The following is a 57,671-nucleotide window of genomic DNA, read 5'->3' on the forward strand; positions in this document are numbered from 1 at the left end:
AATATAAAACCTTTTTTTAAACTACAAAACAATTTTTAAAAAAATATTTTTTTGCCGTTTTCACTAACGCCTTTCGTTGTTAGCGGGTGCAAATATACACTCTTTTCTAAAACTACAAACAACTTTTCAAAAAACTTTTTCGGTAAAAAAATCCACTAATTTTTGTTAGCGGATAGAGTGCAAATATACGTTCCTTTTATATTAAGAAACTAATATTTCTTTGACTTTTTTTTAAGTAATCTTTAACTCATTGTATTTTAAACGTTAAAGCCACTTTGAAGAGGCTTCAAAATAGTCTATATTTAAAACACTTGGTTGGTTATCTAATATATTACGCTGAAATGATCTCTGTAGAATGTCTTCAATTAAAAAATCTTCTCTATTATTTACTGGATTGTATTCACTTTTTAATTCGATGTCAAATAAACCTGCAGTAGTATCATACCAAAAAGCTCTCCACCCACTTCGCAAATTTTTGATTAATTGGAATGTGGTTACCCCAGTTTGTCTATGAATTAACTTAACTAATATTTGACCTTCTGTCCTAGTAAGTTTTTTTAACTCTGCAGCAAACTGCTCCTCGATATACTTTTGAACTATTTTTGTATACTTTCTTCTTTCTGATTTAGATTTAATAGATGCTAATCTTGCATTTAATTCAGTAAGCCTTTCGGATGCAAGTTTTGCATATGGCCAAACCTTTCTTGTCTTCCTTCTTAATATTAAGTATCGTCTTCTTTCTAGGTCTGAAGTGAACTTAATTTTATTAAGTATAATTACTTCTTCAAGATCTATAAATTCTCTTGGGATAGTATCACCTTCAATAATCATATAGTCATATTCTCTTTCTGTAGAATCTTGTGGTTTACTTTCTACTTGAGAATATGAAAATGACATATAAAGTAGTCCTATTATATATATGAAATATTTCACTGTTATTATTTAGATAATAATTAAATCTAATATCATACCAAATTTAGATAATGTAAGTATGAGTTCTCTTAATTTATATTTAAATTCGTTTAAAATCAAACGAACAATGACAGATAAAAGTATATTGAACAAAAAGTCTTTAAAGTTTTTAGAAGAATATTTAAATAATGCTTCACCTACCGGCTATGAATGGACAGGTCAAAAATTATGGATGGACTATTTAACACTTTATGTAGATGAGTTTATTACGGACACCTATGGGACAGCAGTAGGTGTTATTAATCCTAAAGCAAAATATAAAGTTGTAATTGAAGGACACGCAGACGAAATTTCTTGGTACGTAAATTACATTACTGATGATGGTCTTATATATGTAACAAGAAATGGTGGTAGTGATCATCAAATCGCAACCTCTAAACGCGTTAATATTCATACTAAAAGTGGAATAGTTAAAGGTGTCTTTGGATGGCCGGCTATACACACACGAGATAAGAGTAATGAAAAAGCACCTAAACCAGATAATATATGTATTGATGTTGGTTGCACTACCAAGGAAGAGGTTTTAGAGTTAGATATACACATAGGCTGTGTTATTACCTATCCTGACGATTTTATGATCTTGAACAAAAACAAATTTGTTTGCAGAGCATTAGATAACAGAATGGGTGGGTTTATGATTGCTGAAGTTGCTAGACTCTTAAAAGAGAATAAAAAAACTTTACCATTTGGTTTATATATTACAAATTCTGTACAAGAAGAAATTGGTTTGCGTGGTGCACAAATGATATCAGATCGTATTAAACCAAATGCAGCCATTGTTACAGATGTAACTCATGATACTTATACTCCAATGATTGAGAAAAAAGTACAAGGTGATGCAAAAATTGGGGACGGACCAGTAATTGCATATGCTCCAGCTGTACAACAAAAATTAAGAGACCTTATAATTAATACTGCAGAAGATAAGAAAATTCCATTTCAAAGAGCTGCATTATCTAGAGCTACAGGTACAGATACAGATGCTTTTGCATATAGTAATGGTGGTGTTGCATCTGCATTAATATCATTACCATTAAGATATATGCATACAACTGTGGAAATGGTTCATCAAGATGATGTAGAAAATGTGATAAAACTAATTTATGAAACGTTACTTACTATGAAAGATGGAGAAACGTTTAGCTATTTTGATTAATGACCTTAACAGATAAACAACTTGAGGCAATTTTAAAAGATCCTGAAAAAGCTGCCCAATTTTACAACCTTACTTATGTTTACGACAATCAATTAACTATTGATCGTCGTAAGCATGGTAAAGGTTTTAGATATTTTCAAAATAACAAACCTGTTACCAAAAAGGATCTTATTAATAGAATTAAAAGTTTAGTAATTCCTCCTGCGTGGACAGACGTTAGAATAACCGATTTGGCAAATGGCCATCTTCAAGTTGTTGGTAGGGATGAAAAACACAGAAAAGTTTATAAATATCACGATTTGTGGACAGCTTTCAGAAACCAAACTAAGTTTCTCAAAATGTCTTCATTTGGAAATTCACTCCCTTTATTAAGAAAACAAGTTGAAAAAGATCTGCAGCAAGAACAAATGACCAAATCTAAGGTTCTTGCAATTGTAATTACATTACTTGAAGAAACACATATTAGAATAGGTAATTATTATTATGCCAAGAATAATAACACCTATGGTCTTTCTACTTTAAGGACTAAACATGTAGAACATATTAAAGACAGTATTCAGTTTCATTTTATAGGAAAGAAGAATAAAGAACATCAAATTAAAATAACCGATGACTCATTGATAGAGCTTGTAAACCAATGTGAAGAAATTCCTGGTTGGGAATTGTTTCAGTATTTTGATGAGGACGGCACTAAACAACGTCTCGATAGCGGAGATATTAACACCTACATTAAAGAACTAAGCGGTGAGCTATTTACTGCAAAGGATTTTAGAACTTGGTCTGCCAGTAAAATTTTCTTTGAAACATTAAGAGATGAACCTTATGCTGAAGATGAAAACGAAAATAAATCATTGAGATTAAAGGCATATGATAAGACTGCAGAAGCACTTGGTAATACTCGAAGTGTTTGTAGAGAATATTATGTGCACCCTATGCTTAATGATTCTTATAAAGATGGTAGTATTAAACCTTATTTTTCTAAACTTAAGAAGATGAAAAAATCTTCAAAGAAGTACCTATCTCAAACCGAAGAGGTATTGTTGGAAATGATTAGTGATTACGAAATTAGTCTGGAAAAGAGCTAATTTTTTTCTTTATCACGTTTTAGTAATTCTACTTGCTCCCTAAGTAGTTTGTTGGTTTCTGTCATTAATTGAATATTCTTAGGAGTAGAAACTGTTTTGTTAGTATCATCTTCTGCCTTCTTCTTAAGACTATTCATCACCTTAACAACTAAGAAAACTACAAATGCTATAATAATAAAATCAATAAAAACTTCTATTAACTCTCCGTAACCTACCGTTATCGCTTTTATCTCTTTACCATCTTCTCCTACTCTAGCCTCTTTAAGTACAATATTTTTATCGGCAAAATGAATACCGTCTGTAAGTAATGATAAAGGTGGAAGCATTACTTTTTTTACAATAACATCTACTACATCTTTAAACGCAGCACCTATAATTATACCTATAGCCATATCGACCATATTACCTTTTACTGCAAACTCTTTAAATTCTGAAAAAAAACTCATTTAAAATTTATTAAGGTTGTTAAATCACAAACCCCACAAATTAAAAGGTTGCAGGGTTTAAACTAAATGTTAGTTAATACTAGTCTTCATCATCAAATAAACTAGGCTGATCGTATTTGTTTTTTGAATCTAAATTGTCTGGAGCATCATTTGCACCAGTTGTATGTATTTCTTCGTCATCAATAACTTCATGTTCTTCAGCCTTTATAGGTTCAGGAATTTCATAAGGTTCAGGTTCTAAAAGCGTAATTGTGTTAACTTTTTCGGATGTTAATTGGTTACCAAGTGCTGTGATTCCTTTTAAAGAAATAAATTCCTCAAGCTTTACAGACTCATTAGGTTTTCTATCTTTTCCTGGTTTTTTTGTATACTCTAACTCAATTACTGGAAGATAATCTGTAGATACAATTTCTAAATATGTTTTAGGGTGTTCTGTAACCACAAGTTCTTCCTTATCTTCATTTTCTATTAAAAAGCGTTTTACATAAAACTTCTCTCTTTCGCCATCCCAATAAACTATTGATATTGGTTTTTTAGGTTGCCATTTTTCCAAAACAATCATATCACCATCAAAACGTGTGGTTAATTCTGGCTTGATAGTTTTTACAATTCCGCCTTGTGTAATAATAAGGAGTCTGTCTTCTGCTTTAAATTCTCCTAGTAAATCTCCTCGATCATCTACATTTAAGCGCTGCACTGTATCATCAAACCAAATACGTCTTGGTTTTAATGTCGAAACACCTTCTTCTTTTAACTCAATTCGTTTTACAGGATGCTTGGTAACAATATTTCCTTTAACACCTCTGCCTTTTATAGCCATGTCTGAGAAGTCTACCTCAAATTTCAATTTCTTTACTTGTCCAACTTGTCTCAAATAAACTGTAACCACTTCTGCTTCACCATTAGGATTGGCAGAGAAATAGAAAACTTTTGTGTTCTTTTTATCAGAACCCATATTGTATTCTCTATCTCTAGTCATACTAGTTACAGCAAAACGCTTCATATAAGTATTCCTACTTTTAGCGTCTCTATAAATCATATTATAAATAGTACGCTTGTCTTTTTTCTTGAAGACCGCTACGTGAATAATATTTTTACCAATAAACGTTTTTGAGTCTACTTTAGTTACCATCATAGTTCCATCTTCTGTAAAACAGATAATATCATCTATATCACTACAATCTGTAACATATTCATCACGTTTTAGAGACGTACCTATAAAACCTTCGGCCCTATTAACATAAAGCTTGGTGTTTCTTATTACCACCTTAGTGGCTTCAATATCTTCAAAAGCTTTTAGCTCTGTTTTTCTATCTTTATCTTTACCGTAGTCTTTTTTAAGATTAGCAAAATAATTTATAGCAAACTCTACCAAATGATCTAAGTGATGCTTTACCTCTTCAATCTGATCTTCTAAAGCATCTATTTTTTGTTGTGCTTTGTCTATATCAAATTTAGATATCCTTTTAATTCTAATTTCAGTTAGTCTTACAATATCTTCTTCGGTAACTGCACGTTTAAGGTGTGCGGTGTGTGGTTTTAAGCCTTTATCAATTGCTTGTATTACACCTTCCCAAGTTTCCTCTTCCTCTATATCTCTATAAATTCTATTTTCAATAAAGATTCTCTCTAAAGAGGCATAATGCCATTGGCTTTCTAACTCATCTAATTTTATCTCAAGGTCAGACTTTAATAAGGAGACCGTGTGGTCTGTACTGCGTCTTAATATTTCTGAAACGCCTATAAATTCTGGCCTGTTATTAATAATGATACAACTTAACGGAGAGATAGATTCTTCGCAACGTGTAAATGCATAAAGTGCATCTATGGTTTTATCTGGAGAAATATTTGGTGGTAAGTGCACCAATATTTCGACATTTGCTGCTGTATTATCTTCTATCTTCTTAATCTTAATCTTGCCTTTATCATTGGCTTTTAAGATTGAATCTATTAATGTTGTTGTGGTTGTTCCATAAGGAATCTCAGAAATGAGTAACGTATTTTTATCCTGCTGAGATATTTTAGCGCGTACTCTTACTTTTCCTCCACGCAGACCATCATTATAATTAGAAATATCTGCTTCTCCTCCAGTTTGAAAATCTGGATATATTTTAAAACGTTTTCCTTGTAAGTGTTTTATTGAAGCATCTATAAGTTCAATAAAGTTATGTGGTAATATTCTTGTGCTTAAACCTACTGCGATTCCTTCGGCACCTTGTGCTAATAATAACGGAAATCTTACCGGAAGATTTATAGGTTCTTTACGGCGGCCATCATAACTTAATTGCCAATCTGTAATCTTTGGGTTAAATAAAACTTCTAAAGCAAATTTTGAAAGTCTTGCTTCTATATATCTTGAAGCAGCTGCACGGTCTCCTGTAAGAATGTTTCCCCAGTTACCTTGCATATCTATAAGTAGGTCTTTTTGTCCTACTTGTACCATAGCATCTCCTATACTTGCATCACCGTGTGGGTGATACTGCATAGTATGTCCTACTATATTTGCAACTTTATTATAACGGCCATCATCTAAATCTTTCATAGAGTGCATGATACGGCGCTGTACAGGTTTAAAACCATCTTCGATTGCTGGTACAGCACGTTCCAGAATTACATACGATGCGTAATCTAAAAACCAGTCTTTATACATACCGGTTACTTTGGTCAACACATCATCTTGTGTTGGCTCAAGTTCTGGCTGTTCTAAATTATCATTAAGATGATCTTGAGGGTGTTCTTCTGGATTTAAATCTTCGTTGTGTTCTTCGCTCATTGCTACATTATAGTCTTTAGACTGTGGTCACTCTTTATAAATACTTGTGTTTCTCTTTTATTATAACTTAATGGTTGTTTATCTAAGCTTCTTCAATAACATCTAATTCTACTTTAAGATTATCAATAATAAACTCTTGTCTATCAGATGTGTTTTTACCCATATAAAACTCCAATAATTCTGCTATACTCATATCTTGGTCTAACATTACAGGATCTAAACGAATATCTTCTCCGATAAAATATTGAAACTCATCTGGAGAAATTTCACCTAATCCTTTAAATCGAGTAATCTCAGCTTTACCTGAGAGCTTTTCTATAGCTTCTCGTTTTTCAAATTCTGAATAACAATAAACTGTCTCCTTTTTATTTCTTACTCTAAATAATGGTGTTTGTAATATATATAGGTGTCCTTCTTTTATAACTTCAGGAAAAAACTGAAGAAAGAACGTGATTAATAACAAACGTATGTGCATACCATCGACATCGGCATCTGTTGCTATTACTATGTTATTATATCTTAAATCTTCAATTGAATCTTCAATATTTAAAGCTGCCTGTAGGAGGTTAAATTCTTCATTTTCATAAACAATTTTCTTACTTAAGCCATAGCTATTAAGTGGTTTACCCTTTAAACTAAATACAGCTTGAGTATTTACATCTCTAGATTTTGTAATACTACCACTTGCTGAGTCACCCTCAGTAATAAATAGTGTCGTTTCTAAATAACGATCTTTTTTATGGTCTCCTAAATGAATTCTACAATCGCGTAATTTCTTATTATGCAAACTTGCTTTTTTAGCGCGATCTCTGGCTAATTTTCTAATTCCAGATAAATCCTTACGTTCTCGTTCTGCTTGCAGTATTTTTTTCTGAAGTTGATCTGCTACGTCTTGGTGACGGTGTAGGTAATTATCTAATTTAGTTTTAAGAAAGTCATTAATATAAGTTCTAACAGTAGGAAAATCGCCACCCATATCTGTAGAGCCAAGTTTTGTTTTAGTCTGACTTTCAAAAACAGGATCCATTACTTTTATAGCAATGGCAGACACAACAGATTTACGTATATCACTACTTTCATAGTTTTTTCCATAAAACTCTCTCACTGTTTTTACAATGGCTTCTCTAAAAGCAGATTGGTGTGTACCACCTTGTGTAGTATGTTGCCCGTTTACAAATGAATGGTACTCTTCAGAATATTGGGTTTTACTGTGTGTAATTGCAACTTCAATATCATCTCCTTTTAGATGAATAATTGGATACAACCTATCATCTTCTCGTATGGTATCACTTAGTAAATCTTTTAATCCGTTTTCTGAATAAAAACGCTCTCCATTAAAAACAATGGTAAGACCAGGATTTAGATAAACATAATTTTTAAGCATTTTAGCTACATACTCACTTCTGTATTTGTAGTTCTTAAAAATAGCTTCATCTGGAATAAAGGTAACTTTTGTACCACGACGTCTTGAGGTTTCATCTAAAAACTCTTCGTCTGTAAGGTTACCTTGTGCAAACTCTGCGGAAGCACTTTTACCATCTCTGGAAGACTCTACCCTAAAATAAGATGACAATGCGTTTACGGCTTTGGTACCAACACCATTTAAACCTACAGATTTCTTAAAGGCTTTGGAGTCGTACTTTCCACCTGTATTCATTTTAGAAACTACATCTTTTACTTTTCCTAAAGGAATACCACGACCATAATCTCTAACAATTACACGTTCGCCTTGTATAGAAATTTCGATGGTTTTACCTGCATTCATAACAAACTCATCAATAGAGTTGTCTAATACTTCTTTTAGTAAGATATAGATACCATCATCTGCACTGGAGCCATCACCAAGTTTCCCGATATACATTCCGGGACGCATACGTATGTGCTCTTTCCAGTCTAATGAACGTATATTATCTTCAGTGTACTTAGTTTCTTGCTCCATAGGCTTTCTTAAATTGGGAATGTGTGCTAATATAAAGGTATCCGCATCAAAATAAAATATACAAAAGTGAAAGTAATTAACAAATAAGGGTTAAGTTTTGTTAATTGCTGATAATCAAAAAACCAGCTACAAAATTTTTGTAGCTGGTTGTTATGTTTGAAATGTAGATATAAGCTTTAGTTGTTGTTAAAAGACTTGGCAATGTCTTCAAATCCTTCAACGTTTATCATATCATTATCTACCGTTTTGAGCATCTCTATTAATTTTTGAGGATTCATTTGGTTTCCTAACACTCTAGCAACACCAAAACCTTTTTCATAATCCTCACCATAAATAATTATCTCATCTATAGCATCTTCTTCTCCAAGGTATAGAACTTTCGCATTCATCCCATTTTGATTAAACTTCATTAGCACATGAAATTTATCATCTTTAAGAATACTATTTATCTTGGATTTCTCTTCTTCAAACGCTACAGTATTTTCTTCTTTTTTTGGAAAAGCTAATACATTTACTTTCTTAACAGTTGAAAGTGTTTCTTGTTGCTCTTTGGTCATATTGTCATTAACCATTAACAGGCTAGAAGGTAGGTCCAACGATAAAAAGTTTTCATTGTCTTGATTGTCTACATAATATTCTTGTAAACTTTGTTTTCCGTTACAGCTAAAGAATAAAACAACTGTTAGGCTTAAAATTAATTTAGTTAGCGTCTTCATTTACTTTTGTTTTTTAATATTCTTTAACTCCTCAGATCCTGGTACTTTTAAATCTGATGCTAGTTTAGAAACCTGTTTTAAGTTTATATTTCCTGTAATTTGAAGTATAACAGTGGACGGTTTACCATCTTCTGTACCATCTAAATGCATAAATAGCTCATTTACAAAATCATCATTTTTACCTGGTTTTATGTAAAAATTTACTGCTTTACCATCTTCATTAATTCTCATAAGTTGCTCTAAGCCACCAGAAGAAATGTATGATTTTGCATCTGCATTCATAGTGGTTCTTACATCACTCCTATCTGTTACAAAAACACGTATTTCATTAAGGTTTTCAATAAGGTCTACGTAGTTCTGCATTTCTGGGTCAGAGCTATTTACATCTATTTTATTAAGTAACTTAAACATCTTACTTGTCATTACCATACTGGTAACGTCTTTCATAGTCTCATACTTGCTAAAATCCTGAGCTGTAGCTGTAACACTAGCAAACACAATTGCTAATACTAAAATTAGGGGTTTTACTGTTTTCATTATCTTATTTATTATTGTCTGTTATTAATTTATTTTTGGTGGTTTCTATTTCTTTAAGGTACACCAATTCATCATTTCCCTCATTCATATAAGCAGAAACAAGGTTGAGGATTGCCTTTGTTTTCTGTAGTGCTATTTCTGGGTCTTCATAGGTACCCAAGTCATTACTGTTTTGTTGTATACCATTATTGTACCAAATTGCAGTTGCTATTAAAACGACACTTGCAGCAATAGCCATCCACGGTTTAAATAAAGGTTTAGAGGTTTGTGGGGTATTGGTGGCAACTGTAAACTGTTCTTTTTTTGCTTTAGCAAAGTAATTAAACAATGGCTTGTAAGACTCTAAATGAGGCGCTACGTTATCACTTAAGTAATAATGCCTTAATTGGTCTTCTTCTTTAAGAGACGTCTCTCCTTCAAGATATTTTTGGGTTAGTATTTCAATGTTCTGCAATTCCATAGTCTTGTAAATTTTGCATTTGCGATCTTAATTTCTTTCTTGCTCTAGAAAGGTTTACGCGTACTGCAGTCTCATTCATATTTAATATTTTGGCAATAGCATCATACTCCATTTGCTCTATTTCTCTTAGCTGTATAATTACCTGCTGTTGTTGTGGTAACTCATTTATTAAATGCTCCACCAACTCCAGTTCATTCTTAGTTTCTAATTGCTTTTGCAACCCTGTTTGTTGGTCTTCATAATTATTATGAACTATCCTAAGGTTGTTGTTTCGTTTTAACCTTAACTCATCTAAACAATGATTTTTAGTCACCGTCATAGCAAAAGCTTCAAGATTATCATATGTTTTTAAGGTCTCTTTGCGTTTCCAAAGTTTAACTAAAACATCTTGAGTTGCATCTTCTGCTGCTTCTTTAGATACTAATAACCTTCTAGCCAAGCGAAACATCTTGTCTTTTATGGGTTCTATTTGTTGTAAAAACCTTTTTTGGTTCATTAGTGTTGGTTATTAGGCAGCTATGCGACTTACTATTACGACGTGTATGTATAAGTTTTGTTACATCTGCCTCTTAAATTTATACGAATTAGATATTTTTGAAGTTACTTAGACACAAGATAAGCCTTATGAAAGCTATAAAAGTTATATTACTTACAGTATTAACCTCTACTCTATTATTTAGTTGTTTTGAAGATCAAGACGATAGTATTGGTAATGCCTCAAACTTAGAAATTAATAACTTCATATATAGAGGTATGAACGCGTACTACCTATATAAAGCAGACGTTCCCGAATTAACTAATGGCGCATTTGAATCTGCTACAGAGTTAAATGAGTTTTTAGATAACTATAATAGTCCGGAAGATTTATTTTATAATGGCCTTTTATCAAACCAAGATAGATTTAGCTTTCTGGTTAATGATTATGTGGCTTTAGAAGAATCTTTTAGTGGTATTACTAAAAATACAGGGATGAAATTTGGTTTGGTAAGGTATCCTAGTGATCCTAGTTTGGTTTTTGGCTATGTACGCTATGTTGTACCAAACTCACCTGCTTCGACTACAATATTAGAAAGAGGAGATATTTTTACAAGTATAAATGGCACACAGCTAACAGATACAAATTTTAATTCTCTTCTTGCTGCGGAAACTTATAGTCTAGGTATGGCTAATTTTGATGGAGAAACTGTTACTGAAACAAACGAAACAGTAAACCTTACTAAAGTGGAACTCACTGAAAACCCTGTACACCTTGCCACAACACTTACTATTAATGGTCAAAATATTGGTTATTTAATGTATAACGGATTTATTGGAGATTTTGATGCTCAACTTAATGAAGCTTTTGGTCAATTTCAGGCAGACAATGTTACAGACCTTGTATTAGATTTGAGATATAATGGTGGTGGCTCTGTAGAAAGTGCCATAGATTTATCAAGTATGATAACTGGGCAATTTACAGGTGAAATAATTACAACCGAACAGTGGAATGCCGAAATACAAGCGGCTTTTGAAGCTCAGAATCCAGAACGTTTGGTAAATAGATTTGATGATAGAATACGTACAAACGCCGCTACAAATAGTTTAAACTTAAATAGAGTTTATATACTAACATCGCCAAGAACGGCATCTGCAAGTGAGTTTGTAATAAATGGTCTTAATCCATATATAGATGTTGTACAAATAGGAACTAATACCACTGGAAAATTTCAAGCTTCTGTAACTCTATACGATGCTGAAGATTTTAGAAAAACTAATGCCAATCCAGGTCACAGATATGCTATACAACCATTAGTATTAAAAGAAGTAAATTCAGTTGGATTTACAGATTTCATAGATGGTTTAGAACCAGATACATTTATTGAAGAAGATTATGCTAACCTTGGTATTTTAGGAGATCCTAATGAGCCACTTTTATCTTTGGCTTTACAAGACATTGCTGGCTTTGCACCATCACAAGAAACAGAAAACAGTACACACTTAAGAACAACATCTCTTGAAGAAATTGGTGAAAGCAATATGAATAGTCCTCTATACCAAAGGATGTATAAGGAAGATCTTTCTGGGGTACCTCTATTCAACTAAAGTTACCATTGTCTAAATTCTTTATAAGCAGGACCTTTTTCTTCAAAAAACTCGAATAACTTTAGTTTATCTTGTTGTTTTAAAAGTGGCTTATACCGATCATCTTGAGCACAAAAGTAAATGAAATCTGAAATGTAGGCTTCTGGCACACCGCAATATTCCTCAAAATAATGCACTGCCATAGCTTGTTCTCCTTGTACAACCAAACGGTCTAGTTTTGCCCATTCGTTAAGTTTTCTCAATTTTTTAAGCTCTCCATTTAAAGTGTTTATCAATAAATCTAATGGTCCTGAAGATGCTGTATAAATTCGCCTTTCCTCAATGGTTGGCAAAGGTTTTGTAGCCTGAGGTAATCCCAAGTTAGCTGCACTTAAATAGGGTTGTAACGGAATGTTTTTAATATCTGCTTCCTCAATTCCAATTAAATCCACACTACTTAAAAGTACCTCTTGTAACTCGTTTATTTTTGGAAATAGAAAGACCATATAGTTTGGGTCTTCAAGTATAGTAGAGGTTACTTCTACCTCTAATGGTTCAAACTGTATGGATGAAAAATAAAGGTTCTCTCCTATTGAAACATCAATCTTAAAGTCACCTTTTTCATTAGTAACTACACCTGTTTCTCTAGAGAGATTTAAGACACTTACCTCAAGTGTATCTCTTGTTTGTGCAATAACACGTCCAGATAATTCAAATGAGTTTTGAGCTATACAAGTAAAATTTACAAATAGTAGAATAAAAATAAGTAGATGTTTAATCATAAGATTTTGGGTATGCTTTACTTGTGTCTAATAGAAACTGAATGAGCTCTAGTTTTTTAGGAGACTTTATAAGCTTTATAGTTAAACCATTATCCTCTGCATAAAAGATAAAGTTATTTATTTCTTTAAAAGGTATATTAAGTTGTGTTGTGAAAAAAGAATCATTAAACTGCTTACGCAGCTCTACATCCATATCATAAAACCCTTGTGGCGGAAGATTTTTATCTGTCTTTTTCTTTTTAAATACCTTTCTTATAATATTAGCTATGTTAGCACCATTTTGCAGACTTAAACTTTTAAGAGCAACATTATCTACAGAGCTTTCTGGTGTATCTGTAAATTCATAGTTATAACCATATACTGCATCTAGAGAATTAATATCAAAAACAGCACCTGCATTAGTTTCAATATAATTAATATCAACCTCAAAGTTTCCAGACAAATCATAAGGCCTTATAAACACTTCTTCTAAAGTATTAACAGAAGGAACTACCTTAATACTTATGGTTTCAGTATTAATTACACCTTTGTCTATAATAATTGTAAAGACCGAGAATTGTACAGAAGAAAATTCTAGCAAATCATTTTCAGCAACATCAATCTTAAATTTTCCGTAGCTATCGGTAACTGTTCCTTTACTAGAGCTAACATTAAAAACGGTAATTCCTTCTGCACTCATAGAAGATGAAACACTTAATTGTCCAGTAACCTCTACTCTATCTTGAGCGTTTAAAGAGCCTAAGCCTATTGTTAAAAAAAGTAAAAGTATTAAGGCTTTCATAATATTTAGGTTATACCTGATGCGTTATCTAAATTTACAGAAATTTGAGGCTCTCTATTAAAAAGACCCTTAAAAAGTTAAGGTATTACAGAAAATATAAAATTTATGATAAATGCAATAGTTGCAAGTACATCTACAATACACGGCAGTAGCTACCTTGAATACTTGAAACCGGCATTAAAAGAACTATATAAAGCTAGTAATGAGGTTGTATTTATACCCTATGCTAGACCAAGCGGACTTACCCATGATGCATACACTAAAATTGCAGAAAACGGATTAAAAGATTTGGGAGTAAAGGTTATTGGTCTCCACACTTTCAAAAACCCACAACTTGCGTTAACAAATGCAAAAGCAATTTTTACAGGAGGCGGAAATACGTTTCAATTAGTGCATATGCTTCATCAGTTAAATCTTATGGAAACATTGAAAGACGCTATAATAAAAGGTACACCGTATTTGGGAACGAGTGCAGGAAGTAACATTTGTGGCCCGACAATGCAAACAACAAATGATATGCCTGTAGTATATCCTTCTAGTTTTAAGACTATAGGTATAATTCCCTTCAATATAAATGCACATTATTTAGATCCAGATACGTCTTCTACCCATAAAGGTGAAACACGAGAAACACGCATTAAAGAATTTCATATATATAACTCAACGACAGTTTTAGGCCTAAGAGAAGGCTCTTGGCTTAAAGTTAAAGGAGATGATATTATTTTAGAAGGAGACCTAACAGCTAGAGTTTTCATTAAACAAAAACCGCCATATGAAGTTGAAAAAGGCTTCAACTTTAAAGAACTTATATAAATGGATTATCAAAGTATATTAAACACAATAGAACAGAAGTTAGATAAGCGTAACTGTAAAGGGAAAGTAGCTGCTTATATTCCAGAGCTTGCTAAGGTTCCTGCAGATAAATTAGGAATGCATTTGTATTGTATAAATTCTGGGCATTATAGCTTTGGAGACAGTAATGAAAAATTTTCTATACAGAGTATCTCTAAAGTTTTTACGCTTGCTTTAGCCATTCGTTTTGTTGGTGATAAATTATGGGATCGTGTAGATGTTGAACCTAGTGGAGATCCATTTAATTCACTTACACAATTAGAGTATGAAAATGGTATTCCTAGAAATCCTTTTATAAATGCAGGCGCATTAGTAGTTGCAGATGTATTGGTAACACATCTTGAAAATCCTAAAAAAGAGCTTCTCGATTTTGTACGTCAACTTTGTGAAGATGATACTATAGATTATGATGAACGTATTGCTAAAAGTGAAGCTGCAAGTGGCTACAGAAATGTAGCATTAATGAATTACATGAAGTCTTTTGAGAATATTAATAACGATGTAGATGAGGTCTTAGATTTCTATTATCACCAATGTTCCTTAGCAATGTCATGTAAAGAACTAGCTAAAGCCTTTATGGTTTTTGCAAATGCCGGAAAACAACTTAGTACTGGCAAGAGAATTTTAGGAAAGCAAAAAGTAAAACGTATGAATGCATTAATGCAAACTTGTGGCTTTTACGATGAGGCAGGTGAATTTAGTTTTAAAGTTGGTTTACCAGGAAAATCTGGAGTTGGTGGTGGTATTGTGGCTGTTCATCCACAACAATATTCTGTTGCGGTCTGGAGCCCAATGTTAAATGAGAAAGGAAATTCAGAACTTGGTATGGATGCCTTAGAAGAGCTTACTACACTTACAGGTTTAAGTATTTTTTAATTACAAATGTTTCACAAAGTGATAGCCTTTTATATCATAGCCTAAATTCATATAAAATTTATGGCTAGGATAATTGTTTACATAACTATTAAGCTCAAAAGTCTCGCACCCTTTAGAGATAGCATAATTAAAAATCCATTCAAATACTTTTTTACCTAAACCACCATTACGGTTTTCTGGTAAAATATAAACGTGATCTTGCTCACAAGATTTACCTGCATAATGCCTGGTCATAAACCACAATCCAAAAACACCAATTAAATTGTCATCATCGTATATACCAAAACACTCATAATTTTGCTGAAACATTTCAGAATATCGTTGTTTTAAAAGTGAATTATCTACTGTGTGTCCCATTAATTCATGTACTAATGGCGAAAAAAGATTGAAGTCATTAAAAGTGAGTGGTCTAATGTCTGGTATCATACTGTGGTTTTCTCCTTAATAAATAGTATTTTTAATCGCATAAAATTATAACAACTCAACATTCTTATGACTAAGAAAACATCAAAAATACAAGACTTAATAGATAGTAACTTTTTAGAGGAACGTAAAGTGTTTCTTTGGGGACAGGTAGATGATAAATCTGCAAAACATGTTGTAGATCGTCTTATGTATCTAGATAGCCAAAGTGATGAGGAAATACAATTCTTTATTAATAGTCCTGGTGGTTATGTAACTGCAGGATTTTCTATGTACGATACCATTATGTCATTAAAAAGCCCAGTATCTACAATTGCATCTGGATTATGTGCATCAATGGGTAGTATATTATTATCTGCAGGTAAAAAAGGCAGACGTTTTATACAACCTCATGCAAGAGTTATGATACACCAACCTAGTGGTGGCGCAAGAGGACAAGCTAGTAATATAGAAATACAAGCTCAAGAAATTATAAAAACAAAAGAGCTTAGTGCCAAAATATTAGCAGATAATTGTGATCAAGATTTTGATAAAGTTATGAAAGACTTTAACAGAGACTATTGGATGGATGCTCAAGAATCAATTGACTATGGTATTGTAGATGCCATTTATAAATAATGTAATTATGGGAAATTCAATTTTGCATAAAGAGAACAGTACACATGGTATGTTCTATATAAAAAAGGATAAGGGAATTGCTTCAGAATTAAACTATAAGCTTCATAATGATATTATGACGATAGACCATACTGAAACAAAACCTGAATTTGAAGGCAGAGGTTTAGGTTCTAAACTGGTTGAAGAAGCTGTAAATTACGCAAGACAAAAAAACTTTAAAATAAATCCGTTATGCCCTTTTGTTGAAGTGAAATTTGATGAAACACCTGCATATGAAGATGTGCGCGCATAATGGCTTATGTTGTTAAACAAATTACAGCTGCTGAAACTATTCCTGTAAGACATCAGGTTTTAAGACAAGGAAAACCAATTGAAAGCTGCGTGTTTCAGAACGATGAAGATTCTCAAACATTTCATTTAGGAGCTTTTCATAAAGATGAACTTATAGGTGTTGCTACATATTTAAAATCAAAAAGCAGCCATTTTTCTCAACAGTACCAATATCAATTAAGAGGAATGGCTGTTTTAAAACACTACCAAGGCAAACAAATTGGCAAACAATTACTACAATTTGGTGAAGAAAAGTTGGCTTTACTAAAAGCTTCACTTTTATGGTTTAATGCAAGAGAAAACGCTTGGAGTTTTTATGAGCGCAATGGATATTCAAAATTTGGCGAAGAATTTATGATTCCAGATATAGGCAAACATTTAGTGATGTATAAACAACTATGAATAGAAGACACTTTATAAAATGTTCATCTGCAATAGGTGCTTTATGTATGCTCCCTATATCCTTATGGTCTCAAGCTACCACAGTATATTCTAAAGATATTTTAACAGGAAAAGGTAATCCGCAGTTGTTTGGAGATGGCTATAGGCTTCAAGAAAAAGCTCATGAAGCATTTAAAGCTATGAAAAGTGAAGCTTTAAAGGAGAACATCAATATCCAAGTAGTCTCAAGCTATCGAAATTTTGATCATCAAAAAAGAATTTGGGAAAGTAAATACGCTAGATTCACAAAACAAGGGTTAAACCCAAATCAAGTAATTTTAAAAATCATAGAGTACTCTACAATTCCTGGTACATCTCGGCATCATTGGGGAACAGATTTAGATATTATTGATGCAAACAGTACCTATAAGGGAGATGTTTTAGTACCATCTAAATTTCATGGCACAGGTCCTTTTTGTAAACTTAAAGAGTGGATGGATAATAACGCCGCAAACTTTGGGTTTAAATTAGTGTATACAGATACTCCAACTAGAGAAGGCTTTAAATACGAACCTTGGCACTACTCTTTTGCTGAGATTTCTAAACCTATGCTTTCGGAGTATAGAAAGATAGATCTGAAATCATTTTTAAAAGAAGAAAAACTCTCTGGTTCTTCAATTATTACAAGTAAGTTTATAGACGATTATATTTCTAAAAATATTCTTGATATAAACCCAGAACTTCTTTAAGAACCTGAAATCAAATTTAAAGACGCACTCAAACTTTCATTCCTATTATATTTAAAAGATGCGTCAGAAAAACTATAAACCATTCTCAACTACAGAAGATTTTTCTAATATAGATCATATAATTATAGGATCTGGTATTGGCAGTCTTACTACTGCCGTATGGTTGGCTAAATCTGGGAAGAAAGTTATTGTTTTAGAACGCCATTATGTTCCTGGCGGTTTTACTCATAGCTTTAAGAGAAATCATGGCTTTAAATGGGATGTCGGGGTACATTATGTAGGTAATGTTGGACCCAATGATTCTCTCAAACCATTTTTTGATTACCTAACTCAAGGAAAATTAGATTGGGAATATATGGGTGATGTATATGATGTAGCTCATATAGATGGTAAGGTATATAAATTTATAGCAGGAAAAAATAAGTTTATAAATCAAATGATTTCATATTTTCCTCAAGAAGCTCAAGCTATCAAACAATATATTAAGCTTGTTGAAAATGCAAATAAAAGAAGTTCAGCATATTTCTTTGAAAAGGTATTTGAACCTATTCTTCAAAAGACTTTAGGTAAAATCATAAAGAGTCGATTTAAAAGGTTTGCAAAACAAATAACTTTTGAAACCATAAGTAAGCTTACATCAAATGAGCGTTTAATAGCTGTTTTATGTGCACAATGTGGAGATTATGGTTTACCCCCAAAACAAAGTAGTTTTGCTGCGCACGCATTAATTGTTGGTCATTTTCTTAATGGCGGCTACTACCCTAAAGGAGGTTCTGAACAAATTAGCATTAAAACGATAGATACATTAAACGAGTTAGGAAGTAAAGTTTATATAAACGCTGAAGTATCTAAAATTGTAATCAAGAATAATAAAGTAACTGGTGTAATTGTAAATAACACATTTCTGCCTAGCAAAAGTATAATTAGCGGTGTTGGCATTTCTAATACAGTAAACCATTTATTAAAAGACCAAAACAATAAATTAAGCGCAATTAACTTTAAAGCCATTAAACCATCTATAGCGCATATGTGTTTATATGTCGGATTAACTAAAACTAGTGAAGAACTAAACTTGCCGAAGCATAATATTTGGTGGTATGATAATGATAATATAGATGCTATTCTTAATGACACACCTTTAGATGAGGTTTCAGATAAATTTGCATATATCTCTTTTCCATCTTCTAAAGATCCTTTATGGGAAGACTATAACCCTAACACTAGTAGTATACAAGCAATTTCATTTGCCAATTACAAATGGTTTAAAGAATTTGAGCATGAGTCTTGGAAAAAAAGAAGTGTAATATATGACTCACTAAAGCAAGAATTTGAAACTAAAATGCTTAAAAAGTTATATTCGCTATATCCACAAATAAAGGGTAATGTCTTAGTTACAGAGGTTTCAACACCATTATCTACAAAACACTTTTCTAACTACAAACACGGAGAAATATATGGTTTAGACCATTCTCCAAAACGATTTTTAGAAAGCGACATTAGGCCTAAAACAAAAATTAAGGGTCTTTATCTAACTGGTCAAGATGTAACAGTTGTAGGTGTAGGCGGTGCAATGATGGCAGGTGTACTTTGTGCCACAACAATTTTAAAAATGAATAGTTGGAAGAATTTTAGGGAAATGGGAAGATTTAAAAACAAAAAAGACTAACCTTAAAAAAGATTAGTCTTTATATGTAGCGTGGGGCGGGCACGATCCGCCGACCTCAGCATTATGAATGCTGCGCTCTAACCAGCTGAGCTACCACGCCAAAATTTCAATTGCTAAGTTAGTCACTTAGCGGGTGCAAATATAATAACATTTCTGAGCGTGGCAAGCACCTTTAAATTTTTTTTTTAGCCAAATTTGTTTTGCCGTTAACAATTAATAATTATATTGGCCAACCAACAAACTACACAACTAATGGAAGACAGAATAAAATATGAAATGGAGTTCGTTATACAGTCGTCTCCTTCCTTGCTTTACAATTACCTATCAACACCTTCAGGTCTTAGTGAATGGTATGCCGACAATGTTAACTCTAGAGGCGAACTTTTTACTTTTATTTGGGAAGGTAGTGAAGAACAAGCTAAACTGTTAAGTAAAAAAACAGATGAACGCGTAAAGTTTAGATGGATGGATGATGTAGAGAATGAAGAATCATATTTCTTTGAGCTTCGTATACAAGTAGATGAAATTACCAAAGACGTTTCTTTAATGATAACAGACTTTGCAGATGATGAAGATGAAGTAGAAGAAGGAAAAATGCTTTGGGAAAATATGGTATCTAACCTAAAACAAGTGCTAGGTTCTACCTAAAAAAAATATCATAACCGTATCTTTGACCCGATTTTATAAATCGGGTTTTTTTATGGTAAATTTTAACGGCAATCTTATACCTCAGGAAGAGGCAAAACTTTCTATTACTAATAGAGGCTATTCTTATGGAGACAGCCTTTTTGAAACTATTCGTGTTTTAAACGGTAAGGTAATATTTTGGGAAGATCACTATTTTAGATTAATGTCTTCAATGAGGATATTAAGAATGGATATTCCTATGTCCTTTTCTCCAGAATACTTAGAGACACAGATTAAAGAAACTGTACAATCTAAATCTTTAACTAATGCAAGAGTAAAATTACAGGTGCATAGGAAAGAAGGTGGTCTGTATTCTCCGAAAGTCCGTGGCATAGAATTTATAATTTTGGTTACAGAACTTAAGGAGCCCTTTTATATGGGTAAAGACCAAGCTTATGAAATTGAACTTTTTAAAGACCATTACTTAACTAGCGGCCTACTATCTTCAATAAAATCTAACAATAAACTAATAAATATTCTAGGAAGTATTTATGCTGAAGAAAATGATTATGCCAACTGTCTTCTTATAAATGAAAACAAAAGTGTTGTAGAAGCTTTAAATGGTAATCTTTTTTTAGTGAAGGGCAATGTTATAAAAACGCCACCAATTTCAGATGGTTGTCTTAATGGCGTTACTCGAAAACAACTCATAAATATTATTGGAAAACTTGAAGATTATACTTTAGAAGAAGCATCTATATCTCCGTTTGAGCTTCAAAAAGCAGACGAACTTTTTATTACAAATGTTATTGTAGGAATACAATCAATTACAAAATACAGAAAGAAGGAGTTTGAAAATACAACTGCAAAGTCTCTACTAGGAAAACTTAATGCTCACGCAAGGCTAAGTTAATTATAACTTGGATTTTCTGGCGCGTTACTCCAAATTAGGTAATCACCACCTAGTTCGACCATTTTTTCTTTCCAGAAACTTTCTGAAGATTTGCCAATAATATTGTTCTTATCTTCATTTTCTAGTACGATCCAAGAGTTTCCAGAGAGCTCATCATCTAATTGGGTTGCACCCCAACCAGAGTAACCTAAAAAAAAGCGAATATCCTCTTCAGATACTTTTTTGCTCATAATAAGCTTAGTGACTTCATTAAAATCTCCAGCCCAATAAATTCCATTAGATATTTCAATACTATTTGGTATAAGATCTGGTACTTTATGAATAAAGTAAAGATTGTTCTCCTCTACAGGACCTCCTTTATAAACTGGAAATGTATTTTCTATCTCAGGAATTAAATCGCTTAACTCGTAATCTGAATGTTTATTAAGAATAAAACCAACAGAGCCTTCAATAGAGTGTTCTGCTAAAAGAATTACAGACCTATTAAAAGAGACATCTGCTAAAATAGATGGCTCTGCAATAAGTAAATCTCCTTTTTTCGGTTTAGGTGTAAACATTAAGGTGTGGTTGTAAGAAACTAGTTAAGCTAATCTAGATATAAAATACCAATATAACAAATAAGGCTTGTAATAAAAAAAGCCCTGCAATTTGCAGGGCTCTCATATCTAATAAAGATAAAACTTAGTTTACAGCTTTCTGTAAATCTGAACCTGCTTTAAACTTTACTACGTTTTTAGCAGCGATTTTGATAGTCTTACCAGTTTGTGGGTTTCTACCTTCACGAGCAGCTCTTTTAGAAACGCTCCAAGAACCGAATCCTACTAAAGAAATACGGTCACCTTTTTTAAGACCTTTTTCAATGTGTCCTAAGAAAGATTCTAACGCTTTTTTTGCTGCTGCTTTAGATACTCCAGCATCTTCTGCCATTGCATCAATTAAATCTGATTTGTTCATGAGAATGAATTTTTTAAATAATGTTGGTTAAACTTATGCTTAATTGCTCTACAAATTTATACGGATTTCTTTACCACGCAAGGTATAGCAAGGGAAATGCGAATATTTGTTAATAACTTTAACCTAATGTTGATAAACACAGCTTTAAATCTTAAGATTTTAACAATCCCAACACCAATAAGGGGTTAGGCTACATAGCTATCTTCTTTAAAGCTAAATCCATTTAAAAGATCTTTTATTGCCATTTTACGCTTTCCAGGAAGTTGCAACTCTTCTACCAAAATAAACCCATCTTTAGCTGCAATTTTTAAGGTAGAATCTTCAATGTTTAATGTGCCAGGTGATTTCGAATGTTCTTCCTGTTGCATTCTAACTTTGTAAAGTTTCATACGCAACTCCTCATTGTCTTGATGAAGTATTGTGTATGCTACAGGAAAAGGATTTAAGCCTCTTATCTTATTATACACCTCATTAACTGGTAAAGACCAATTTACTCTTGTATTGTCATTATTTAGCTTGTAAGCCGTTTTTAATGTAGTATCTTGTGGTTGTGGTGTTGTTGTTACAGTATCTTCTGCAATTAGTTTTAGGGTTTCAGTAACGGTACTACATCCCAAATTCATTAATTTATCGTGTAGCTCTCCTACTGTTTCATCTGGCGTAATAGTTGTTTCTTTTTGTAAAATCATTTCACCAGTATCAATCTTTTCGTCTATAAAAAATGTTGATACGCCCGTTGTTGTCTCTCCATTTATAATTGCCCAATGAATAGGTGCTGCACCACGATATTGTGGTAATAATGATGCGTGAAGATTAAATGTACCATATTCAGGATACTGCCAAACTTGTTTTGGTAACATCCTAAATGCAACAACTATTATTACATTAGGATCTAACTCATTTAGTTGCTCACTAAATTCCTCAGATTTTAAATTAGTAGGTTGCAATACTTTTAACCCTTTTTTTACAGCATACCCTTTTACGTGAGACTCGTGAATTTTACGACCTCGTCCTGCTGGCTTATCTGGTGCTGTAACAACACCTACTACATTGTAATCTTCATTAATTACATGATCTAATATAGTTGTGGCAAACTCTGGAGTGCCCATAAATAATATTCTTAAATCTCTCATCGTATTTTATATGTGTTTTCTGGTGTCCTCATAATTAACTCTTCACTTACTAATAAGCTTAATACTTGTAATAAGGTTTGTTTAGGCAGTTTTATAGCTTCTGAAAGCTCATGTGAGGACTTATTAGATTGTTTTAATTGAAAAAAAATAGCTTCTTTAATACTTTTAAAATCTGTTTTTTGTGATTTAGTTTGTTTAGTTGAACACACAGAGCAAATTCCACAAGGTGTTCCTTTAGTTTCATCAAAATAGTGTAATAGCTGAAGCATTTTACAATCTTCATCATTCTTTACATATTTTAAAAATGAAGAGATTTGGTACTCCTTATGTGATTTTTGTTGATTTATATACGGCACCAAAGGATTAATAGTATGATCATCTTCCCTAGGTTTTAAAAAAGTAATCTGAGCGTCGTGTTTAGAAAATTCAAATGTTATGATTCCTTGTTCATCCAATTCTTTTAACAACTGTAATGCTTCTTTCTCATAAGTGCCAGCCTTTGCTAAAACCTGCACTAAATTTATAGAAACAGGAGCTTCAAAAATACCTCCATAAGAACGCAAAATGGCTTTTATAATTGGTTCATATTTAGGGTTTTCTTTAATAAAATAAAGTAATTGTTTATTTGTAATAATAAACTGCACCTCACTTTTTTTAGCATAACGCTGTGTTAGAGTTATCACACTCGCTCTATCTAAAGTCTGTAAAGTTTGGTATGTTAATAAAGTATTTAATTGGTAGTGTTGGCAAAATTCATAAAAATTAAAACTAAATGTTTCTCCTTCACCTTCACCAAAAGCTATTCTAAAAAAACTATTAAGTTTTGAGTACACGTATTTTACACCTTCAACGCTTGGAAGGTTTTTAAGAAAAAGATCTTGTATTAAAATAGTATCGCTTTCATTATAAATCATTACGGCCTCTGCCCTATTACCATCTCTTCCAGCACGTCCTGCTTCTTGGTAATAGCTTTCAAGACTATCTGCAAAATTAAAATGGATAACTTTTCGTACATCTGCTTTGTCTATTCCCATTCCAAAAGCATTTGTTGCTACCATAATTTTTTTGGTACCATCTAACCACTGCTTTAGGCGATCTTTCTTTTCTGAGTTTGTAATACCACCATGGTAATTTGTAGCACTAAGATTATTGGTGTTTAAAAAGTTAGAAATATCCAACGTTAACTTTCTATTTCTTAAATAAATAATTGCACTTCCGGAGATGTTTTGCAGTTCCCTTAACAGAGTTTGGTACTTGTTATTAGATTTTAGAGTTCGCAATGCTAAGTTCTCTCTCTTAAAAGACTGTTTTATTACCTTGGGTTGGTATAAATCTAATAATTGTATTATATCTTTCTCAACATCCTTCTTGGCTGTTGCTGTAAGTGCTAAAAATGTTACTGAAGGATGTAATTCTCGTAAAATTTTAATCTCCCTATATGCTGGTCTAAAATCGTGACCCCATTGAGAAATACAGTGTGCTTCATCTATAGCTATAAGGTTTACATTCATAGCTTTTATACGCTCCTGAACTAAATTTTGCTGTAAGCGTTCTGGAGATAGGTATAAAAACTTATAATTACCATATATGCAATTATCTAAAGCAGCATCTAAGTCTGAATAGCTCATGCCACTCGTAAGTGCCATTGCCTTAATTCCTTTATTTTTAAGAACATTAACTTGATCTTGCATAAGTGCAATTAGCGGAGATATTACAATACAAATACCTTCGTTTACCAATGCAGGTACCTGAAAGCACAACGATTTACCACCACCTGTTGGCAAAAGTGCCAAGGTGTCATTATGATCTAATACAGAAGAGATGACAGATTTTTGTGAAGGCCTAAAAGATTCAAAACCCCAAAATTTCCTAAGGGTATGTTCGGCTTTTATCATAAACCTTTTATATGTGATAGGATAAATTCTACACGTTCACTTACGCCAGTTTTAGGTACCATGATTAAATTATAACCTAAGCCTTTATATGTTTTTCTTAAAAACTCGTGTATCTCTAAAGCTTCTTCATAGCTTTCGTAACGCTCATTATCTTGCTTATAAATATCTTTCCAAACGGGGAAATAAAAAATTAAATCATATTTATAAGTTTCATTTGTAATCGTAAAGCGCTCTGGGTAAGGCGTTTCCTTATAATCCATATAGGCAGTTACATCTGGAATACCTCTATCAAAAAATATATATTCTTCATCAATTGTTTCTGCATCTATGTATTGCTGTACTCTACCATTCATGAGCATCTCACTAAACAATAATGGTTCTTTTAAAAACAATTGCTCTATACCTTCCTTTTGAGCTTGAGCTGTTACATCTCTAGAAATTTCGTGAAAACATGTATAGCCTTCATCTTCTATAGCTCTTATAACAGATGTTTTTCCTGTACCAGGACCACCTATCATTACAATTTTTTTACTTTCCATGTGACAAATTTCGTGAATTAATGCCATATACTAAACTCAAACTAATTTCAATTTAACAGATTACAAAAATGGTATGATTATGGTATTTTTGTAAATAAACTAATACTATGACAGATAAAAGTGACGCATTTTATAAAAAATTAAAAAGTCAATTAGCAGATACTGCTTTATGGCCTACAGAATACTTATATAAATTTATAATTCCTGCAGATGAGGATAAAGTAAAAGAAATACATACTATCTTTAATGATATGGGCGCTGTAATTAACACGAAAGCGTCTAGTAAAGGGACATATTCTAGCGTATCTGTTAATGTGAAAATGAAAAACCCAGATGCTGTAATTGCTAAATATAAAGAGGTAGGCGAAAAAATTGAAGGTGTTATTAGCTTATAAGGTTAAATTTATCTTTAAAACATTTTAACTTGCATATAATTTAGTATTTTGCAGTCGTGCTAGATACTTCGGCACCTATTGAGATACCTAATATAAACAACTCATTTTGACAAACGATTTAGAATATAACTCTGAAAGGAGTAAACTCATTATTCCTGAATATGGCAGACATATTCAAAAAATGGTAGAACACGCAGTAACTATTGAAGATGATGCAGAACGAAATAAAGTAGTTAAATCTATTATTTCGGTAATGGGAAATCTTAATCCCCATTTAAGAGATGTGCCAGATTTTCAGCATATGCTTTGGGATCAGTTATTTATAATTAGTGACTTTAAACTTAATGTAGAGTCACCTTTTCCTATACCAACTCGTGAGGAATTATACGAACGCCCAGAAGGTTTAGAGTACCCTCAAAACTTTCCTAAGTATAGGTTTTATGGTAATAACATAAAACGAATGATTGATGTGGCTGTAAAATGGGAAAAGGGTGATAAAAGAGATGGCTTGGTTTATACTATTGCCAACCACATGAAAAAATGTTTTCTCAACTGGAATAAAGATACCGTTGATGATGATGTGATTTTTGATCACCTTTTTGAATTGAGTAATGGTGAAATTAATATGAAAGTTAAAGATGAAGACTTGTCTGAAGCTTCAGATTTAGTAAAACATACTAATAGCCATAACTCAAACAGAAAAACTTATAAAAAGAAATCTTACAGCAATAATAGAAATAAAGGACGCAAAAGACGTTAAACCTTAATCATTACATAACAGTTTCAAGTTTGTAATAGCTTACCTTGAGATCTGTTTAAATTTCAATTTAAAATCTTACCAGACCTTATGGGAACCTTTAAAATAGAAGGTGGTCATCAATTAAAAGGTGACATACAGCCTCAAGGCGCAAAAAATGAAGCATTACAAATTCTTTGCGCAGTTTTACTAACTTCAGAAAAAATCATAATTAATAATATACCAGATATTAGAGATGTAAATAAACTCATCACTATTCTGGAGCATTTAGGTGTAAAGGTTGAAAAACTTTCTAAAGGCAGTTATAGTTTTCAAAGTGACGATCTGGATTTAGAGTATCTAGAAGGTGAACTTTTTAAACAAGAAGGCAGTGGCTTAAGAGGTTCTATAATGATAGTTGGTCCTTTACTAGCTCGCTTTGGAAAAGGTTACATTCCTAGACCTGGAGGTGATAAAATTGGAAGAAGACGTTTAGATACGCATTTTGAAGGCTTTATTAAGCTTGGTGCAAACTTTAGATATAATAAAGAAGAACGCTTTTATGGCGTAGATGCTCCTAACGGTCTTACAGGTACCTATATGTTATTAGATGAAGCTTCTGTAACTGGTACTGCAAATATTGTAATGGCTGCAGTTTTAGCAAAAGGAGAAACTACTATATACAATGCAGCTTGTGAGCCTTACTTACAACAACTTTGTAAAATGTTAGTATCTATGGGTGCTAATATTGAAGGCATAGGATCTAACTTACTTAAAATTACAGGTGTTGAAACTTTAGGAGGCTGTACTCACAATGTCCTACCAGATATGATTGAAATAGGATCTTGGATAGGTCTTGCTGCAATGACCAAAAGTGAGGTTACTATAAAGAATGTAAGTTGGGACGATTTAGGATTAATTCCTAATACGTTTAGAAAACTAGGAATTACTGTTGAAAAACAAGGCGACGATATACATATTCCTGCTCACACCAATGGTTATGAAGTACAGAGTTTTATAGATGGTTCTATAATGAACATTAGTGATGCGCCTTGGCCAGGTTTTACACCAGATTTATTAAGCATTATGTTAGTAGTTGCTACACAAGCAAAAGGTAGTGTCCTCATACATCAGAAAATGTTTGAGAGTCGCTTGTTTTTTGTAGATAAACTAATAGATATGGGCGCAAAGATTATACTCTGCGATCCACACAGAGCAACTATTATTGGACATAACTTTGAGTCGCAACTAAAAGCAACTACAATGACAAGTCCAGATATTCGTGCAGGTATTTCATTACTTATTGCTGCATTGTCTGCCAAAGGAACGTCTACTATCCATAATATAGAACAGATAGATCGAGGTTATGAAAATATAGATGAACGCTTAAAAGCTATTGGCGCAAAAATTACAAGAATTGAGTAATCTTTAAGATGCAAATAAAAAGCCCGAAGTTAAAACTTCGGGCTTTTTTTATATCTCATTTATAAAACTAAACATTTTCTGCTGCAGTGTTCTCACAGTGAAACAGTTTCTGTTCCTTTATTAACTTTACCGTGTTAGCAGGTAACATATCTTCCCAATCACTTTCTCCATTCAAAATTTTTTGTAAAACTTCTCTAGAATAGATATTTAAAATTTCAGGGTTGTAATCTTCAACATCAACAACTTTACCATTGTATTTAAAGAACTTGTAAAGCTCTTTCATTCTTGGATGCACTTTCAAGTTTTCACTATTAGTAATTTCACCTGTCTCTGGATCCATTAATGGATATAGGTAAACTTTTAAATCTTTAAAGAATAATTTACCAAAGGCTTCTAATATACCACCACTTAAATGACGGTAGTATTTCTCATCAAAGACATCAATTAAATTATTTACACCCATTGCAAGGCCCATACGTTCTTTAGTAAACCTTGAGAAGTATTCTACAACTCTATAGTATTCCTGGAAATTAGAAATCATAACCGTTTGCCCTAAAGAACATAACAGCTTAGCACGATCCATAAAATCTTCTTCGTCTATCTCTCCTTCTGCTCTAAGATTAGAAAGCGTAATTTCGAAAATACAAACAGAGCGCTCTGGATCTACTTTATTTTCATCTAAGAATAGCTTGTATGATTTTTCATACATATCCATATTAACTTTAGTAACTGGCCTAAAGCTACCTCTTAAAGCTAATACATTTTTCTTATATAAAATACGTGCTGGCAAGACATTATTCCCATCTGGAGCAAACATGACAGCTTCTGTCATTCCGTTTTTCACAAGTTGTAGACTCATTAAACGGTTATCTACAGTGTCGTCAAACTTTGGTCCAGAAAAGTTAATGGTATCTATCTCTATCTGATCTTTATCTATATGATCGTATAAATATCTAAGTAGTTTTTTAGGAGAATCATATTTATAATAAGCTCCATAAATAAGGTTTGTTCCTAATATACCAAGTGTATTTTGCTGTAAACGTGCATCGTTTTCATGAAACCTTACGTGAAGTATAATTTCATTGTAATCTTCAGTAGGATCTACTTGATATCTAATACCTACCCAACCGTGACCTTTATATTTTTTAGCAAAATCTATTGTAGCAACAGTATTAGCATAAGTAAAGAACAACTTATTAGGATGTTTTTCTCTATCTAATCTGTTCTCCATTAAATCACACTCATGCTTAAGCATTTTTTGTAGGCGAGCTTCTGTAACATATCGCCTATCTTCTTCTATACCATAAATTGCATCACTAAAATCTTTATCGTACGCACTCATTGCTTTTGCAATGGTACCAGAAGCACCACCAGCTCTAAAGAAATTACGTACAGTTTCTTGTCCTGCACCTATTTCTGCAAAAGTCCCGTAAATATTTTGATTAAGGTTTATTCTTAATGCTTTGCTCTTTATGGAAGGAACATTTTCAAATTCCTTGTCGCCCATTATAGTTATTGGCATAACGTGTTTTTAAGTATTCTTTTTCAGTACACATCAAAGGTAGCAAATGCAATGCCAAAAGAAAAAATAATAATTACTTTTGTAAACAAAGAATTAGATTGAAAATTACCTATCTCGGCACTGGCACGTCTCAAGGAATTCCTATCATTGGAAGTACACATCCTGTTTGCTTAAGTGAGAACATTAAAGATAAACGTTTACGTGTTTCTGTTTTAATAGAAATTAACGGAAAAAATATTGTGATAGATTGTGGTCCGGACTTTAGGCAACAAATGCTTACTAACCCTATACCACGTTTAGATGCTATTGTATTTACACATGAACACAGTGACCATACTGCTGGCTTAGACGATATAAGACCTTTTTTCTTTAAACAAGGTGCTATTAACTTATATGGTAATGAGCGTGTGTTTAACTCTCTAAAGCAACGATTCGCCTATATCTTTGAAACAGAAAACAAATATCCTGGAGCACCAGATGTTGTATTAAACCCAATTAAAAATAAACCTTTTATAGTTAACGGTATTTCTATTATACCAATTAGAGTGTTACATAATACATTACCGGTTTTTGGGTACCGAATTGAGAATTTTGCATATATAACAGATGTAAAAACAGTACCAGATGAGGAGTTACACAAACTTAAAAATTTAGAAGTACTAACAATTAGTGCATTAAGAATAGAGCCTCACGCCTCTCATTTTAATTTAGAAGAAGCCCTTTATTTTGTTGAAAAAGTGAAACCTAAAAAAGCATATTTTACTCACATTAGTCATCTTTTAGGATTTCACGATGAAGTAGAATCCCAATTACCAGATCATATACATTTAGCCTACGATAATTTAAAAATTACCCTATAATGAGAAGTCGCATATTTTTATACCTATTTATTTTTGCAGTACTATATATCATATTTCAATATGCCAATGCAAAAGGGGTTTATGAAAATCAAGAATCACAGATTGAAAATCTAAAATTAAATGTTGAAAGATATAAGTCTGAAAATGACTCATTAATTAATGTTGCACTAGAGTCTCAAAAATTCACACTAAGCAGTAATGCATATGCTAGCGAATATTTTTCTGAAAGAGGTGTAACACCAGAAGAAATAGAAGTTTTAATTGAAGATGCTATTATTGGAAGAAATAAAGCAGATGCAGATAATGACCTGGTACCTTATGAAGGTATGGAAGGTTTTATGAGAATAAACAGTATTAAGGTAATTAACAATAAATGGATTTTAGCCAACTTTACAGATGGCACCTATTGGGGAGACCTTTTATTAGATTATTATATTAGTGAAGAAGGAGAACTAACCCTAACCACTAAAGACCAAGTTCTCTACCCTAAATACGACTAAGACTTACCGCTTAGATTTTAATTTCACTGTCCACTCAAAGTGAAATTCTGAAACAATTATACCGTCTTCATTTTTACCAACACTTTTCATCCATTGTGTTTGGCCTTCTCCTGTTGCAATAGTTTTGTCTATAGCTTCAGCAATTGCTTGACCATCTAAACACTCAAAGTAAATACGTCCTGTAGCTTTTTTAGTAAAAGTAGCTTTGTTGTTTGCTACTAGCATAGAAACTGGTTTTCCTTTTGCTCTTATACTATTCATAACCAATGCACCTGTAGATAATTCAGAGGCCATTGCCTGAACAGCAAAATACATAGACTTAAATGGGTTTTGGTTAAACCATCTATGTTTTACACTAACGCTTGCTCTATTAGCATCAATTTCTTTCAACCTTACTCCACACCACCATGCAGAAGGTAATTTAAAAAACAGGAAGGTATTGATTTTACTAGGACTAAGACTCATAATTAGTTTTTTATAGCTTCAAAAATACAACAAATAATCTGCTATAATAAGATTATATAAATGTTAAATTTTAAAATTATATGGTACTTTGTATTGCATAATACCTTTTTTTAACCATATATTTGTATAAGAAAATAATAGGTATACTATTTTTTCTCATTCATCAATCAAAAAATCGAACAGTAATGACATTCAAAAACTCAGTGTATGAAGATTGAAAACACCAAAGCGCAAATGCGCAAAGGCGTCTTAGAGTATTGCATTCTCTCTATTCTTAGAGATGAAGATGCATATGTGGCAGAAATTCTGGACACGTTAAAAGACGCAAAGCTACTGGTAGTAGAAGGAACAATTTACCCTTTGCTAACCAGATTGAAAAATGCAGGCTTGTTAAGCTACCGTTGGGAAGAAAGCACAAGCGGACCGCCACGTAAGTACTATGGCCTTACAGAAACCGGAAAACTATTTTTAAAAGAGCTCTCCTCTACTTGGGATGACCTACACAATGCAGTAACTAAAGTAACGACCAAAAAAACTAAACAAGATGAATAAGACCGTAAACATAAATCTCGCTGGATTCTTTTTCCACCTAGACGAAGAGGCTTACAATAAGCTTCAACGTTACTTGGAGGCTATAAAAAGATCTTTTACAGATGCTCAAGGTCGTGATGAAATTATACACGACATAGAAGCTCGAATCTCTGAGTTATTTTCAGAAAAAATTGAAACAGACAATCAAGTCATCACTTTAAAAGAGGTAGATGAAGTAATTGCAGTAATGGGTCAACCTGAAGACTATCAATTAGATGATGAAATTTTCGAGGATGATTATTCGTCTAAAAAACAACCTAACTACAAGCAACTGTATAGAGATCCAGACCATAAGTATATTGGTGGTGTGTCTTCCGGATTAGGACATTATTTAGGTATAGATGCATTATGGATGCGTTTATTATGGGTGTTACTTACCATTTTTTCTAGTGGTGCTTTCATATTAATTTATATTGTCTTCTGGATTTTTGTGCCAGAAGCACACACAACTGCAGAAAAACTTGCCATGAGAGGTGAAGCAGTGAATATAAGTAATATCGAAAAAAAGGTACGAGAAGGCTTTGATACCGTTGCCAGCAAAGTTAAAGATGTAAATTATGACCAATATAGTAATAAAGCAAAATCAGGTGTTTCTGCAATTGTTGAAGCTATTGGAAAAATCATCATGTTTTGCCTTAAAGTCTTCGTGAAAATTATTGGCGTATTCTTATTACTAATTGGAGGTGTTACTCTTATTGCTCTATTTATAGGACTCTTTAGTGTTGGAACATTTGGTATAATAGATGCTCCTTGGACAGATTATGTCGAAATGGCAAACGTAGGCGCTCCTATTTGGGTGGTTTCTATCTTAATATTTTTTGCAGTAGGAATTCCTTTTTTCTTTGTCTTTTACCTTGGATTAAAAATTCTGGTCAAGAAATTAAAATCTATTGGTACAACAGCAAAATTTGTATTACTTGGGTTATGGTTAGTATGTTTATCGGTTTTAGTTGCATTGGGAATAAGACAAGCAACGCAACGCGCTTTTGATGCCGATGTAGTAAAAACTGAAATCTTACCTATCACACCTAATGATACACTTTCGGTAAGAATGAAAAATAATCCACTTTACAATCAAGGCTATTATAAGCACGGAGATTTTAAAATAAAGTATGATAGTAATGGTAATAAAATACTTTATACTCAAGATGTTGCTTTAATAGTGAGATCTACACAAGATAGTGTTGCAAGTATACAAGTACTTAAAAACTCCGAAGGTTCAGACTATAATGATGCAAAACGATTTGCTTCAAACATTGAGTACAACTATACTTTTACTAACAATACGTTAGCGTTAGATTCTTACTTAACTGCAAATCCGTTAGATAAATTTCACGATCAAGAAGTAGAAGTTACCTTGTTTCTTCCTGTTGGCACAACAATTTACGTAGATAAAAATGCATCTAGCTACCATAGAAACAATTGGAATAGCAATGACATCCTCGAACATGATATGGAAGAACATTATTTAACCATTGCGAAAGACAAGATTATTTGTGAAACCTGTCCTATTGATGAAGATGATGACGATTGGGATAGTGATGATGACGAAATTAATGCTAGGTTAAACATAAATAACCAAGAAGTTGAAGTAAAAATCAATAAAAATGGTGTTGAAGTTAATAAAGAGAAAGTAAACTCCATTAAAATTGATGAGAATGGTATAGAGATAAATAAGGTTTCTAACGATTCACTCAACTAAATCAACAACTGGGTGAAATTATATTGCTAAACAACTTAATTTCATCCAATTTTATCATTCATAATCAAAAAAAACTAATCAAAATGACCACTCTAACCAAAGTAATTATAGGCGTAGTTCTTAGTATTATATTAAGTTCTTGCAGCTTCATTTCAGGAGTTAATGGTAATGGTAATGTTACTAAAGAAACTATAACTCTTCAATCTAACTTTAATAAGATAGATGCAGGGCACGGCTTAAATGTTATCCTAACTAAAGGTAACTCTCAAAATGTTGTTGTCGAGGCAGATGAAAATCTACAAGAAATCATTACAATTTATGTAGAAGAAAATACCCTAATCATTAAAACTGATGCAAATATTGGCAGCTCAGAGCGTAAGCACGTATTTGTAACTTATACAGATTTAGAAGAGATTCACGTAAATTCTGGAGCGCAATTAGAGAATGATGGCCAATTAAATGCAGAGTCTTTGGAGGTTAGCACAACAAGTGGCGGCAATGTAACACTTTCACTTAATACAAAGAATTTAGAAGCTAAAGCCACCAGTGGTGGTATCCTAAAACTACAAGGTAATACCAATACATTTAATGTTAAAGCTACAACAGGTGCAAATCTAAATGCAGATAACCTTATAGCTAAAAACGTAGAAGCTAAAGCTACAACAGGTGCCAATATAAAGGTAAATGCAAATAAAAAAATTAGCGCAGACGTCTCAACTGGCGGCAATATAAAATACAGTGGTAATCCAGAAGACACTAACATCTCTGATGATAGTACTACTGGTGGAAATATTTCAAAAGGATAAAACTCTTAATTTGTTTAGTTAAATGATGATTAGCCTCCAATATGGAGGCTTTTCTATTATATTTGTGTTATAATAAATTGAATATGAAAACCAAATTTTTAGCAACAACACTCTTATTTGTATTAACTTTTACAACAATACAAGCACAAGAAAAAATTAAAGGCAGTAGAAATGTAACTGTTGAACAAACTGAAATAGAACCGTTTACCGCAATGGAAATAGGTGAAGAGTTTGAAGTCGTTATTGTTAAAGGACCAACTGCAATGATTGAGATCGAAGCAGATGACAACCTACACGAAGTTATAGATATAGATGTTATAGGAAACGTTCTTTACTTACAGACTATAAAAGAAATACGAAGAAGCAAACGGTTGCGTGTAAGAGTAACCTTTACAGATGCTTTAAATGAAATCAGAGTAAAAGAAAAGGCAGAAGTTAGTGGTTTAACAGATTTACTCTTTAACACCGTAACCATTAAGACATCTGGAAGTTCAAGATTTTATGGTACCATTAAGGCAGAAACGTTTACGCTTATTAATAATGACAACGCAAAAGCAGAGCTTAATGTAACTGCAGAAAATACAGTGTTTCAACTTAACCAAAAAAGTGATGTTGAAGCCTTAGTAAATTCGCCTGAATTTAAAGCAGACTTATTAGAAGATGCAGAAGCTAAAATTGAAGGTGATGTGAAAGAGTTTACATTAAGAGCAGATAATTCAACTTCGTTTACTGGAGAAAAATTAACTTCTCAAACCTGTACGGTAATTATTGAAGGCAGAGCAAAAGCTTCTGTAAAAGCAGATAACGCTATAAATATAACTGCTAAAGGCCGTTCTGAGCTTACTATATATGACAGTCCAGACTTTAATATCGTAGAGTTTGCAGACCAAGCCAGTCTGTTTAAAAAATAAACAGATAAAAATTTAGGAAATTCTTAAGTCATAAAAAGTATCCTTTTGGGTATCTTAAAATAAAAACGACTTATGAAATCTATCAAAACACTTTTATTAGCCTCTTTTTGTACTATTGCAATGTCTTGCAGCAGTGATGATGACGGCACAACCGCTAATCCTAATGATGGCCCAAATGCAGATATCGAAACAAATATTGAAGGCACCTACACTATAACAAGATTAGATGTAGATAATGTTGCCAGTGAGCAGGATTTTCAAGGCTTCACTTTTCAATTTACAGCTAATGGTACTGTTATTGGCGAAAATGATTTATTTGCGGAAACTGGTAGCTGGAATTATTCAACAACATCAACTAATGATACATTAAATGAATTTTTGTTTTTAGACTTTAACCAACAAGATCCATTTACAGATTTAGAACACAATTGGGTATTAACAGAACGAATAGATAATGAAATTTCATTATCAGACACAACAAGTACAAACGTAGATAGGTTAACGTTTACTATACAATAAGCTTAATTTTTATCCTCCAATAGAGGAACAAACCTAAACTCGCCAAAAGTGGTTTTCTTAAACTCCTTTTGGCTTTTTCGTTCTAACAATGTCATTATCTGAACATCATCTCCTACAGGAATAACTAACCTACCTCCTACTTTTAACTGTTGCATTAAAGGTTTTGGTATAAACGGTGCACCAGCAGTAACTATAATCTTATCAAAGGGTGCATAATCTGGCAGTCCTAAATAACCATCTCCAAATGTGGCATATTTTGGCCTATACCCTAATTTAGGAAGAAAGCGTTCTGTTTTCTTAAACAATTCTCTTTGGCGTTCAACAGTGTAAACTTTGGCACCTAAGTAACAAAGCACCGCAGTTTGATAACCACTGCCTGTACCTATTTCTAAAACTGTATCACCTCTTTTAATTTGTAAAAGTTCTGTTTGAAACGCTACTGTATAGGGTTGAGATATGGTTTGGTCTGCAGCAATAGGAAAAGCTTTGTCTTGATAGGCGTGATCTTCAAAACTACTATCCATAAATAAATGTCTTGGTATACTACCTATGGCCTTTAAAACCTTCTGGTCTTCAATACCTTTCTCTTGTACAATCTTTACGAGCTGTTGGCGTTTGCCTTGTTGTCTATGGGAATCTTTCACGAGGATAAAATTGATAATTCTTCTTAAACTTTCCAAACAGATTGAGAAATCTTATTTTTGTTGAAAATCATAACACTTATGCTAAAAGCAGGAGTTCTTGGCGCAGGACATTTAGGAAAAATACACTTGCGTCTTTTACAAGAATCTAACCGATATGACCTTGTCGGTTTTTACGATTCAAATAAAGATTACGGAAAAGAAATAGCAGCGCAATTTGGCTATAGGCAGTTTGACACAATTGAAGAATTGTTGGAAAATGTAGATATGGTAGATGTTGTAACACCTACAACATTTCATTTCGAAAATGCCAAACAAGTTATTAAGGCTGGTAAACACCTTTTTGTAGAAAAGCCTATAACAAGTACAGTTGAGGAAGCTCAAGAATTACTTCAGTTAGCTAAAGACTATAATGTAAAAGGACAGGTAGGACACGTAGAGCGTTTTAATCCTGCATTTAAATCTGTTAAAGATGAAATCTCCAATACTATGTTTATTGAAGCACATAGATTGGCAGAGTTTAATCCTAGAGGAACAGATGTTCCTGTAGTATTAGATCTTATGATTCATGATATAGATGCAATCTTAAGTGTTGTAAAATCAAAAGTTAAACACGTAAGCGCAAGTGGTGTTTCTGTTATTAGTGACACGCCAGATATTGCAAATGCTCGTATAGAGTTTGAAAACGGTTGCGTTGCCAATCTTACAGCTAGTAGAATTTCTTTGAAAAACATGCGTAAAGCAAGATTTTTCCAAAAAGATGCATACATCTCTGTCGATTTTCTAACTAAGAAATGTGAGGTTGTAAAAATGAAAGATGCTCCAGAAAAACCAGGAGATTTTGATATGATTTTGCAGAATGCCGAAGGTGTTAAAAAACAAATCTATTTTGACAATCCAGAAGTTACTGAAAATAATGCCATTTTAGATGAGTTAGAGACATTTGCAGACGCAATTGAAAATAACACGATGCCAATTGTAACTTTAGAACAAGGTGCAGAAGCTCTACGTGTGGCAAAACTAATTATAAACGAATTTTAATTAACCCTTTAACCTTCATAGGTTAACTGAAACTTATAAATAACTTACATGAAAAATATAGCAGTAATAGGTGCAGGAACAATGGGCAACGGTATAGCACATACTTTTGCGCAATTTGGTTACAAAGTACAACTTATAGATATTTCTGAGGCATCTTTAAAACGTGGTATGGATACCATTACAAAGAACTTAGACCGTATGGTTGCCAAGGAAAAAATTACTGAAGAAGACAAACAAAACACATTAGATAATCTTTATACTACAACAAGTATAGCTAAAGGTGTTGAGTATGCAGGTTTAGTTGTAGAGGCTGCTACAGAAAATGTAGATTTAAAATTAAATATTTTTAGAGAGTTAGATGAAGTTTGTCCAGACGATACCATCTTGGCAACAAATACTTCTTCTATTTCTATTACACAAATTGGCGCTGTAACGTCTAGACCAGATCAAGTAATCGGGATGCACTTTATGAATCCTGTACCAGTAATGAAATTGGTCGAAATTATTAGAGGTTACAATACTAGTGATGACGTTACAAATACTATTATGGAGCTTTCTAAAAAGCTAAATAAGATACCCGTCGAGGTAAATGATTATCCTGGATTTGTAGCTAACCGTATCTTAATGCCTATGATAAATGAATCTATCGAAACACTATACAACGGTGTCGCTGGTGTTTATGAAATAGATACAGTTATGAAATTAGGAATGGCACATCCAATGGGACCATTACAATTAGCAGATTTTATTGGTTTAGATGTTTGTCTTTCTATTTTAGAGGTAATGTATGAAGGCTTTAAAAATCCTAAATATGCTCCTTGCCCACTATTAGTAAATATGGTTCGTGCAGGTAAGTTAGGTGTAAAGTCTGGTGAAGGCTTTTACGATTATTCAGAAAACAGAAAAGCAGAAGTTGTTAGCAAACAGTTTGCTTAAATTCATTAACCATACAGACTAATTGTGGCAGTAATACGTCCTTTTAATGCTGTACGACCAACACGTGATAAGGTAAGCCTAATCGCTTCTAGATCGTACCAAAGTTACACGCCAGCAGAGCGTGAGGCAAGACTAGACCACAATCCGTATTCGTTTTTACATATAGTAAATCCTGGTTATAAGTACCAAAAGGTTATTAATGGTGAAGAACGTTTTGAGCTTGTAAGAAATAGATATCAAGAATTTAAAGAAGATGGCATATTTATAAAAGATAAGGTGCCATCTTTATATATCTATAAAATTATTGATAGAGACTTTCAAGAGTTTACGGGAATTATTGGTGCTTCCAGCGCAGAAGATTACCAAAACAATATTATAAAGAAGCACGAAGATACTATAGAGTATCGCGAAACCTTGTTTAAGGATTACCTTAAAACTGTAGGGTTTAACGCAGAACCTGTATTACTTACCTACGAGGAAAATGAGACCATATCTTCTATAATGAAAAAGGTTATGGCTTCTCGAGCTGAGTATGAGTTTACTACCACATATAGAGACACCCATTACCTATGGCCTATTACTGGCACTCAGGAAATAAATACTATTGTAAAAGAGTTTGAGCAAATGCCGGAGCTTTATATAGCAGATGGCCACCATAGGTCTGCTTCTTCAGTTTTACTAAATCAAGATATGTCTTCGAGTAAAGATTCTAACATAAAAGAATCTTACAAGTATTTTATGAGTTACTATATTTCTGAGAAGAATCTAAAAATTCATCAATTTAATAGGTTGGTAAAAGATTTAAATGGCCTTAGTAAAGAAGAGTTTCTAATTAAACTCGATATGGTTTTCAGAATAGAAAATAGAGGTACACAACAATACAGGCCTTCTAAAAAACATCATTTTAGTATGTATTTAGATGGGCATTTTTATTCTTTATATCTAAGAAAACGCTATCGTAATTTCAGTAATCCATTAGAAGCCTTAGACACTCAAATTTTATACGATATATTACTTAATCCAATATTAGGAATTGAGGATGTTAGAAACGATAAGCGCTTATCATACATTCACGGTAAAAATGATTTGGTAGATGTAAAGTACGCTGTAGATGCTAAAGAATTTGAAGTAGGGTTTGGTATGTTACCAATTACTATGGAAGAGTTAAAAAGTATTGCAGATAACAACCTAACAATGCCACCCAAAAGTACTTATATAGAGCCTAAATTAAGAAGTGGTATCTGTATATATGAGTTTTAATAAAGTACTTAATAAATATTAGACATTCCCATTACATAGCTGTATTTTTGCAGTGTTATGAATATATCAGAACAAATAAAATACTATAAAAGTCAACTTCCTGAAGACGTTGTATTAGTTGCTGTATCTAAAACTAAACCAGAAGAAGATCTCTTAGAAGCTTATAATGCTGGGCAACGTGTGTTTGGTGAAAACAAGATACAGGAAATGACAGAGAAATGGGAAAACTTACCTAAAGATATAGAGTGGCATATGATTGGTCATGTACAAAGCAATAAAGTTAAGTATATGGCAGAATATGTAAACTTAGTTCACGGTATAGATAGGCTTAAATTAATTAAGGAACTTAATAAGCAAGCACAAAAACATGACCGAACAATAAACTGTCTTTTGCAAATAAAGATTGCTGAAGAAGACACAAAGTTTGGAATGGATATTAATGACGCTGAAGCTATCCTGAATAAAAACTTTAAAAAAACGTACCCTAATGTAAATGTGGTTGGCTTTATGGGTATGGCTACATTTACTAATGATGAAAAGCAAGTACAAAGAGAATTTAAATCACTTAAGTCTCATTTTGACAGACTATCAAAAGATCATAACTCATTAAACATATTATCAATGGGAATGAGTGGAGACTATAAGTTAGCCATAACAGAAGGAAGTACAATGGTTAGGATTGGAAGTGCTATTTTTGGAGAACGAAATTACAATTAGAAGAGATAAAATAGATTGTACGCAATATTAGACATAGAAACTACTGGCGGAAAGTATAACGAAGAAGGCATAACAGAAATAGCCATCTATAAGTTTGACGGTCATGAAGTAGTAGATCAAGTTATAAGCTTGGTAAATCCAGAGCGTCCTATACAACCCTTTGTAGTAGGTCTAACCGGTATTAACAACGATATGTTACGCAATGCTCCTAAGTTTTATGAGATAGCAAAACGTATTTTAGAAATTACTCAAGATTGTATACTAGTAGCACACAATGCTAAGTTTGATTATAGAATCTTACGTACTGAATTTAGAAGGCTAGGATATGAATACGAACGTGAATCGCTTTGTAGTGTAGAGCTCTCTAAAAAATTATTACCAGGTCATGCCTCTTACAGCTTAGGAAAACTTACCAAAGCATTAGGAATACCTATTTCATCAAGACATAGAGCAGATGGTGATGCTATTGCTACTGTAAAACTTTTTAAACTCTTATTACAGAAAGATGTAGATAAAGAGATAATTAAAGCCAATATTAAAACAAAACCTAAATCTTCCTTAGATACTAAACTCATTAGGATTGTAGAAGAGTTACCATCTTCTACAGGTGTGTATTATATGCACGATGATGATGGCGAGATTATATACGTAGGTAAAAGTAAAAATATTAGAAAGCGGTTAAACCAACACTTTACAGGTGAATCTGTAAAGAGCCGTGAAATGCAAAATGAAGTTTACGCTGTAACTTATGAAGCTACTGGAAATGAGTTGGTAGCATTACTGAAAGAAAATCAAGAAATTAAAAAACTAAAACCTAAGTACAATAGAGCCTTAAAACGTTCAGTTTTTAATTATGGGTTATACCAAACCTATGATGATAATGGCTACTTAAAACTTTACTACTCTAAAAACCAGACTAAAAAGACTCCTATAACTACGTTTACCAATAAAAATCAAGCACGATCATTTATGGATCGTATAATTGAAGAATTTGGTTTATGTTTAAATTTAACAGGCATTTCTAACTCAGATAGCGCTTGTTTTAATTATTCAATTAAAAAATGTTTTGGTGCTTGTGTTTCAGAAGAATCTCCAGAGGTTTATAATAAACGAATACAAGCTATAATAGATAAGTATAGTTTTTCTAATCAAAATATGATCGTTGTAGATCGTGGTAGAGAAACTTCAGAAAAAAGTGCATTACTCATAGAAAATGGTATTTTTATGGGTGTTGGGTATTTTGATTTAAATCATCAAATTTCTCATCCAGATATAATAAGATCTATTATTACACCAATGGAAAATGATAGAGATGCACAGCATATCATACAATCTTATATGCGAAGAAATAAACGCCTTAAGATTGTAAAGCTTCAGGCAGATAACTAATTTAGGCTTTTAGTTATCTAATTTCAGAAAGAAATAGCCCAATGTACTATGAGTAAAGGACAAACTAGAGACAAAATTCATGAAATAATTTACGAGGCAGATACGCCTATGGGTAAGTTGTTTGATGTGGTTTTACTAATCTTAATCTTGATTAGTATCATTTTTGTTATGCTAGAAAGTGTGGCTGGTTTAGATAAATGGATCTATGAGTGGCTTTATTATGGCGAGTGGTTTATTACAATTTTCTTTACTATTGAGTACATTCTTAGAATAATATCAATAAGAAAGCCTTCAAAATACATCTTTAGCTTTTATGGTATTATAGACTTATTGTCTACTCTTCCACTTTACTTATCATTCATTTTAGCAGGTTCTACTTACTTGCTTACAGTACGTGCTTTAAGACTCTTAAGAGTTTTCAGAATACTAAAAATTGCCCGCTTTATTGGTGAATCTAACAAACTAGTAAAAGCCATAAAAGACAGTACACCTAAAATACTTGTATTTTTATTTAGCGTATTGGTTATGTGTATTATATCTGGGACGCTAATGTATTTAATTGAAGGTGAAGCTAGTGGCTTTAAAAGTATCCCAGTTAGTGTGTATTGGTGTATAGTTACACTTACTACTGTTGGCTTTGGAGATATAGCACCAGTTACGCCTTTAGGACAATTACTTGCGGCTATAATAATGATATTAGGTTACGGTATTATTGCTGTACCTACAGGAATTGTAAGCGCAGAATATGTAAATAAAGATAATCATTCTAATAAAGGAGATATTAAAATCACTAAAGAAGAACGTGATGCTTTAGTACATATTAATACACAGGTTTGCAGGCATTGTAATGCAACTAAACATCAGGACAATGCTAAATACTGCCATAAATGCGGTTTTATACTTAATGAGGAATAATTATGGCTAAGACTTTAATAGCAGTAGTTGGTCCTACAGCCATTGGAAAAACAGCCTTAAGTATTAAACTGGCTAATCACTACAACACTGAAATAGTTTCAGCAGATTCGAGACAATTTTATAAAGAGATGACAATTGGTACAGCTGTTCCCTCTAAGGAAGAGTTAAGCGCTGCTAAACATCATTTTATTCAAAATCTAAGTGTCACAGAAGATTATTCTGTGGGAGATTTTGAGCGTGATGGATTAGCATTGTTGGACAAGCTTTTTAAAGTTCAGGATATCGTTATTTTAGTTGGTGGTAGCGGTTTGTATGTAGATGCTATTGTTAAAGGGCTTAATCATTTTCCAGATGTTGATGAAAGCATAAGGCTTAAGTTAAATGATAATCTTAAAAATGAAGGCTTAGAGCCACTACAAAACCAATTAAAAACTTTAGACCCTAAGTACTTTGAAAAAGTAGATATTCACAACCCTCATAGAGTAATTAGAGCGTTAGAAATTTGTATTGGAACACAAAAAACTTATACTTCTTTTTTAGAACAAGATAAAGAAGAGCGTCCTTTTAATACTATTACAATTGGTTTAGAAGCAGATCGAACCAAGATTTACGAGCGCATTAATGATCGTGTTGATATAATGATGGCTGAAGGTTTGCTTAAAGAGGTTAAGTCTTTAGAACCTTACAAAAACTACAACGCCTTAAATACCGTTGGTTATAAAGAACTCTTTAACTATTTAGATGATGAGTGGTCACTAGAGTTTGCCATTTCTGAAATAAAGAAAAACACACGCCGATTTGCTAAAAGGCAACTCACTTGGTTTAAGAAAAATAGTGACACGCTTTGGTTTAATTACAAAACTGCTGAACAAACAATTATTAAAGTTATAGACAATAAAATGCAATCCCAATAACTTAATTACTGAGATTGCATAGTATATATAACTGGAAACCTAACGTTTATTCGTCTTCTTTAATAACAAGTCTAAATCCTTCTCCGTGTATGTTCAGGATTTCAACAGAATCATCTTTATCTAAGTACTTACGAAGTTTAGCAATATAAACGTCCATACTTCTAGATGTAAAATAGTTATCGTCTCTCCAGATTTTAGTTAGTGCTAGTTCCCTTGGCATTAAATCATTAGCATGTAATGCAAGAAGGCGTAACAATTCGTTTTCTTTAGGAGATAGTTTTTCAGGCTCTTGTTCCTTAAACGTAAGGAATCTTAATTTAGAGTTTAGGTGGAAATTACCAATGTTAAACTCAAATTGCTTACTGTCTGCAACTGTTTCTGTACTCTTACGTTGCATTATAGCTTGTATCTTCATTAAAAGAACCTCACTATCAAACGGCTTATTTAAGTAGTCATCTGCTCCAACCTTATAACCTTTAAGGACATCTTCTTTCATTGCCTTAGCAGTTAAAAAGATAATTGGCACTTCCTCGTTCTTTTCTCGTATTTCTTTTGCTAAAGTAAAGCCATCCTTGTAAGGCATCATTACATCTAGAATACAAAGATCGTAATCGTCTTTTTTAAATTTTTCAAAGCCTTCCATACCATTCTTGGCATGAGTTACTTCGTAATCATTCATAGATAGGTAATCTTTAAGTACGATTCCAAAATTTGGATCATCTTCTACCAGTAGGATTTTTTTGTTTTCAGTTTCCATTTGTTATTGATTAATTATTGGTAATTTAATTATAAAGGTACTTCCTTTCCCTCTTTCAGAGTTTACGGTAATTTCTCCATAATGCTCTTCTACTATTCTCTTAGAGTAAGCAAGACCCAATCCATGTCCTTTTACATCATGTACATCTCCTGTATGTGCTCTGTAAAATTTATCAAATATATTAAGTCTTGTTTTTTTATTCATACCAGAACCTTGGTCTCTTATTTTAATTAAAATATGGTTCTTAACATTTTCTGTGTAAATATCTATTTTTGGAGCTTCTGGTGAATATTTATTAGCATTGTCTAAAATATTTACAATAACATTTGTTAAGTGAGACTCGTTTGCTAATACATTTGTTTTTAATGCACCAAAGTGGCTTTTTAAATAACCATCTCTATTCTCCACAAGAAGTGTTACGTGATCCATAGACTTTTTAATGAGATCGTGAATATTCTTTGGTTCTTTCTTAATATCAAGTTCATTCTTCTCTAGCCTACTTATTTGCAAGATGTTTTCTACTTGACTGTTCATACGCTCATTTTCTTCGCGTATCATCCCTAAATACCTTTGTAGTATTTCTGGTTTAGATTGGGCCTTTGGGTTCTTCAGAAAGTCCAAAGCCAATTTTGTTGTAGCAATTGGCGTTTTAAACTCGTGCGTCATGTTATTAATAAAGTCTGTCTTAATTTCTGAGATTTGACGCTGTCTTATTAATTGAGTTAATGCACTGGTATACGCCACGATAATGATAAGCGTAAAAATGATTGATAATACAGAAAGTAACGTTATACTACTCAGTATCAAGCTATTCTTTTGCGGAAAGTTTACATATAAAGTATAACCACTTTTATTTAATTGCGTGTCAAAAAGCGAGATGCCATAGGTTGAAGATGACTTTAACTCAAAGTCTTCTGTACGAACTTTAGTTGCTAATGAATTACTATAAATACCATATTCAAAATCTGTATTTAAGTTTCTAATCTCAAGCTCTTCAGTTAGATAATCTCGAAGTACATTTTTTGGCACACGCCTATGTATAGGCAGTTTAGATCCATAAATTTGTACAGCACGCCTAATATAATCCTTTTCAAAGGGATCCATATTTATAAGCTCCTGAATACGCTTATCTGATATTTTCGGAGATTTCTGAGCGCTTTTCTCTTTTATAATACGTTCAGCTTGTTGTTTTACAAGCTTTTTAAATTTTAAACTATCAACATTGGAGTTTAAGAATGATGATGATATCTTATAATCTTCCTCTAATAAGCCATTGGAATAAATAAATGTCTCATTTGTAAAATCGTCTTGCTGAATTTTGAAGAATTCACCAAAAGAAACATCTTGGGCAGAACCTATACTATCTGCAACTTTCTTAAATGCGAAGTAATATATTTCTAACTCACGTAATTCTAATCTGTTAGAAACATCAAGAAGAATTTGATTGGCTTTTAATGAAAACTGTTGTTCATTAACCTCTACGGTATTTTTAATCCAATACCCTTGAACAAAAACAATCCCAATAAGTGAGACACTCATTAGGGTTACCAGTAAGTAGAAAAGCCTTTTATTCATTCACTCAAATGTACAATTTTAACATTCATAATTGTTAAATTTAACAAATTGTTAAGAATTGTGTTTCTTTATTAATTGACTATTAATTATAGATACTTGTGCTTTTGTGTGGTTTAAATTATCATTTTCAATTACAAAGTCGGCTAAAGGTATTTTCTTTTCATCAGACCATTGATTATTCATTCTTTTCTGTAATTCTTCCTTAGTTGTATTATCGCGTTTTATTAAACGGTCCAATTTCAAATTTTCATCTGCGGTTACTAAAATTGTATAATCAAATTCATTCTGCCTTCCCAGTTCAAATATAATAGCTGCTTCATATACTGTATAAACTTGGTCTTTATGTTTTTTAAGCCAACGGTTATAGGATTGGTGTACTTTAGGATGAACAATCGAATTTAATATAGAAAGTTTTTCCTTATTATTAAATACAATACTTGCTATAAATGGTCTATTTAAACCTGTTTCTGTATAGGCGTTATCACCAAACTCTTTAATTAGCTTACGCCTAATAATTTTAGAGGAATTCATTAAGCGTTTTGCTTCTATATCTGCAATAAAAATCGGGATGCTTAAATCTTCAAACATTTTTGCAACGGTAGATTTACCACTACCTATTCCTCCTGTTAAACCTACTGTTATCATTGCTTTATAATAAACTCTACCTTGGTATCTAATACTCTAGATTCTGTAGATAGTTGTGAAGTTTTGTACAATTTAGGGATAAAATAATCTGATTCAGATTTTAATTCTTTAAAGTCTTTAACTACTCTAAAATCTTCAGATGAAATTAAATTGAAATTCTCTAAGCTTGCTTGGTAAACCACATAAACCTCTTTAGGAAATATGCTTACAGACACGTTATTGGGAACATTAATTATTTCAATAGCGACTTTAACTCTGCCTTCTGTAAACTTGGCTACTTCAATCTCATAAGAAATTTTGGTTTCATAAAATGTAACATCTTTATATTTAGCTTGGTTCACAGTAACTTCTCCAGTAATACTATTGTTTACATTATCATACTTTACTTCTTCTGTATTGATAACCTCCAATGTATCTAATACAGATTTTGGACCACTTACTTTAATTGAATCTGGGTTTGTTTTAAAATCACTTACATTAGAAAATCCTACAGCGTATTTAATATTATGTGCAATATTTACAGGAAGTATTTTTACAGTTTTTTGACTAAAGGGAATATTTATTGATTCTTTTTTTAAAGAAATAACATCTTCTGATATTTTTAATTCCTTAGCAATAAACTCTTTATTATCGTTAATATCAAATATAAATTCGTTTGATGCAATTTCTAAGTTAGATAAATTTATATCTATATAAGGTTTAAAGAAAGTGTAACTTATTAATCTAAATCCTGTGGTTTCTATGGTAACTTTTAAGCTATTATCATTATTCTCCACTAATTTATCTTTAGGGATATTTGTGTACCTAATATCAAAATCTAAAGTTTGTTTATAGGGTTTTGCAAACTGTACAAGTATCCAAACAACAAAAGACATGCAGAGAAAAAACAAAAATGCCTTAAAGTTAGATTGCTTAAATTTTTTAAATATAGAAATAGGCTGCTCTTTTTTTCTCATTTAAAAAAGAGGTTTGGGAATTGTTGTTGTTCTTGTCTTTTCATAAGTCCAATATATAGTTTTGAAACTGCAAATCCTGTACCATAGCCATAAAACTGAATACACATTGCCAAAACCGAATAAAAGCCAATTTTAATACTTTTATTAATAATAGTAGAGTGAATAAATAGTACTAATGTATAACCAAAATAGCAGTATAACAAAAAGTAAAAATTAAAGAATACTCCTATTAAACCTAGTAAAAAGCCTAAACAAAACAGTAGAGGAAACCAAAATGTTAGTTTAGCACTTGTAGGATGCCATTTAGTTAGTATTGGTCTTACCTTACCAAATTTATTTACCTGAATATAAAATTTATGCCAATTTATACGTCTTTTATGAAAGACCTTTGCTTTTTCTAATAGTTGAGACTTAAACCCTAGTTTTAGTAATCGTAATGATAAATCTGGATCTTCACCAGGATGTATTTTACCGAAGCCATTAGACGCTAAAAAAGCTGTCTTAGATAATCCCATATTAAAGCTACGTGGCTCAAAATTTATAGTAGACGTTTTATTACCTCGTATTCCACCAGTGGTAATAAAAGAAGTCATCACATAATTTATAGCCTTTTGTATGTCTGTAAAAGAATCATGTGCTGCATCTGGTCCTCCAAAACAGTCTGTGTAATTAGCAGATAAGCCTCTATCTACTTCTAAAAGGTAGTCTTGAGGTAAAATTACATCTGAATCTAGTATTAAAAAGTAATTTCCTTTGGCTTTAGACATTCCAAAATTTCGAGAATCGCCTGGACCAGAATTTCCTTTAAAATAATAGGAAATATTTAAGCTATTTTTAAACTCATCTACTACAGATTTAGATGAAAGCGTAGAGCCATCTTCAACTATTACAATCTCAAATTCTGATGTAAAATTTAGCTTCTGCATGCTTTGCAGAAGTTCATCAATTTCTTGTGGTCTATTAAAAACCGGTATGATAAAAGAGTACGATAATTTCACTCTGTAAAGGTAGCCAAATAAAAAATCCCGAAGCAAATGCTTCGGGATTTTGAATTATAAAATGTAAATAATAAAGTCTTAAAGATTATTCTTTAATAAAACGCATTGTTTTCTTAACTCCATTATTATCAATAGTTACAACATACATTCCAGTACTTAAATCTGAAACATTAATCATATTCTGTGTTTTAGTTGAAAGAACTTTCTGACCTAACATATTAAATACAGATACGTTAGTAACTTCTTGCAATCCAGAAATATGTAACTCACTAGAAGCAGGATTTGGATAAAGGAAAATATTAGCATTTTCATTAATATCCTCAACACCTACAACATTTGCATTGTAAGCAGCTATCTGGAATTCACCAGTTACATTATTTCCATACTCCCAAGCTCTTACATAAAGAGTTTGGTCTGCAAGTGTCATATCATTAATTTCAATGATAGGGAATAAACCTTCTCCGCCATCATCATCACAATCAACAGGTACTAAATCACCACAAGCTCCAGAAAATACATCCATAGTTGCATCTGTTATAGAACTTCCTGCAGCAGATTGCATTTCGATAGTAAGAATACCATCACTTGGTACTGTTACAGTAAACCAAACATCTCCGCCATTAAAGCCAGCTGCACCACAAGAAGGATCTCCTTGCATAGAATCTGTAGCACCAATATTATTTCCTGTTACAGGGAAATCTTCAAAGTCTTGACCAACTGTAAGATCTGTAGCTACGTCACATTCATCGTTTTGTGCTGGACAAACAAATGTTACTGTTTCATCTATATTACAATCTGCATCATCTCCACCTAAAGTCATTAATACATCTGTACCAGAAGCATAAGGACCAAAAGTGTAAGTTCCTGCCATTGTTATTGTTTGTGTTGCAGAACCTTGATCATCAAAAGCATCAATAGTAGAGAATGACCCTAAAGAAGTTACATTCACCTCTATTGAAAATTCTCCTGTATCACAACTATCTACTGTACTAAACTCAGCAACTGGTGACTCACAGTTTAAAGGTGTTCTTACAATAAACTCATCGAAGAAGAAATCATAGTCTTCTGAATCATTAACTGTTCCATCTGTAGCCCAGATTGCAAAAACTGCATTACCTGTATAACTAGATAAGTCTACTATTTCTGTTTGACCTAAATGAGATGGAATGTTTGTTACATCATATGTCATTAATGGTGTCCAAGTAGCTCCATTATCTTCAGAAATCAACATTTGAACAACATCATCCGTACCCATTCCGTTACCTTCTGGCTCATTTGAGTTGGCAAAATCTGTAACCGCAACATTATATACTAATTCATAAGTATCTCCAGACAGGTCGAATGTTGGAGAAATTAACCAATCTTCTCTGTTGTTTGTATACAAATTGATACTAGCTGAATTATCAGAACCACCTGATGCTACAGTATCATTTAAGTAATCATCGTCATTCCAAAGACCAGAACCTAAATCCATTGGTCCAGTTGTAGGATCTCCAGAACCTGCTTCCATCCAACAATCAGGAGCAACAACTCCACCATCAAAATCTTCAGTATAGTTAGGAATTACTATAGCACAAGGTGTTGTGAATGATTCAACATCAGAAAAATCGCTCATTCCATCTGTATCACCACAATCTGCGCTTACGTAAGCATCATATTCAGTATTTTCAGTTAATCCTGAAACTGAAGCAGTAAGAACTCCCATTGCAGTAGTTCCTGTTGCTACTGGTGTGTTAGCTGTATCTGTAGGATCTTCTCCATCTAACATAATTACCCAAGTATATCCATTTGAAGCATTAGCTACTTCTTCCCAAGATAAATCTGCTCCTGTTACTGTAACATTTTCAACTAATAAATTGCTTGGTGCTTCACAACTAATTAACGTCGTAAATTCTGCTATGTCAGAATATACACTTAAACCGTCTGTGTCTCCACAATCTGCTAATACGTATGCATCGTATGCTGTATTAGATTCTAAACCAGATACCGAAGCTGTTAGTACTCCAGAAGCTGTAGTTCCTGTTGCAACAGGCGTATTAGCATCATCTGTAGGATCTTCTCCATCTGCCATTACAACCCAAGTATATCCATTTGAAGCATTAGCTTCTTCATCCCAAGATAAATCTGCAGTAAATGCAGTAACTTCTGAAACTGTTAAGTTATTAGGATCTGGACAAGCTGGTGGTGCAATACACGTAATTGCTGCTTCCCAACCTGGATTTGGAACTACTGTTGAAGATATAAATTCGAATATAAGACTACCATCTGCAGCTTCTGAGGTATAAACTAAAGTTTCACCATCAGCTAAATCTGGAATTAATTGAAATCCATTTCCATCTCCTATATCAACACTAAGATCATCAAACGTTGAAGTGTCTACTAAAGTAAATGTAGCAACAACTAAATCGCCTGCAGTATCTGGTAAAATAGTTACTGTATAGTCTTCATTGTTCATGAAATCCATATCAATACCACCAGTGTCATAGAAATTACCACCACATACTGGATCTGGAACAGTTGTAGAAACTGTTATCATTTCTGATGTAGATTGACCATCTTCTGCACCACAATCTGCTGTTACATAAACGTCATAACTATTTGCTGCATCTAAAGTTGAAATTACTAAAGTTACATCTGTAACAGTTTCTGAATATACAGCAGTTGCTGTTTCAGGGTCTGCCTCAAAATCATAAACTTCAACTAAATATCCAACTGAAGCATTTGCAACAGCATCCCAACTAATTGTAGCACTTGTTTCGTCTACACTATCAACAGTTAAATTTGAAACTGCTGGACAAGTTGGTAAAGTTGTAAATTCAACTAGGTCTGAATACTCACTTATACTATCTGTTCCGCAATTAGATCTTACATAAACGTCGTAATCTGTTTCTGGAGCAAGTCCTGTTGCAGTTGCTGTAACTTCTGTAGAAGCTGCTGTTGTTCCTGTTGCTACTGGTGTATTTGCAGAATCAGCAGGATCTTCTCCATCAGTCATTACTACCCACTCATATCCTGAATTGGCAGCAGCAACTTCATCCCAAGAAAGGTTTGCTGAAACAGCATCTATATTATCCGTTATTAAGTTTTCAGGTGCTTCACAAGCAGGTGGATCTACTAATGTAGGAATTAAACACCATTCTATAAGAATACCATCGTCTCCACCTCCATCATCGATAATGGAAAGTGTCCAATCTCCATCAAACACTTCACCATCAAAACCAGATAAAAGGCCTTCTGGAATAAAAACTCCAACTGTTGGTGTACCACAAGCAAAGTCTTCACCTTCATCATCTAATACAATATCAAAGTTATCATTCAAACCACATAAATCTGAAATTATTTCAATACTATTTCCAGATGGACTAGTAAGTGTAATATCTAAATCTGACAACCATGTGTGATCTATTTTTAAAGCTACATTTAAGTCTGATAAAACCTGAGGTCCAGTACCTGAAACAACGATAATATCTTCAGGATCATTATCATCATCGATAGTTAAGTTTGGACTACTAGTATATGCACCACAACCATTATCAAATGGTGTAGAAAAACTAACCACTCCAGAATAGTCGCTAAATCCGTTAGTATCACAATTAGACGCTACATAAGCATCATAAGTTACCGAATCTGATAATCCAGTTATATTTACACTAGTATCTGAAGATGTCATAGTTGTACCTTCTGCAACTGGTGTATTGTTAGCATCATCTGGGTCTTCACCTTCATTCATAATTCTCCAGTCGTATCCTAATGTTGCTGCCGGTTCTTCATCCCAAGAAAATACTGCTGTGTATGGGGTGACATCGCTAATCAATGCGTTTGCAGGAGCTGCACACGCTGGTGGCGTGTAAGAAAACGCTTCAGACACCTCAAGTTCTTGTTCCTGTGTATTCCCAAATGCACCACTTGCGTCTTCATCAGTCCCATCATCTGGAGAAACGCCGCTATTGTTTGCTATTACAGTTCCAGAAGCGTCTGTAATGGTGTAAACACCACCATTCCAAGAATCTGCAAAGCTATCATAAGCATTTATATAATAAGTTTCGCCATCTGTTACACAAAACGGCTCATTAGTTAAATCTCCTGACCCATTACCATATGTACCGTCTCCTTGTGCATAAATAACTGTGCCCGCACCATCTGGTTCAGAAGTTACAGAAACCCATTGTTCAGAAGGATAGCTTCCGTCACTCGTTGTGATGAAGAGTTGTGATTCTCCAGGATTGCACTGCGCAGATCCGTAGAATACACTAAGCATCATTAATAATAACAATGTAATTTTTCTCATAATTGTTTAGTTTTAAGTTTAAAGTAACTCAAATCTAATCAAAATTTGATTATTCCTTAATCTTTTGTTAATAAAATATACATTTTAACGTTTATCTGATTTAACTGCACGATTACAAACCCTATTTTAACAAATAATATGTAATACAAAAAAGAGCGCCAATTGGCGCTCTTTTACATATATTATATACTTATAACTTACTCATCCATAAACGTTTCCATTACTGCTTGGCTAACTCCCATATTTGAAAAGCCACCATCATGAAATAAGTTTTGAAGTGTTACTCGTTTTGTAAGGTCTGAAAATAAACTTACAGTATAGTTAGCACAATCTAAAGCTGTTGCATTACCCAATGGAGACATTTTATCTGCATACGCTATAAAGCCATCGAAACCTTTAACACCTTGTCCAGCAGTTGTAGGTGTTGGAGATTGTGATATTGTATTGACTCTAACTTTTTTATCCTTACCAAAGAAATATCCAAAGCTACGTGCAATAGACTCTAAATAGGCTTTATTATCTGCCATATCATTATAATCTGGAAATACACGTTGGGCTGCCATATACGTTAATGCAACTATACTACCCCATTCATTCATCGCATCCTTTTTATAAAGAGACTGCATAGTTTTATGAAATGAAACTGCAGATACATCCCAACCTTTGGTTGTATAGTCATAATTCATATCTGTATAATGATTACCTTTTCTTACATTAACAGACATTCCTATTGAGTGAAGAACAAAGTCCAGTTTTCCTCCTAGTTTTTCCATAGCACCATCAACTAATGCTTCAAGATCTTCTACTTTGGTAGCGTCTGCAGGAATGATTTCTGAACCTGTTTTTTCTGCAAGATCTTTAATTTTTCCCATACGCATAGCTATAGGTGCGTTTGTTAAAACAAAAGTTCCTCCTTCTTCATGTATTCTTTCTGCTGTTTTCCAAGCAATAGAGTTCTCATCTAAAGCTCCAAATATAATCCCGCGTTTTCCTTTTAATAAGTTATATGACATTGATATTGGTTGTTTTTATTAGTTAGGGGTAAATATAACAAAACTATTAGTTAAGTAAAGACTTTGCGTGTGCCAAGACAGCTTCACTTTTAGATTTGCCGCCTAGCATTTCTGCAAGCTCAATTACTCTATCTTCTGTTTCTAATTTTCTTATTTGTGTAACTGTTGTATTGTTTAAGTCTTCTTTATAAACCTTATAATGGTGTAGGCCTTTAGCAGCTATTTGAGGTAGGTGTGTTATAGATAAGACTTGTAAATCTTTACCCATATCAAACATAATATCTCCCATTTTTTTTGCTATCTCACCAGATACTCCTGTATCTATCTCATCAAAAATTATAGTAGGCAGTTTACTTTTCTTAGCCAGTAAACTTTTTATGGCTAGCATAATACGAGACAATTCACCACCACTTGCTGCTTTTTTAATGTCTGAATAATGTCCGCCTTTATTTGCTGAAAGTAACCAAGCCATATCCTCACTACCGTAGCTTGTAAAACGCTCGACTGGATTTATCTCAATTTTAATCTTTGCATTAGGCATGCCCAACTCCGCTAATAGCTTTTCTATATTAGAAACTAATTTAGGTACAGCTTTTAATCGTTTCTGTTGAAGCTTTAAAGCATCTGCCTTAAGTGCTTCTTTATTAGTCTCTATTTTTGAAGTAAGGCTTTTAATTGCGCCATCTGCATTTTGTGATATAGTTACAGTTTCTGCTAACTCTTCTTCAATTATTAATAGTTCTGAAATAGACTCAACGTTGTGCTTTTTAAATAGGTTGTAAATTAATTGAAGCTTATCATTGGTACTTTCCAATAATTTAGGATTGTCTTCTAAATTTTCAAATTCTTCTTCTATTATTTCAGCTACATCTTCTAATTCGATAATACTGCTTTCAATACGGGTTAAAAGCTCTGCATAGGTTTTCGAAAAACCAGAGACTGTAGATAAGTTTCTTTTTATAGTCCTTAATTGCTCCAATACACCTAACTGTTCTTGTTGCAGATCATTTGCAGAACTTCCTAAATGCTCTTTTAAAAGTTCTACATTACTTAGTTGATCTTGAGTTTCTTCTAACTCCTCAAGCATTTCTACTTTTAAAGCTGCTTTTTCTAGCTCTTCTAATAGAAAGACATTGTAATCGTAAACTTTATTAGCTTCAGCTTGATTAGATTTTAAAACTTCTAATTCTTTATATAACCTTCGCAGTTCAGCTAAATCATGTTGGTATTTATGAAGCTCTTTTAGTGAATTTCCAAAAGTATCTAAAACTAAATATTGATAATTAAGATCTCCTAAACTTAAGGTTTCATGTTGACTGTGTATGTCAACCAATTTACTGCCCAAAGCCTGCAATGCAGAAAGGTTTACAGGTGTATCATTCACAAAAGCTCTCGACTTACCAGATGGTAAAATCTCGCGTCTTATAAATGTTTGATCTTCATAGTCTAAATCTTCATCTTTAAATAATGTGGAGAGTTTATAAGCTTCAATATTAAAGACACCTTCTATAGTGCATTTTTTTGTTGAATCTTTTATTGCACTTAAATCTGCTCTTTTACCCAACAACAAAGATAAAGCTCCCAAAAGAATAGACTTTCCTGCACCAGTCTCTCCAGTAATTATTGAAAACCCTTCGTTTAGCTGAAGGTTGACATCTTCAATTAATGCAAAGTTTTTTATAGATAATGATTGTAACAAGTCTTGTAGTTTGAATTGGCCTAAAGATACGTGAGAAACCTAAGCTTAAAAAAAAGAAATCTTAGAATTTAATATTTCTCCAATTGTCTTTATAAAACGGTGCTATTCGGTTAAGGTTGTTTACCGTTTCTTTGATTGATATAGATGGGCCACCAGAAAATATAGCTTCGATTTCATCTGATTTTGCATCGAAGAATACTCTATTTAATAATGAATTAGGTCTACTATTATACATATCCTTTAATAAGGTAATAGAAGATGCTATACTCTGTTTAGCTAACTCCTGATCTTCGTGCATAAGATCCAAACCTTGCCTATGGTAAGTATACATTGCAGTTCTGTAATTAGTAAATGCATTTGCTAATAAATCTGCATTTAACCTAAAGCGTGATTTGTTTCCATCTGTAGCTCTCCAACCAGCTGTATTACTCTGTTGTGCTGTATTTACAATTTGTTTTGCTTCTTCATGATACATTGTACCACCTTCCTGCTCAAAAGTGTCTGCATCTAACCCTAGTATTGTATATACATAAAAACTAATTACAGAAATTAAATTAGAGTCGAAAGAATTTGGGTCATATGCTAATGGCTGATACTCTGTATAAATAAAGTTGAACTGCTCATCATTAAAGTTAAAAGTTGTGGTTTCTAATGAAGAACCATAAACAGGTCTTGTTGATTGCACTTGTATAGTAGCATTAAAATTTGTGCCTTCTTGTTTATTTACTGTAATAAACATACTACAATCTATACGTTCTTGTTGTCCAAAGTTTTTATTTGTCCAATTAGTTTGGTTAATAAATTCCTGTACAGATTTCTCTAAGGTTTTAAATACAGATAAATTAGAATTAGAAGACTGTTGTGCATTAACCACAACTTGACAATTAAGTTCTTGAGCGTTTAAAGACCACCCAAATAATACTAACGCTCCTAATACTAAAAATTTACGCATTTAATTTTGCTATAACTTCATTAATAATATCCTTGGCAACTTCTGCTTTTGATTTTAAATCAAAACTCTTAGAATTGTGTGCCTTATCTATAATTGTAATTTTATTGGTGTCTTTCTTAAATCCAGCACCTTTGTCGTTTAACGAATTTAAAACAATAAAATCTAAATTTTTCTTTTCAAGTTTCTTTTTAGCATTTGCTATTTCATTTTCTGTCTCTAAAGCAAACCCTACTAAAAGTTGATTTTTTTTATGCTGTCCCATAGACAGTAATATGTCTGGAGATTTTTCTAAAACAATAGTCATCTCCTCTCCAGCTTTCTTAATTTTCTGGTCTGCGACTACTTTAGGTCTATAATCTGAAACTGCTGCAGCGGCTATACCAACGTGAACAGAGTCGTAATAATTGTGCACAGCATCATACATTTGTTGCGCTGTATTAACTCTAATTAGTGTTACACTTTCATCACTAATATTTAAAGATGAAGGACCACTAACTAATATAACTTTGGCACCTTGTTTTGCAGCTTGTTTTGCAAGCTCATAACCCATCTTTCCGCTAGAGTGGTTACCTATAAAACGCACAGGATCTATAGCTTCGTATGTAGGACCTGCAGTAATTATTACTTTTTTATTCAATAAAGGTGTGCTCGCTGTAAGATGTTGTTCTATAAAAGTAGCTACTTCTTCTGGTTCTGCCATACGGCCTTCACCGTGCAAGCCACTTGCTAATTCTCCAGAACCAGCAGGAATCATAATATTACCAAAAGACTGTAAAGTTTTAAAACTATTTAAAGAAGATGGATGTTTGTACATATCCAAATCCATAGCTGGTGCAAAATAAATAGGACATTTTGCAGAAAGGTAAGTTGCTAATAACA

The 57,671-nt window shown here is 32.8% G+C and carries 58 protein-coding genes and 1 tRNA gene (1 of these 59 running past the window's edge); 29 read left to right on the forward strand and 30 right to left on the reverse strand.

The window, feature by feature from the left end; genetic code table 11:
- Positions 1-264 precede the first annotated feature (264 nt).
- On the reverse strand, positions 265-897 hold the full coding sequence (locus CL818_RS12415) for a DUF4294 domain-containing protein (RefSeq protein ID WP_272974368.1): 633 nt from the start codon (positions 895-897) through the stop codon (positions 265-267).
- Between the two features lie 142 nt (positions 898-1,039).
- Here CL818_RS12415 and CL818_RS12420 point away from each other — a divergent pair, with 142 nt between their 5' ends.
- Together CL818_RS12420 and CL818_RS12425 are read left to right on the forward strand one after the other, a co-directional pair.
- On the forward strand, positions 1,040-2,128 hold the full coding sequence (locus tag CL818_RS12420) for a M42 family metallopeptidase (protein WP_272974158.1): 1,089 nt from the start codon (positions 1,040-1,042) through the stop codon (positions 2,126-2,128).
- A complete protein-coding gene (locus CL818_RS12425) occupies positions 2,128-3,213 on the forward strand; it encodes a DNA topoisomerase IB (RefSeq protein WP_272974159.1) in 1,086 nt (361 codons plus the stop codon). Before CL818_RS12420 ends, CL818_RS12425 begins: the two co-directional genes overlap by 1 nt.
- Here CL818_RS12425 and mscL read toward each other — a convergent pair.
- The 7 genes from mscL to CL818_RS12460 form a co-directional block, all read right to left on the reverse strand.
- Positions 3,210-3,659, reverse strand: a complete 450-nt coding sequence (mscL, locus tag CL818_RS12430) for a large conductance mechanosensitive channel protein MscL (RefSeq protein ID WP_272974160.1) — start codon at positions 3,657-3,659, stop codon at positions 3,210-3,212. The two genes, CL818_RS12425 and mscL, sit on opposite strands and share 4 nt — an antisense overlap.
- A 79-nt stretch (positions 3,660-3,738) precedes the next feature.
- On the reverse strand, positions 3,739-6,432 hold the full coding sequence (locus CL818_RS12435; protein ID WP_272974161.1) for a DNA gyrase/topoisomerase IV subunit A: 2,694 nt from the start codon (positions 6,430-6,432) through the stop codon (positions 3,739-3,741).
- Between the two features lie 82 nt (positions 6,433-6,514).
- On the reverse strand, positions 6,515-8,371 hold the full coding sequence (locus CL818_RS12440; protein ID WP_013187687.1) for a DNA topoisomerase IV subunit B: 1,857 nt from the start codon (positions 8,369-8,371) through the stop codon (positions 6,515-6,517).
- Positions 8,372-8,547: 176 nt separating this feature from the next.
- On the reverse strand, positions 8,548-9,087 hold the full coding sequence (locus CL818_RS12445; protein WP_286973261.1) for a GFO_1091 family lipoprotein: 540 nt from the start codon (positions 9,085-9,087) through the stop codon (positions 8,548-8,550).
- Positions 9,088-9,624, reverse strand: coding sequence for a GFO_1090 family protein (locus CL818_RS12450; RefSeq protein WP_272974163.1), 537 nt, complete (start codon positions 9,622-9,624; stop codon positions 9,088-9,090).
- A gap of 4 nt (positions 9,625-9,628) precedes the next feature.
- On the reverse strand, positions 9,629-10,084 hold the full coding sequence (locus tag CL818_RS12455) for a PG0215 family putative anti-sigma factor (protein ID WP_013187684.1): 456 nt from the start codon (positions 10,082-10,084) through the stop codon (positions 9,629-9,631).
- Positions 10,065-10,580, reverse strand: a complete 516-nt coding sequence (locus CL818_RS12460) for a GFO_1088 family ECF-type sigma factor (RefSeq protein ID WP_272974164.1) — start codon at positions 10,578-10,580, stop codon at positions 10,065-10,067. The genes CL818_RS12455 and CL818_RS12460 overlap by 20 nt, the downstream gene beginning before the upstream one ends.
- 128 nt (positions 10,581-10,708) lie before the next feature.
- Here CL818_RS12460 and CL818_RS12465 point away from each other — a divergent pair, with 128 nt between their 5' ends.
- Positions 10,709-12,166 carry a GFO_1087 family putative carboxy terminal peptidase gene (locus tag CL818_RS12465; protein ID WP_272974165.1) on the forward strand — a complete coding sequence of 486 codons (1,458 nt, stop codon included), beginning with the start codon at positions 10,709-10,711 and terminating at the stop codon, positions 12,164-12,166.
- Positions 12,167-12,168: 2 nt separating this feature from the next.
- Here CL818_RS12465 and CL818_RS12470 read toward each other — a convergent pair whose 3' ends face one another.
- The gene (locus CL818_RS12470; protein ID WP_272974166.1) at positions 12,169-12,927 is read right to left on the reverse strand and encodes a BamP family beta-assembly machinery protein; all 759 of its coding nucleotides are present in this window, start codon (positions 12,925-12,927) and stop codon (positions 12,169-12,171) included.
- Complete coding sequence (locus CL818_RS12475; protein WP_272974167.1) at positions 12,920-13,708, reverse strand: BamP family beta-assembly machinery protein; 789 nt, start codon at positions 13,706-13,708, stop codon at positions 12,920-12,922. Before CL818_RS12475 ends, CL818_RS12470 begins: the two co-directional genes overlap by 8 nt.
- Positions 13,709-13,813: 105 nt before the next feature.
- Here CL818_RS12475 and pepE point away from each other — a divergent pair, with 105 nt between their 5' ends.
- On the forward strand, positions 13,814-14,521 hold the full coding sequence (gene pepE, locus CL818_RS12480) for a dipeptidase PepE (protein ID WP_272974168.1): 708 nt from the start codon (positions 13,814-13,816) through the stop codon (positions 14,519-14,521).
- Positions 14,522-15,436: a glutaminase gene (locus CL818_RS12485; RefSeq protein WP_013187678.1), complete on the forward strand. Its 915-nt coding sequence runs from the start codon at positions 14,522-14,524 to the stop codon at positions 15,434-15,436.
- Here CL818_RS12485 and CL818_RS12490 read toward each other — a convergent pair whose 3' ends face one another.
- A complete protein-coding gene (locus CL818_RS12490; protein ID WP_272974169.1) occupies positions 15,437-15,862 on the reverse strand; it encodes a GNAT family N-acetyltransferase in 426 nt (141 codons plus the stop codon).
- A gap of 66 nt (positions 15,863-15,928) precedes the next feature.
- Between CL818_RS12490 and CL818_RS12495 the strand changes: the two genes are divergently transcribed.
- The 5 genes from CL818_RS12495 to CL818_RS12515 are packed head-to-tail and all read left to right on the forward strand — an operon-like array spanning position 15,929 to position 19,603.
- On the forward strand, positions 15,929-16,477 hold the full coding sequence (locus CL818_RS12495; RefSeq protein ID WP_272974170.1) for a ClpP family protease: 549 nt from the start codon (positions 15,929-15,931) through the stop codon (positions 16,475-16,477).
- Between the two features lie 7 nt (positions 16,478-16,484).
- A complete protein-coding gene (locus tag CL818_RS12500) occupies positions 16,485-16,769 on the forward strand; it encodes a GNAT family N-acetyltransferase (RefSeq protein WP_041241181.1) in 285 nt (94 codons plus the stop codon).
- Positions 16,769-17,209 carry a GNAT family N-acetyltransferase gene (locus tag CL818_RS12505; protein WP_013187674.1) on the forward strand — a complete coding sequence of 147 codons (441 nt, stop codon included), beginning with the start codon at positions 16,769-16,771 and terminating at the stop codon, positions 17,207-17,209. Before CL818_RS12500 ends, CL818_RS12505 begins: the two co-directional genes overlap by 1 nt.
- Positions 17,206-17,937, forward strand: coding sequence for a M15 family metallopeptidase (locus CL818_RS12510; protein WP_272974171.1), 732 nt, complete (start codon positions 17,206-17,208; stop codon positions 17,935-17,937). Before CL818_RS12505 ends, CL818_RS12510 begins: the two co-directional genes overlap by 4 nt.
- A gap of 58 nt (positions 17,938-17,995) precedes the next feature.
- The gene (locus CL818_RS12515; RefSeq protein ID WP_272974172.1) at positions 17,996-19,603 is read left to right on the forward strand and encodes a phytoene desaturase family protein; all 1,608 of its coding nucleotides are present in this window, start codon (positions 17,996-17,998) and stop codon (positions 19,601-19,603) included.
- A gap of 26 nt (positions 19,604-19,629) precedes the next feature.
- Here the strand turns inward: CL818_RS12515 and CL818_RS12520 are convergent.
- Positions 19,630-19,703, reverse strand: a tRNA-Met gene (locus tag CL818_RS12520).
- 152 nt (positions 19,704-19,855) lie between these two features.
- Between CL818_RS12520 and CL818_RS12525 the strand changes: the two genes are divergently transcribed.
- On the forward strand, positions 19,856-20,251 hold the full coding sequence (locus tag CL818_RS12525) for an START-like domain-containing protein (protein ID WP_272974173.1): 396 nt from the start codon (positions 19,856-19,858) through the stop codon (positions 20,249-20,251).
- A 52-nt stretch (positions 20,252-20,303) separates the two neighbouring features.
- Positions 20,304-21,143, forward strand: a complete 840-nt coding sequence (locus CL818_RS12530) for an aminotransferase class IV (RefSeq protein WP_272974174.1) — start codon at positions 20,304-20,306, stop codon at positions 21,141-21,143.
- On the opposite strand, the gene CL818_RS12535 is transcribed toward CL818_RS12530, so the two are convergent.
- The 5 genes from CL818_RS12535 to CL818_RS12555 form a co-directional block, all read right to left on the reverse strand.
- Positions 21,140-21,700 carry a YqgE/AlgH family protein gene (locus tag CL818_RS12535; RefSeq protein WP_272974175.1) on the reverse strand — a complete coding sequence of 187 codons (561 nt, stop codon included), beginning with the start codon at positions 21,698-21,700 and terminating at the stop codon, positions 21,140-21,142. The two genes, CL818_RS12530 and CL818_RS12535, sit on opposite strands and share 4 nt — an antisense overlap.
- 124 nt (positions 21,701-21,824) lie before the next feature.
- Entirely contained in the window at positions 21,825-22,097 is a 273-nt protein-coding gene (locus tag CL818_RS12540; RefSeq protein ID WP_013187668.1) for an HU family DNA-binding protein, read from the reverse strand.
- A gap of 185 nt (positions 22,098-22,282) precedes the next feature.
- On the reverse strand, positions 22,283-23,230 hold the full coding sequence (gene fmt / locus CL818_RS12545; protein ID WP_272974176.1) for a methionyl-tRNA formyltransferase: 948 nt from the start codon (positions 23,228-23,230) through the stop codon (positions 22,283-22,285).
- On the reverse strand, positions 23,227-25,125 hold the full coding sequence (locus tag CL818_RS12550; RefSeq protein ID WP_272974177.1) for a RecQ family ATP-dependent DNA helicase: 1,899 nt from the start codon (positions 25,123-25,125) through the stop codon (positions 23,227-23,229). The genes fmt and CL818_RS12550 overlap by 4 nt, the downstream gene beginning before the upstream one ends.
- Entirely contained in the window at positions 25,122-25,664 is a 543-nt protein-coding gene (locus CL818_RS12555) for an AAA family ATPase (RefSeq protein WP_041241180.1), read from the reverse strand. Before CL818_RS12555 ends, CL818_RS12550 begins: the two co-directional genes overlap by 4 nt.
- A gap of 107 nt (positions 25,665-25,771) precedes the next feature.
- Between CL818_RS12555 and CL818_RS12560 the strand changes: the two genes are divergently transcribed.
- From CL818_RS12560 to murA, 3 genes are all read left to right on the forward strand, one after another.
- The gene (locus tag CL818_RS12560; RefSeq protein WP_013187664.1) at positions 25,772-26,059 is read left to right on the forward strand and encodes a DUF493 family protein; all 288 of its coding nucleotides are present in this window, start codon (positions 25,772-25,774) and stop codon (positions 26,057-26,059) included.
- 106 nt (positions 26,060-26,165) lie between these two features.
- Entirely contained in the window at positions 26,166-26,819 is a 654-nt protein-coding gene (locus tag CL818_RS12565) for a DUF4290 domain-containing protein (RefSeq protein ID WP_013187663.1), read from the forward strand.
- Between the two features lie 87 nt (positions 26,820-26,906).
- Positions 26,907-28,220: a UDP-N-acetylglucosamine 1-carboxyvinyltransferase gene (murA, locus tag CL818_RS12570; RefSeq protein WP_013187662.1), complete on the forward strand. Its 1,314-nt coding sequence runs from the start codon at positions 26,907-26,909 to the stop codon at positions 28,218-28,220.
- A 67-nt stretch (positions 28,221-28,287) separates the two neighbouring features.
- On the opposite strand, the gene CL818_RS12575 is transcribed toward murA, so the two are convergent.
- A complete protein-coding gene (locus CL818_RS12575; RefSeq protein WP_041240983.1) occupies positions 28,288-29,742 on the reverse strand; it encodes a nucleotidyl transferase family protein in 1,455 nt (484 codons plus the stop codon).
- A 98-nt stretch (positions 29,743-29,840) separates the two neighbouring features.
- Here CL818_RS12575 and CL818_RS12580 point away from each other — a divergent pair, with 98 nt between their 5' ends.
- Both CL818_RS12580 and CL818_RS12585 read left to right on the forward strand, forming a co-directional pair.
- Complete coding sequence (locus CL818_RS12580) at positions 29,841-30,602, forward strand: MBL fold metallo-hydrolase (protein WP_272974178.1); 762 nt, start codon at positions 29,841-29,843, stop codon at positions 30,600-30,602.
- Complete coding sequence (locus CL818_RS12585) at positions 30,602-31,102, forward strand: hypothetical protein (RefSeq protein ID WP_013187658.1); 501 nt, start codon at positions 30,602-30,604, stop codon at positions 31,100-31,102. Before CL818_RS12580 ends, CL818_RS12585 begins: the two co-directional genes overlap by 1 nt.
- 3 nt (positions 31,103-31,105) lie before the next feature.
- Here CL818_RS12585 and CL818_RS12590 read toward each other — a convergent pair whose 3' ends face one another.
- Entirely contained in the window at positions 31,106-31,567 is a 462-nt protein-coding gene (locus CL818_RS12590; protein ID WP_219359507.1) for a DUF4442 domain-containing protein, read from the reverse strand.
- 207 nt (positions 31,568-31,774) lie between these two features.
- Here CL818_RS12590 and CL818_RS12595 point away from each other — a divergent pair, with 207 nt between their 5' ends.
- The 5 genes from CL818_RS12595 (at position 31,775) to CL818_RS12615 (ending at position 36,096) form a co-directional block, all read left to right on the forward strand.
- Positions 31,775-32,119, forward strand: coding sequence for a PadR family transcriptional regulator (locus CL818_RS12595; protein WP_013187656.1), 345 nt, complete (start codon positions 31,775-31,777; stop codon positions 32,117-32,119).
- Entirely contained in the window at positions 32,112-33,860 is a 1,749-nt protein-coding gene (locus CL818_RS12600; RefSeq protein ID WP_272974179.1) for a PspC domain-containing protein, read from the forward strand. The genes CL818_RS12595 and CL818_RS12600 overlap by 8 nt, the downstream gene beginning before the upstream one ends.
- Positions 33,861-33,943: 83 nt before the next feature.
- Entirely contained in the window at positions 33,944-34,666 is a 723-nt protein-coding gene (locus tag CL818_RS12605; RefSeq protein ID WP_272974180.1) for a head GIN domain-containing protein, read from the forward strand.
- Between the two features lie 83 nt (positions 34,667-34,749).
- Entirely contained in the window at positions 34,750-35,577 is an 828-nt protein-coding gene (locus tag CL818_RS12610) for a GIN domain-containing protein (RefSeq protein WP_013187653.1), read from the forward strand.
- A gap of 72 nt (positions 35,578-35,649) precedes the next feature.
- Positions 35,650-36,096 carry a hypothetical protein gene (locus tag CL818_RS12615; protein WP_272974181.1) on the forward strand — a complete coding sequence of 149 codons (447 nt, stop codon included), beginning with the start codon at positions 35,650-35,652 and terminating at the stop codon, positions 36,094-36,096.
- A gap of 2 nt (positions 36,097-36,098) precedes the next feature.
- Here CL818_RS12615 and CL818_RS12620 read toward each other — a convergent pair whose 3' ends face one another.
- On the reverse strand, positions 36,099-36,740 hold the full coding sequence (locus tag CL818_RS12620) for a protein-L-isoaspartate(D-aspartate) O-methyltransferase (protein WP_272974182.1): 642 nt from the start codon (positions 36,738-36,740) through the stop codon (positions 36,099-36,101).
- A 78-nt stretch (positions 36,741-36,818) separates the two neighbouring features.
- Between CL818_RS12620 and CL818_RS12625 the strand changes: the two genes are divergently transcribed.
- The 7 genes from CL818_RS12625 to miaA are packed head-to-tail and all read left to right on the forward strand — an operon-like array spanning position 36,819 to position 43,909.
- Positions 36,819-37,778: a Gfo/Idh/MocA family protein gene (locus CL818_RS12625; protein WP_272974369.1), complete on the forward strand. Its 960-nt coding sequence runs from the start codon at positions 36,819-36,821 to the stop codon at positions 37,776-37,778.
- Positions 37,779-37,826: 48 nt separating this feature from the next.
- Positions 37,827-38,714 carry a 3-hydroxybutyryl-CoA dehydrogenase gene (locus CL818_RS12630; protein ID WP_272974183.1) on the forward strand — a complete coding sequence of 296 codons (888 nt, stop codon included), beginning with the start codon at positions 37,827-37,829 and terminating at the stop codon, positions 38,712-38,714.
- A 24-nt stretch (positions 38,715-38,738) separates the two neighbouring features.
- The gene (locus CL818_RS12635) at positions 38,739-39,974 is read left to right on the forward strand and encodes a DUF1015 domain-containing protein (RefSeq protein ID WP_272974184.1); all 1,236 of its coding nucleotides are present in this window, start codon (positions 38,739-38,741) and stop codon (positions 39,972-39,974) included.
- 57 nt (positions 39,975-40,031) lie between these two features.
- A complete protein-coding gene (locus CL818_RS12640; RefSeq protein WP_272974185.1) occupies positions 40,032-40,691 on the forward strand; it encodes a YggS family pyridoxal phosphate-dependent enzyme in 660 nt (219 codons plus the stop codon).
- Positions 40,692-40,706: 15 nt separating this feature from the next.
- Positions 40,707-42,080: an exonuclease domain-containing protein gene (locus CL818_RS12645; RefSeq protein ID WP_272974186.1), complete on the forward strand. Its 1,374-nt coding sequence runs from the start codon at positions 40,707-40,709 to the stop codon at positions 42,078-42,080.
- A gap of 48 nt (positions 42,081-42,128) precedes the next feature.
- The gene (locus CL818_RS12650) at positions 42,129-42,995 is read left to right on the forward strand and encodes an ion transporter (RefSeq protein ID WP_013187645.1); all 867 of its coding nucleotides are present in this window, start codon (positions 42,129-42,131) and stop codon (positions 42,993-42,995) included.
- A gap of 2 nt (positions 42,996-42,997) precedes the next feature.
- Complete coding sequence (gene miaA / locus CL818_RS12655; protein ID WP_272974187.1) at positions 42,998-43,909, forward strand: tRNA (adenosine(37)-N6)-dimethylallyltransferase MiaA; 912 nt, start codon at positions 42,998-43,000, stop codon at positions 43,907-43,909.
- Positions 43,910-43,955: 46 nt separating this feature from the next.
- Here miaA and CL818_RS12660 read toward each other — a convergent pair whose 3' ends face one another.
- From CL818_RS12660 to coaBC, 10 genes are all read right to left on the reverse strand, one after another.
- Entirely contained in the window at positions 43,956-44,666 is a 711-nt protein-coding gene (locus CL818_RS12660; protein ID WP_013187643.1) for a response regulator transcription factor, read from the reverse strand.
- A gap of 3 nt (positions 44,667-44,669) precedes the next feature.
- Positions 44,670-46,241 (reverse strand): sensor histidine kinase, encoded by a 1,572-nt coding sequence (locus tag CL818_RS12665; RefSeq protein ID WP_041240982.1) that lies wholly within the window; start codon positions 46,239-46,241, stop codon positions 44,670-44,672.
- A 51-nt stretch (positions 46,242-46,292) separates the two neighbouring features.
- Positions 46,293-46,886, reverse strand: coding sequence for a dephospho-CoA kinase (gene coaE / locus CL818_RS12670; protein ID WP_272974188.1), 594 nt, complete (start codon positions 46,884-46,886; stop codon positions 46,293-46,295).
- Positions 46,883-47,842, reverse strand: coding sequence for a YbbR-like domain-containing protein (locus CL818_RS12675; RefSeq protein ID WP_272974189.1), 960 nt, complete (start codon positions 47,840-47,842; stop codon positions 46,883-46,885). The genes coaE and CL818_RS12675 overlap by 4 nt, the downstream gene beginning before the upstream one ends.
- Positions 47,839-48,840, reverse strand: a complete 1,002-nt coding sequence (locus CL818_RS12680; protein WP_272974190.1) for a glycosyltransferase family 2 protein — start codon at positions 48,838-48,840, stop codon at positions 47,839-47,841. Before CL818_RS12680 ends, CL818_RS12675 begins: the two co-directional genes overlap by 4 nt.
- An 85-nt stretch (positions 48,841-48,925) precedes the next feature.
- Complete coding sequence (locus tag CL818_RS12685) at positions 48,926-53,128, reverse strand: fibronectin type III domain-containing protein (protein WP_286973288.1); 4,203 nt, start codon at positions 53,126-53,128, stop codon at positions 48,926-48,928.
- A gap of 197 nt (positions 53,129-53,325) precedes the next feature.
- Positions 53,326-54,141 (reverse strand): enoyl-ACP reductase FabI, encoded by an 816-nt coding sequence (locus CL818_RS12690; RefSeq protein WP_013187637.1) that lies wholly within the window; start codon positions 54,139-54,141, stop codon positions 53,326-53,328.
- Between the two features lie 46 nt (positions 54,142-54,187).
- Positions 54,188-55,840: a DNA repair protein RecN gene (gene recN, locus CL818_RS12695; protein WP_272974193.1), complete on the reverse strand. Its 1,653-nt coding sequence runs from the start codon at positions 55,838-55,840 to the stop codon at positions 54,188-54,190.
- Between the two features lie 61 nt (positions 55,841-55,901).
- Positions 55,902-56,792: a type IX secretion system protein PorD gene (porD, locus tag CL818_RS12700; RefSeq protein WP_219359520.1), complete on the reverse strand. Its 891-nt coding sequence runs from the start codon at positions 56,790-56,792 to the stop codon at positions 55,902-55,904.
- A protein-coding gene (coaBC, locus tag CL818_RS12705) for a bifunctional phosphopantothenoylcysteine decarboxylase/phosphopantothenate--cysteine ligase CoaBC (protein WP_272974194.1) crosses the window boundary here: on the reverse strand, positions 56,785-57,671 show its 3' portion. The gene runs 325 nt beyond the window's last position; only the last 887 of its 1,212 coding nucleotides appear in the window; its start codon lies beyond the right edge, outside the window; it ends in the stop codon at positions 56,785-56,787. The genes porD and coaBC overlap by 8 nt, the downstream gene beginning before the upstream one ends.

The organism is Croceibacter sp. (assembly GCF_002716225.1).
GTDB classification, from domain to species: domain Bacteria; phylum Bacteroidota; class Bacteroidia; order Flavobacteriales; family Flavobacteriaceae; genus Croceibacter; species Croceibacter atlanticus.

Bases quoted from the DNA above. Each gene is read 5' to 3' on its own strand.
- CL818_RS12535 (WP_272974175.1), bottom strand. From the start codon at position 21,700: ATGTTTACACCTAAACCGAAAAAAGGAGATTTACTTATTGCAGAGCCA.
- CL818_RS12660 (WP_013187643.1), bottom strand. From the start codon at position 44,666: ATGGAAACTGAAAACAAAAAAATCCTACTGGTAGAAGATGATCCAAAT.
- CL818_RS12510 (WP_272974171.1), top strand. From the start codon at position 17,206: ATGAATAGAAGACACTTTATAAAATGTTCATCTGCAATAGGTGCTTTA.
- CL818_RS12550 (WP_272974177.1), bottom strand. From the start codon at position 25,125: ATGATAAAAGCCGAACATACCCTTAGGAAATTTTGGGGTTTTGAATCT.
- murA (WP_013187662.1), top strand. From the start codon at position 26,907: ATGGGAACCTTTAAAATAGAAGGTGGTCATCAATTAAAAGGTGACATA.
- CL818_RS12435 (WP_272974161.1), bottom strand. From the start codon at position 6,432: ATGAGCGAAGAACACAACGAAGATTTAAATCCAGAAGAACACCCTCAA.
- CL818_RS12540 (WP_013187668.1), bottom strand. From the start codon at position 22,097: ATGAACAAATCAGATTTAATTGATGCAATGGCAGAAGATGCTGGAGTA.
- CL818_RS12575 (WP_041240983.1), bottom strand. From the start codon at position 29,742: ATGCCAATAACTATAATGGGCGACAAGGAATTTGAAAATGTTCCTTCC.
- CL818_RS12485 (WP_013187678.1), top strand. From the start codon at position 14,522: ATGGATTATCAAAGTATATTAAACACAATAGAACAGAAGTTAGATAAG.
- CL818_RS12455 (WP_013187684.1), bottom strand. From the start codon at position 10,084: ATGGAATTGCAGAACATTGAAATACTAACCCAAAAATATCTTGAAGGA.
- CL818_RS12610 (WP_013187653.1), top strand. From the start codon at position 34,750: ATGAAAACCAAATTTTTAGCAACAACACTCTTATTTGTATTAACTTTT.
- pepE (WP_272974168.1), top strand. From the start codon at position 13,814: ATGATAAATGCAATAGTTGCAAGTACATCTACAATACACGGCAGTAGC.
- coaE (WP_272974188.1), bottom strand. From the start codon at position 46,886: ATGATAACAGTAGGTTTAACAGGAGGAATAGGTAGTGGTAAATCTACC.
- CL818_RS12515 (WP_272974172.1), top strand. From the start codon at position 17,996: ATGCGTCAGAAAAACTATAAACCATTCTCAACTACAGAAGATTTTTCT.
- CL818_RS12690 (WP_013187637.1), bottom strand. From the start codon at position 54,141: ATGTCATATAACTTATTAAAAGGAAAACGCGGGATTATATTTGGAGCT.
- CL818_RS12555 (WP_041241180.1), bottom strand. From the start codon at position 25,664: ATGGAAAGTAAAAAAATTGTAATGATAGGTGGTCCTGGTACAGGAAAA.
- CL818_RS12495 (WP_272974170.1), top strand. From the start codon at position 15,929: ATGACTAAGAAAACATCAAAAATACAAGACTTAATAGATAGTAACTTT.
- CL818_RS12425 (WP_272974159.1), top strand. From the start codon at position 2,128: ATGACCTTAACAGATAAACAACTTGAGGCAATTTTAAAAGATCCTGAA.
- CL818_RS12440 (WP_013187687.1), bottom strand. From the start codon at position 8,371: ATGGAGCAAGAAACTAAGTACACTGAAGATAATATACGTTCATTAGAC.
- CL818_RS12625 (WP_272974369.1), top strand. From the start codon at position 36,819: ATGCTAAAAGCAGGAGTTCTTGGCGCAGGACATTTAGGAAAAATACAC.
- mscL (WP_272974160.1), bottom strand. From the start codon at position 3,659: ATGAGTTTTTTTTCAGAATTTAAAGAGTTTGCAGTAAAAGGTAATATG.
- CL818_RS12415 (WP_272974368.1), bottom strand. From the start codon at position 897: ATGTCATTTTCATATTCTCAAGTAGAAAGTAAACCACAAGATTCTACA.
- CL818_RS12460 (WP_272974164.1), bottom strand. From the start codon at position 10,580: ATGAACCAAAAAAGGTTTTTACAACAAATAGAACCCATAAAAGACAAG.
- CL818_RS12665 (WP_041240982.1), bottom strand. From the start codon at position 46,241: ATGAATAAAAGGCTTTTCTACTTACTGGTAACCCTAATGAGTGTCTCA.
- CL818_RS12530 (WP_272974174.1), top strand. From the start codon at position 20,304: ATGGTAAATTTTAACGGCAATCTTATACCTCAGGAAGAGGCAAAACTT.
- CL818_RS12475 (WP_272974167.1), bottom strand. From the start codon at position 13,708: ATGAAAGCCTTAATACTTTTACTTTTTTTAACAATAGGCTTAGGCTCT.
- CL818_RS12470 (WP_272974166.1), bottom strand. From the start codon at position 12,927: ATGATTAAACATCTACTTATTTTTATTCTACTATTTGTAAATTTTACT.
- CL818_RS12450 (WP_272974163.1), bottom strand. From the start codon at position 9,624: ATGAAAACAGTAAAACCCCTAATTTTAGTATTAGCAATTGTGTTTGCT.
- CL818_RS12445 (WP_286973261.1), bottom strand. From the start codon at position 9,087: ATGAAGACGCTAACTAAATTAATTTTAAGCCTAACAGTTGTTTTATTC.
- miaA (WP_272974187.1), top strand. From the start codon at position 42,998: ATGGCTAAGACTTTAATAGCAGTAGTTGGTCCTACAGCCATTGGAAAA.
- porD (WP_219359520.1), bottom strand. From the start codon at position 56,792: ATGCGTAAATTTTTAGTATTAGGAGCGTTAGTATTATTTGGGTGGTCT.
- CL818_RS12685 (WP_286973288.1), bottom strand. From the start codon at position 53,128: ATGAGAAAAATTACATTGTTATTATTAATGATGCTTAGTGTATTCTAC.
- CL818_RS12605 (WP_272974180.1), top strand. From the start codon at position 33,944: ATGACCACTCTAACCAAAGTAATTATAGGCGTAGTTCTTAGTATTATA.
- CL818_RS12465 (WP_272974165.1), top strand. From the start codon at position 10,709: ATGAAAGCTATAAAAGTTATATTACTTACAGTATTAACCTCTACTCTA.
- CL818_RS12560 (WP_013187664.1), top strand. From the start codon at position 25,772: ATGACAGATAAAAGTGACGCATTTTATAAAAAATTAAAAAGTCAATTA.
- fmt (WP_272974176.1), bottom strand. From the start codon at position 23,230: ATGAGAGATTTAAGAATATTATTTATGGGCACTCCAGAGTTTGCCACA.
- CL818_RS12675 (WP_272974189.1), bottom strand. From the start codon at position 47,842: ATGAGAAAAAAAGAGCAGCCTATTTCTATATTTAAAAAATTTAAGCAA.
- CL818_RS12585 (WP_013187658.1), top strand. From the start codon at position 30,602: ATGAGAAGTCGCATATTTTTATACCTATTTATTTTTGCAGTACTATAT.
- CL818_RS12525 (WP_272974173.1), top strand. From the start codon at position 19,856: ATGGAAGACAGAATAAAATATGAAATGGAGTTCGTTATACAGTCGTCT.
- CL818_RS12590 (WP_219359507.1), bottom strand. From the start codon at position 31,567: ATGAGTCTTAGTCCTAGTAAAATCAATACCTTCCTGTTTTTTAAATTA.
- CL818_RS12600 (WP_272974179.1), top strand. From the start codon at position 32,112: ATGAATAAGACCGTAAACATAAATCTCGCTGGATTCTTTTTCCACCTA.
- CL818_RS12595 (WP_013187656.1), top strand. From the start codon at position 31,775: ATGAAGATTGAAAACACCAAAGCGCAAATGCGCAAAGGCGTCTTAGAG.
- CL818_RS12500 (WP_041241181.1), top strand. From the start codon at position 16,485: ATGGGAAATTCAATTTTGCATAAAGAGAACAGTACACATGGTATGTTC.
- CL818_RS12640 (WP_272974185.1), top strand. From the start codon at position 40,032: ATGAATATATCAGAACAAATAAAATACTATAAAAGTCAACTTCCTGAA.
- CL818_RS12490 (WP_272974169.1), bottom strand. From the start codon at position 15,862: ATGATACCAGACATTAGACCACTCACTTTTAATGACTTCAATCTTTTT.
- CL818_RS12505 (WP_013187674.1), top strand. From the start codon at position 16,769: ATGGCTTATGTTGTTAAACAAATTACAGCTGCTGAAACTATTCCTGTA.
- CL818_RS12420 (WP_272974158.1), top strand. From the start codon at position 1,040: ATGACAGATAAAAGTATATTGAACAAAAAGTCTTTAAAGTTTTTAGAA.
- CL818_RS12630 (WP_272974183.1), top strand. From the start codon at position 37,827: ATGAAAAATATAGCAGTAATAGGTGCAGGAACAATGGGCAACGGTATA.
- CL818_RS12615 (WP_272974181.1), top strand. From the start codon at position 35,650: ATGAAATCTATCAAAACACTTTTATTAGCCTCTTTTTGTACTATTGCA.
- CL818_RS12650 (WP_013187645.1), top strand. From the start codon at position 42,129: ATGAGTAAAGGACAAACTAGAGACAAAATTCATGAAATAATTTACGAG.